Origin of the sequence: Shewanella pneumatophori (genome assembly GCF_023283895.1) — a bacterium.
Classification (GTDB): domain Bacteria; phylum Pseudomonadota; class Gammaproteobacteria; order Enterobacterales; family Shewanellaceae; genus Shewanella; species Shewanella pneumatophori.
Genome location: NZ_JAKILB010000016.1, coordinates 1 through 57,671 on the forward strand (window position 1 = coordinate 1; position 57,671 = coordinate 57,671).

Annotated in this window: 50 protein-coding genes; 29 read left to right on the plus strand and 21 right to left on the minus strand. The window is 42.6% G+C overall.

Annotated elements, in window-relative coordinates:
• The first annotated feature begins 479 nt into the window (after positions 1 to 479).
• From L2740_RS18650 to L2740_RS18670, 5 genes are all read left to right on the plus strand, one after another.
• The gene (locus L2740_RS18650; RefSeq protein WP_248951560.1) at positions 480 to 2,000 is read left to right on the plus strand and encodes a YifB family Mg chelatase-like AAA ATPase; all 1,521 of its coding nucleotides are present in this window, start codon (positions 480 to 482) and stop codon (positions 1,998 to 2,000) included.
• A 519-nt stretch (positions 2,001 to 2,519) separates the two neighbouring features.
• On the plus strand, positions 2,520 to 3,956 hold the full coding sequence (locus tag L2740_RS18655) for an EAL domain-containing protein (RefSeq protein WP_248951561.1): 1,437 nt from the start codon (positions 2,520 to 2,522) through the stop codon (positions 3,954 to 3,956).
• Between the two features lie 209 nt (positions 3,957 to 4,165).
• A complete protein-coding gene (locus L2740_RS18660) occupies positions 4,166 to 5,068 on the plus strand; it encodes an acyltransferase (RefSeq protein WP_248951562.1) in 903 nt (300 codons plus the stop codon).
• Between the two features lie 7 nt (positions 5,069 to 5,075).
• Positions 5,076 to 6,026 (plus strand): acyltransferase, encoded by a 951-nt coding sequence (locus tag L2740_RS18665; protein WP_248951563.1) that lies wholly within the window; start codon positions 5,076 to 5,078, stop codon positions 6,024 to 6,026.
• Positions 6,027 to 6,338: 312 nt separating this feature from the next.
• Positions 6,339 to 6,740, plus strand: a complete 402-nt coding sequence (locus L2740_RS18670; protein WP_248951564.1) for an energy transducer TonB — start codon at positions 6,339 to 6,341, stop codon at positions 6,738 to 6,740.
• A gap of 64 nt (positions 6,741 to 6,804) precedes the next feature.
• On the opposite strand, the gene L2740_RS18675 is transcribed toward L2740_RS18670, so the two are convergent.
• Together L2740_RS18675 and L2740_RS18680 are read right to left on the minus strand one after the other, a co-directional pair.
• Positions 6,805 to 7,896 (minus strand): branched-chain amino acid aminotransferase, encoded by a 1,092-nt coding sequence (locus tag L2740_RS18675; protein ID WP_248951565.1) that lies wholly within the window; start codon positions 7,894 to 7,896, stop codon positions 6,805 to 6,807.
• Positions 7,897 to 8,016: 120 nt separating this feature from the next.
• Positions 8,017 to 8,778: a TetR/AcrR family transcriptional regulator gene (locus tag L2740_RS18680; RefSeq protein ID WP_248951566.1), complete on the minus strand. Its 762-nt coding sequence runs from the start codon at positions 8,776 to 8,778 to the stop codon at positions 8,017 to 8,019.
• Between the two features lie 189 nt (positions 8,779 to 8,967).
• On the opposite strand from L2740_RS18680, the gene L2740_RS18685 reads away from it, so the two are divergent.
• On the plus strand, positions 8,968 to 10,470 hold the full coding sequence (locus L2740_RS18685; protein WP_248951567.1) for a flavocytochrome c: 1,503 nt from the start codon (positions 8,968 to 8,970) through the stop codon (positions 10,468 to 10,470).
• 10 nt (positions 10,471 to 10,480) lie between these two features.
• Positions 10,481 to 10,831: a cytochrome c3 family protein gene (locus tag L2740_RS18690; protein ID WP_248951568.1), complete on the plus strand. Its 351-nt coding sequence runs from the start codon at positions 10,481 to 10,483 to the stop codon at positions 10,829 to 10,831.
• A gap of 90 nt (positions 10,832 to 10,921) precedes the next feature.
• Here the strand turns inward: L2740_RS18690 and L2740_RS18695 are convergent, their stop codons facing one another.
• Positions 10,922 to 11,695, minus strand: coding sequence for a TetR/AcrR family transcriptional regulator (locus L2740_RS18695; RefSeq protein WP_248951569.1), 774 nt, complete (start codon positions 11,693 to 11,695; stop codon positions 10,922 to 10,924).
• A gap of 340 nt (positions 11,696 to 12,035) precedes the next feature.
• Here L2740_RS18695 and L2740_RS18700 point away from each other — a divergent pair, with 340 nt between their 5' ends.
• The 5 genes from L2740_RS18700 (at position 12,036) to L2740_RS18720 (ending at position 17,623) form a co-directional block, all read left to right on the plus strand.
• Positions 12,036 to 13,559, plus strand: a complete 1,524-nt coding sequence (locus L2740_RS18700) for a flavocytochrome c (protein WP_248951570.1) — start codon at positions 12,036 to 12,038, stop codon at positions 13,557 to 13,559.
• The gene (locus L2740_RS18705) at positions 13,559 to 13,927 is read left to right on the plus strand and encodes a cytochrome c3 family protein (RefSeq protein ID WP_248951571.1); all 369 of its coding nucleotides are present in this window, start codon (positions 13,559 to 13,561) and stop codon (positions 13,925 to 13,927) included. Before L2740_RS18700 ends, L2740_RS18705 begins: the two co-directional genes overlap by 1 nt.
• Before the next feature lie 45 nt (positions 13,928 to 13,972).
• Positions 13,973 to 15,112: a porin family protein gene (locus tag L2740_RS18710; protein ID WP_248951644.1), complete on the plus strand. Its 1,140-nt coding sequence runs from the start codon at positions 13,973 to 13,975 to the stop codon at positions 15,110 to 15,112.
• Between the two features lie 273 nt (positions 15,113 to 15,385).
• Entirely contained in the window at positions 15,386 to 16,459 is a 1,074-nt protein-coding gene (locus tag L2740_RS18715) for a DcaP family trimeric outer membrane transporter (RefSeq protein ID WP_248951572.1), read from the plus strand.
• 420 nt (positions 16,460 to 16,879) lie between these two features.
• Entirely contained in the window at positions 16,880 to 17,623 is a 744-nt protein-coding gene (locus tag L2740_RS18720; protein WP_248951573.1) for a cupin domain-containing protein, read from the plus strand.
• A 73-nt stretch (positions 17,624 to 17,696) separates the two neighbouring features.
• On the opposite strand, the gene L2740_RS18725 is transcribed toward L2740_RS18720, so the two are convergent.
• From L2740_RS18725 to L2740_RS18745, 5 genes are all read right to left on the minus strand, one after another.
• The gene (locus L2740_RS18725; RefSeq protein ID WP_248951574.1) at positions 17,697 to 18,899 is read right to left on the minus strand and encodes a BamA/TamA family outer membrane protein; all 1,203 of its coding nucleotides are present in this window, start codon (positions 18,897 to 18,899) and stop codon (positions 17,697 to 17,699) included.
• The gene (locus tag L2740_RS18730) at positions 18,896 to 20,197 is read right to left on the minus strand and encodes a DUF4056 domain-containing protein (RefSeq protein WP_248951575.1); all 1,302 of its coding nucleotides are present in this window, start codon (positions 20,195 to 20,197) and stop codon (positions 18,896 to 18,898) included. The genes L2740_RS18725 and L2740_RS18730 overlap by 4 nt, the downstream gene beginning before the upstream one ends.
• The gene (locus L2740_RS18735; RefSeq protein ID WP_248951576.1) at positions 20,194 to 21,102 is read right to left on the minus strand and encodes an alpha/beta fold hydrolase; all 909 of its coding nucleotides are present in this window, start codon (positions 21,100 to 21,102) and stop codon (positions 20,194 to 20,196) included. Before L2740_RS18735 ends, L2740_RS18730 begins: the two co-directional genes overlap by 4 nt.
• A 44-nt stretch (positions 21,103 to 21,146) precedes the next feature.
• A complete protein-coding gene (locus tag L2740_RS18740) occupies positions 21,147 to 22,040 on the minus strand; it encodes a virulence protein (protein ID WP_248951577.1) in 894 nt (297 codons plus the stop codon).
• A gap of 242 nt (positions 22,041 to 22,282) precedes the next feature.
• On the minus strand, positions 22,283 to 23,635 hold the full coding sequence (locus L2740_RS18745; protein ID WP_248951578.1) for a lipase family protein: 1,353 nt from the start codon (positions 23,633 to 23,635) through the stop codon (positions 22,283 to 22,285).
• A 237-nt stretch (positions 23,636 to 23,872) separates the two neighbouring features.
• Between L2740_RS18745 and L2740_RS18750 the strand changes: the two genes are divergently transcribed.
• The gene (locus L2740_RS18750) at positions 23,873 to 24,493 is read left to right on the plus strand and encodes an outer membrane beta-barrel protein (RefSeq protein ID WP_248951579.1); all 621 of its coding nucleotides are present in this window, start codon (positions 23,873 to 23,875) and stop codon (positions 24,491 to 24,493) included.
• Positions 24,494 to 24,558: 65 nt separating this feature from the next.
• Here L2740_RS18750 and L2740_RS18755 read toward each other — a convergent pair whose 3' ends face one another.
• The gene (locus L2740_RS18755) at positions 24,559 to 26,040 is read right to left on the minus strand and encodes a Na+/H+ antiporter NhaC family protein (protein WP_248951580.1); all 1,482 of its coding nucleotides are present in this window, start codon (positions 26,038 to 26,040) and stop codon (positions 24,559 to 24,561) included.
• Between the two features lie 180 nt (positions 26,041 to 26,220).
• Here L2740_RS18755 and zapB point away from each other — a divergent pair, with 180 nt between their 5' ends.
• Positions 26,221 to 26,424, plus strand: a complete 204-nt coding sequence (gene zapB / locus L2740_RS18760) for a cell division protein ZapB (protein WP_248471477.1) — start codon at positions 26,221 to 26,223, stop codon at positions 26,422 to 26,424.
• Positions 26,425 to 26,438: 14 nt separating this feature from the next.
• Here zapB and L2740_RS18765 read toward each other — a convergent pair whose 3' ends face one another.
• The 9 genes from L2740_RS18765 to L2740_RS18805 all read right to left on the minus strand — a co-directional run bounded on the left by L2740_RS18765 (position 26,439) and on the right by L2740_RS18805 (position 37,224).
• On the minus strand, positions 26,439 to 26,651 hold the full coding sequence (locus L2740_RS18765; RefSeq protein WP_028767420.1) for a DUF1107 domain-containing protein: 213 nt from the start codon (positions 26,649 to 26,651) through the stop codon (positions 26,439 to 26,441).
• 390 nt (positions 26,652 to 27,041) lie between these two features.
• Positions 27,042 to 27,653 (minus strand): thiol:disulfide interchange protein DsbA/DsbL, encoded by a 612-nt coding sequence (locus L2740_RS18770; protein WP_248951581.1) that lies wholly within the window; start codon positions 27,651 to 27,653, stop codon positions 27,042 to 27,044.
• Positions 27,654 to 27,783: 130 nt separating this feature from the next.
• Complete coding sequence (locus L2740_RS18775; RefSeq protein ID WP_248951582.1) at positions 27,784 to 28,809, minus strand: serine/threonine protein kinase; 1,026 nt, start codon at positions 28,807 to 28,809, stop codon at positions 27,784 to 27,786.
• Between the two features lie 51 nt (positions 28,810 to 28,860).
• Positions 28,861 to 29,157 carry a DUF3630 family protein gene (locus L2740_RS18780; protein WP_248471481.1) on the minus strand — a complete coding sequence of 99 codons (297 nt, stop codon included), beginning with the start codon at positions 29,155 to 29,157 and terminating at the stop codon, positions 28,861 to 28,863.
• Positions 29,158 to 29,198: 41 nt separating this feature from the next.
• Positions 29,199 to 30,692: a protein adenylyltransferase SelO gene (locus L2740_RS18785; protein WP_248951583.1), complete on the minus strand. Its 1,494-nt coding sequence runs from the start codon at positions 30,690 to 30,692 to the stop codon at positions 29,199 to 29,201.
• Between the two features lie 77 nt (positions 30,693 to 30,769).
• Complete coding sequence (locus L2740_RS18790) at positions 30,770 to 31,063, minus strand: hypothetical protein (RefSeq protein WP_248951584.1); 294 nt, start codon at positions 31,061 to 31,063, stop codon at positions 30,770 to 30,772.
• 133 nt (positions 31,064 to 31,196) lie between these two features.
• Positions 31,197 to 32,258: a hypothetical protein gene (locus L2740_RS18795; RefSeq protein ID WP_248951585.1), complete on the minus strand. Its 1,062-nt coding sequence runs from the start codon at positions 32,256 to 32,258 to the stop codon at positions 31,197 to 31,199.
• A gap of 194 nt (positions 32,259 to 32,452) precedes the next feature.
• On the minus strand, positions 32,453 to 34,462 hold the full coding sequence (locus L2740_RS18800; protein ID WP_248951586.1) for an EAL domain-containing protein: 2,010 nt from the start codon (positions 34,460 to 34,462) through the stop codon (positions 32,453 to 32,455).
• A 113-nt stretch (positions 34,463 to 34,575) separates the two neighbouring features.
• On the minus strand, positions 34,576 to 37,224 hold the full coding sequence (locus L2740_RS18805) for a TonB-dependent receptor (protein ID WP_420833546.1): 2,649 nt from the start codon (positions 37,222 to 37,224) through the stop codon (positions 34,576 to 34,578).
• Between the two features lie 533 nt (positions 37,225 to 37,757).
• On the opposite strand from L2740_RS18805, the gene L2740_RS18810 reads away from it, so the two are divergent.
• The 14 genes from L2740_RS18810 to L2740_RS18875 all read left to right on the plus strand — a co-directional run bounded on the left by L2740_RS18810 (position 37,758) and on the right by L2740_RS18875 (position 52,952).
• Positions 37,758 to 38,153: a nitrous oxide-stimulated promoter family protein gene (locus L2740_RS18810; RefSeq protein ID WP_248951587.1), complete on the plus strand. Its 396-nt coding sequence runs from the start codon at positions 37,758 to 37,760 to the stop codon at positions 38,151 to 38,153.
• Positions 38,154 to 38,370: 217 nt separating this feature from the next.
• Complete coding sequence (locus L2740_RS18815; protein ID WP_248951588.1) at positions 38,371 to 39,573, plus strand: PP2C family protein-serine/threonine phosphatase; 1,203 nt, start codon at positions 38,371 to 38,373, stop codon at positions 39,571 to 39,573.
• 13 nt (positions 39,574 to 39,586) lie between these two features.
• A complete protein-coding gene (locus L2740_RS18820; protein WP_248471488.1) occupies positions 39,587 to 39,919 on the plus strand; it encodes an STAS domain-containing protein in 333 nt (110 codons plus the stop codon).
• Positions 39,920 to 39,935: 16 nt separating this feature from the next.
• Entirely contained in the window at positions 39,936 to 41,129 is a 1,194-nt protein-coding gene (locus L2740_RS18825; protein ID WP_248951589.1) for a nucleotidyltransferase family protein, read from the plus strand.
• Positions 41,130 to 41,139: 10 nt separating this feature from the next.
• Positions 41,140 to 41,583, plus strand: a complete 444-nt coding sequence (locus L2740_RS18830; protein ID WP_248951590.1) for an ATP-binding protein — start codon at positions 41,140 to 41,142, stop codon at positions 41,581 to 41,583.
• A gap of 70 nt (positions 41,584 to 41,653) precedes the next feature.
• Positions 41,654 to 43,510, plus strand: coding sequence for a glycosyltransferase family 2 protein (locus L2740_RS18835; protein WP_248951591.1), 1,857 nt, complete (start codon positions 41,654 to 41,656; stop codon positions 43,508 to 43,510).
• On the plus strand, positions 43,497 to 44,822 hold the full coding sequence (locus L2740_RS18840) for a DUF3131 domain-containing protein (protein ID WP_248951592.1): 1,326 nt from the start codon (positions 43,497 to 43,499) through the stop codon (positions 44,820 to 44,822). Before L2740_RS18835 ends, L2740_RS18840 begins: the two co-directional genes overlap by 14 nt.
• A 10-nt stretch (positions 44,823 to 44,832) precedes the next feature.
• A complete protein-coding gene (locus L2740_RS18845) occupies positions 44,833 to 46,227 on the plus strand; it encodes a DUF3131 domain-containing protein (protein WP_248951593.1) in 1,395 nt (464 codons plus the stop codon).
• 8 nt (positions 46,228 to 46,235) lie between these two features.
• A complete protein-coding gene (locus tag L2740_RS18850; protein WP_248951594.1) occupies positions 46,236 to 47,618 on the plus strand; it encodes a DUF3131 domain-containing protein in 1,383 nt (460 codons plus the stop codon).
• A complete protein-coding gene (locus L2740_RS18855) occupies positions 47,615 to 48,553 on the plus strand; it encodes a hypothetical protein (protein ID WP_248951595.1) in 939 nt (312 codons plus the stop codon). Before L2740_RS18850 ends, L2740_RS18855 begins: the two co-directional genes overlap by 4 nt.
• Positions 48,554 to 48,697: 144 nt before the next feature.
• On the plus strand, positions 48,698 to 49,975 hold the full coding sequence (locus tag L2740_RS18860) for a glycosyltransferase family protein (protein WP_248951596.1): 1,278 nt from the start codon (positions 48,698 to 48,700) through the stop codon (positions 49,973 to 49,975).
• A gap of 43 nt (positions 49,976 to 50,018) precedes the next feature.
• A complete protein-coding gene (locus tag L2740_RS18865) occupies positions 50,019 to 50,345 on the plus strand; it encodes an Hpt domain-containing protein (RefSeq protein WP_248951597.1) in 327 nt (108 codons plus the stop codon).
• A 19-nt stretch (positions 50,346 to 50,364) separates the two neighbouring features.
• Complete coding sequence (locus tag L2740_RS18870; protein ID WP_248951598.1) at positions 50,365 to 51,846, plus strand: DUF3131 domain-containing protein; 1,482 nt, start codon at positions 50,365 to 50,367, stop codon at positions 51,844 to 51,846.
• A gap of 89 nt (positions 51,847 to 51,935) precedes the next feature.
• Positions 51,936 to 52,952 (plus strand): hypothetical protein, encoded by a 1,017-nt coding sequence (locus L2740_RS18875; protein ID WP_248951599.1) that lies wholly within the window; start codon positions 51,936 to 51,938, stop codon positions 52,950 to 52,952.
• A gap of 39 nt (positions 52,953 to 52,991) precedes the next feature.
• Here L2740_RS18875 and L2740_RS18880 read toward each other — a convergent pair whose 3' ends face one another.
• From L2740_RS18880 to L2740_RS18890, 3 genes are read right to left on the minus strand one after another with little or no spacing between them, the layout of a single operon-like run.
• Positions 52,992 to 53,243 (minus strand): hypothetical protein, encoded by a 252-nt coding sequence (locus L2740_RS18880; protein ID WP_248951600.1) that lies wholly within the window; start codon positions 53,241 to 53,243, stop codon positions 52,992 to 52,994.
• A 2-nt stretch (positions 53,244 to 53,245) separates the two neighbouring features.
• The gene (locus L2740_RS18885; protein ID WP_248951601.1) at positions 53,246 to 54,283 is read right to left on the minus strand and encodes a porin; all 1,038 of its coding nucleotides are present in this window, start codon (positions 54,281 to 54,283) and stop codon (positions 53,246 to 53,248) included.
• Between the two features lie 2 nt (positions 54,284 to 54,285).
• Positions 54,286 to 54,774 (minus strand): hypothetical protein, encoded by a 489-nt coding sequence (locus tag L2740_RS18890; RefSeq protein WP_248951602.1) that lies wholly within the window; start codon positions 54,772 to 54,774, stop codon positions 54,286 to 54,288.
• 102 nt (positions 54,775 to 54,876) lie between these two features.
• On the opposite strand from L2740_RS18890, the gene L2740_RS18895 reads away from it, so the two are divergent.
• Positions 54,877 to 57,537: a hybrid sensor histidine kinase/response regulator gene (locus L2740_RS18895; protein ID WP_248951603.1), complete on the plus strand. Its 2,661-nt coding sequence runs from the start codon at positions 54,877 to 54,879 to the stop codon at positions 57,535 to 57,537.
• The last annotated feature ends 134 nt before the right edge of the window (positions 57,538 to 57,671 follow it).

Sequence of the window (57,671 nt, forward strand, 5' to 3'; positions counted from 1 at the left end):
ACAATACAAAACGGGGTCATAGTTATAATAACTACATGACACCAACAGCAGCTGAGATGGCCGCGTAAATACGCATCCCCTGTTGGTGTACAGTTTTAGTTGACCACATCATTTCCCCATCGGAGTTGCCGAGGGTCATTGAAGATAAATCGTGTGAGCGAGTCATGGATGACCAGGTAACCTTAGTAGAGCCATGGATGGCGGTTCTGAGGCGATAGCGATTTTCGAAAATGACTGAGGGTCAACAACTTCGTCGGGGCGGCTGGGGAGATGCAAGAGGGGGTAGCTGTTGACCCCTTCTTGCCCGTGTGTGAGCTGGAAGCTCACGACTTTAGTCAGGCGTAGCCTGATATGTGGCAAAGCCACGACCCTTTACAAACGAAGTTTGGTTGCTAATAACAAGTCACCATTTCTACATTAAGCAAACCACCAAACTTTAGCTAAACTAAAATCAATACATAAAACAAAAGGATTTGTTTATGCCCATCGCCTGCGTCGCGACCCGTGCCAGTCATGGCGTCGAAGCTCCACCAGTACAAGTTGAAGTCCATCTAAGCAACGGTTTACCCGCATTTAATTTAGTTGGACTGCCCGAGGCTTCAGTCAAGGAAGCAAAAGAAAGAGTTCGCAGTGCTCTCATCAACGCGGGTTTTGAGTTTCCAATGCGCCGCATCACAGTAAACCTTGCTCCGGCAGATCTTCCTAAACAAGGCGGACGATACGACCTTCCTATTGCCATAGGCATCCTTGCGGCTTCAAAGCAAATTCCACTCGATTCAATTAAACATCATGAGTTTGTTGGTGAGCTGGCTCTTTCAGGACAAATTCGATTTTGTCAGGGACTACTGCCAGTTATTGTTGATGCCAGCAAGCAAAACAGCATTTTAGTATTGCCGACTGAAAACAGAGAAGATGCTGAATTAGTAGGATTTGAGCGAGTGCGCTTTGCCACGCACTTACACTCTTTAGCAGCATATTTACATGGTCAGTCTAGCCTACCAAGCATTGACCCCAGTTTAGAGTGGTTACAGCCTGATGATACAACCCAGCAATCTTGTATGAGTGAAGTTATTGGTCAGCATCAAGCTAAACAAGCATTAGAAATTGCCGCTGCAGGTAACCACAACTTACTAATGCTTGGGCCACCTGGCACAGGTAAAACTATGCTAGCTAGCCGAATAATGAAGTTACTTCCACGTCTTGCTTACAACGAAGCATTAGAGGTTGCAGCTATTCACTCCGTTGCAGGTCACAATATCAAACCGGTTAACTTCTATCAGCGACCCTTCCGTAGTCCACACCATACTTGCTCAGCAATTTCATTAGTAGGTGGCGGTGCACAACCAAAACCTGGCGAGATATCGCTTGCCCATCGTGGAGTGCTATTTCTTGATGAAGTTGCCGAATTTCCACGAAAAGTCTTAGATTGCTTACGCGAACCAATGGAAACTGGAGAGGTCAGTATTTCTCGTGCAGCAGCTAAACTTACTTTTTCTAGTCGTTTTCAATTGATAGCTGCAATGAATCCCAGCCCATGTGGTGATGCCGACAATGGTCGCTCAACACCAGAGCAGATCCAACGTTATTTATCTAAGCTATCAGGACCATTTCTAGACCGCTTTGATCTCACCATTGATGTGCCAAAATTACCTTTAGGTGTACTTAATAATCAGGATCACCAAGCAGAAACCAGTGATGAAATTGCCCAGCGAGTGAACTTAGCAAGAGAAAGACAGCTCGCTCGTTCAGGTGTGCTCAATTGCCAATTAAGTGGAAAACAATTAAAGCAAGACGGTAAATTTAATGACAAAGACTTACTGTTTTTAGAGCAAAGTGTTAATCAACTTGGTTTATCTGTGCGCAGTTACCATCGGCTACAAAGAGTTGCTAGAACCATTGCCGACTTAAAATTAGAGGCCAATGTTAGTCGTAGCCATATAGCCCAAGCACTGGGTTATCGTGCAATGGATAGATTGCTAACGTCACTCTCAAAGCAATAACTAGGTGGCCTCTATAAATCCATGCAGTTTTTAGCCTGCCCAGCAAAAAGCAGATTTGAATCACAGTGCAGCAAGGTATAGGTGCGACTTGAGTGCGGTTTTTGTCAGCTTGGCTCGTCACTAATGCGCCGATATAAATTTGGAATGAAATAAGTTGTTAATCCATGCACAAATAAGTTGTATCAAAGCCAAGATTGCAGTAAATTCCGCCCGCTTTATTAACTCGATGATATTGAAGTTGCAAACATTCGTTTACTTCGTACATACCTAAGTACTTATTTAGCGCTCGCTATATTGTGGATCTTCCTGATATTGGGAAGGTTAAATAGGCCTGTATTCTCCACGATGTATCTGTTTGATCGTCATCCCAGTTAGTGATTTATATGCTAGCGGCTATCATTTTATTTTAATTTTAAACTTACCTTTACTAACATGCCCAGCAAGTTCAAATATAATCAGCCTTACGCAATAAAGTCTTTCGCTACTGGACTAGTGTTCATCAGCTTATTAGTCATCTCAATGGCATTAAGTCATTATCAACTTGCTAGCCAGCTTACCGATGTTGCGATTAAGCTAGATTCTGAATATCAGCAAAGACTGAAAATCGCCAAAGCTCAAATGACTGCTATCCAAGTCATGCTGCAAGAAGAGCAGAAAAGCTATTGCTCTGAAGAAACTATCTCTTTGCTTAAAAATAAGCTCTTTAAACAAAGTAATTTACCTGTGCCTTGGGTTAGGTTTAATGATGAAAATATCATTTGCTCAGCTATCGGCCGCTGGCCTGTACCAGAAGGTGGCAGGCTATTAAGTAAAGATATCGATGGCCACGGACTTTTTGAGGGCATGGATGCACGCACTTTTAATAAACAAAAGACAATCTATGCTAGCGCAACAAATAGCAGCACCAAAGTCTTTGTTCCTGTGCAATCTATCCAAGAAATCACCCAGATACTTTCAAATTGTAATGTATGTGGCGGAATTTATGTTCATATCAATGGCATAGATTGGATCAACAATGATTATGAAAACGATGCATTTGTGCGTATTAACTACCAAGCTGAAAACTCCAATTTTAAGTACACCTTAACCGCTCATGAATCGGCGCGTAATCAACTATGGCTTACGATTTTTTTAATACTGCTTTTACCCACTGCAGCATTAGCTTGGTTAAGCTTCGTATGCAGAGAAGCTATTATTAAAGCCTATTGGCATCAAAAGTTTACTCGAGCATTAAAAAATGAAGCATTTCATTTGGCTTACCAGCCAATCATCGATACTGATAAAGCGCGGGTCTATAGTGTTGAAGCATTAATTAGATGGCGCAATAAAAATGGCAGTTATCGAGAAACCAACAGCTTTATTCGCTACCTTGAACAAGATCTGCTAATGCCAAAAATCACCAAATGGATGATTAAAACTGCGCTCAATGAAATGAAATCACTATTGATGAGTGAGCAGATCCAAAAGTGCAGCATTAACATTAGTGCTAAGCAAATCGAAGATGGTGAGCTACTCAGCTATTTACAACATTTAGCTAATAACGGTTATCCGTTAAACCGATTATGTTTTGAGCTAACTGAGCGGCAACCCATTTTATCTTGGCAAGCAATGCGGGATTTTATTGCAGGCTGTAAACAGCTAGGCTGCTTAGTGAAATTGGATGATGTTGGCACTGGATATGGTGGAGGGTTAGTTCTGCAGCAACTTGAATTCGACTACCTTAAAATTGATAAAGCCTTTATCAAGATACTTACAGAAGCTTCTAGCCAGCCTTTTTTACTGCGCTCGTATATTGCAATAGCGGAAGAAATGGATATTAAGCTCATTGCTGAAGGGGTAGAAACAACTGCTCAAGCAGAACACCTAAAACAACTTGGCATTCATTTACATCAGGGCTGGCTCTACTCAAAAGCTTTACCCGCTGATGAGTTAAGACGTTATATTCTTAATTTTTAAACTCCGTTTGCCCCGCTAATTGCGGGGCAAAAATTAGCGAGTACCTCCCAATTATCCAAACGCTCAGCCTCAAATTTTCGGAAAGTTTCAACATTTCCTCTACTGACTAGCAATAACAAATTAGTAAAAGCGCAAAATTTAACATCTAGATTGAGACAAATCCTGACAACTAGTACTATAGGTCTCCAAATTTTTTATTGAGGTTATGAATGGACGCAATAGTGTCATGCATAAGGGGCAGCTTGGCTTTTTGCTGTTATTTCATTAATACCCTATTTTGGGTCTTCCCTATTTTTATTATGAGCTTTTTTAAACTCATCCCCTTGTCAGTGACCCGTGTTATTTGCACCCACTTTCTCGATTTCTGTGCAAGCGCTTGGATTAGTATTAACAATATCATTGAAAATACCCTACACCCTTTTAAGCTGACTATTGAAGGCGATACTGAGCTGTCTACCAAAGAATGGTATATGGTTATCGCGAATCATCAGTCTTGGGTAGATATTCTCATTCTGCAACGCGTATTAAACCGAAAAATTCCCTTCTTAAAGTTTTTCCTTAAACAAGAGCTGATTTATGTACCGGTTCTCGGTTTAGCTTGGTGGGCTTTAGATTTTCCGTTTATGCGCCGCTACAGCAATGCTCAACTAAAACGCAACCCTAAACTACGCGGTAAAGATATCGAAATAACCCGGAAAGCTTGCGCTAAGTTCAAGAGTAAGCCCGTTAGTGTTATGAATTTTGTTGAAGGTACACGCTTTAATTCAATCAAACACAGTAAGCAAAGCTCCCCTTATAATCACTTATTAAAACCTAAAGCTGGCGGCATGGCTTTTGCGCTATCAGCCATGGGGGAACACATAGATAAGCTGGTTGATGTTTCAATCTTTTATCCAGGCAAAGTCCCCTCTTATTGGGATTTCATAAGTGGCCAAGTGAAAGAAGTAAAGGTACATATCCGGATTAGTAAGATTGGTGACGAGTTACGCGGTGACTATTTAAAAGATCGCCAGTTTAAGATCCACTTCCAAGAACAACTTAACCTCATTTGGCAGCAAAAAGACCAAGTGCTAACCGAGTTTGCACAGACAAACCATCGAGAAGAGGCATAAGCGCACAATGTTGAACTTTTTACCTGGTTCTATTTTATATTTTTTAAGCACCACCTTGCTGATAATTAACACTGTGATTTGGGCTTCATTAATAAGTGTGGGGGGCATCATTAAGTTACTGGTACCCTTCACCCCAGCTCGTAATGGTTTAACCCACATTATGAATCGCTTTATGTGGGCCTGGGCCACCTGTAATGGTGGGATATTGTATCTGCTTGCCGATATTGAATGGGATATCGAAGGACTAGATAACCTCGATAAAAACAGTTGGTACCTGTTGATCAGTAACCACTTAAGTGGTTTTGATATCGCGGCGCAAACTTACGTATTAAGAAACCACATTCCTATGCTGAAGTTCTTTTTAAAAAAAGAGCTGATGTATGTGCCCTTTTTAGGCCTAGGATGTTGGGCACTAGATATGCCGTTTATGACTCGTACCAGCCCTGCAAAATTAAAGAAAAACCCGAAACTAAAAGGTAAAGACTTAGATACAACTCGTCGAGCTTGTGAGAAGTTTCGCGGCATGCCAACTTCTATTATCAACTATGTTGAAGGCAGTCGTTTCACTGAAGATAAGCGGGTTCGTCAAGACTCTCCATATCGTTACTTATTACGACCAAAGGCGGGCGGAATTGCCTTTGCGCTATCAGCAATGGGGGAGCAGTTTACCAACCTATTGGATGTCACTGTGTTGTATCCAGAGGTCTTTAAAAAAGATGCGCTATACGAAGTGATGCATGGCCGCATGAAAAAGATTGTAGTTCGCGTAAAAGTGTTGCCTGTACCTGAAGTTGATAATAAACGTTATTTTTCAGAAGCAGCTTATCGTGTAGATTTCCAACGCTGGCTTAATGAGATTTGGGAAAGAAAAGATGAAGAGATCCATCAATTAATGCTCAAACATAATTCAGCAAGTTCAGATATTAATCAACAACATAATATTCACAGTAAGAGCTAACCAGCAGCTATCTAATAATTAACCAAAAAAGCAGCGAATACCGCTGCTTTTTATCTCCCTCAACAATAAACGTCAACAATCTGCCATATACCCCATCTAGTATAAAAAACTAAGCTACGCAGTAAGTACACAAACTTACTCCAACAAGAAACCAAATGGCACTCTTTAGTTCGACTAAATCTCCTCTGAAAAACACAATGAACATCACCAAACATACAGTTCGGTTTATAAGTCAAATGTTTGACTAGACTTAGTCAACTCTTACCTATACCTTACACTCGGAGTTAACACGATTTAACAAGGACAACACAAGTGTATCAGTTAGGTGAGTATTTAAATATATTAAAGGCGTTAGCCATAATATTAGTCGCTAGTGGGTGCACAAGTAGCCCGATGAGCCATTACATTGGCAATCAACCTATTGAAGTCAATAGCAGTGAAGTTGCTTTTTACTGGTTCCCCAAAAACAATTTGATTGATTGGCAAAATGTTGTCAGTCCCCAAAAGACTGCGCAACAAACTAAATCACCATACAAAATATCCTTTATCATTAATGAGGATGGATACATGAGCCAAGTTAATGTAACGAACACCATAAATGGCGAAACAATTGACGCTGAAGCTTTAAAACAATTTGAGGCATATCAATTTAATCCCGCACCTCAAAATTTCCAAAATCAAGCAGTAAAAGTCAGCACAACAGTAAGCCTTTAAACGTACTATTTACAGGCATAAAAAAGGCTCCTATTTAGGAGCCAATTTAGTATCTAAGTCAAGATCATACATGCACACGTTTAACGTGCTGCACCCAACCTTCAGGGCCTTGAAGCAGACCTTTTTGAATATCGGTTAACACTTTATAAATACGTTTTGTATGTTCACCTACATTACCGTCACCAACCGTTATTACCCGGTTATCCTCAAAGATATAAGAGCCAACTGGAGATACAACAGCTGCTGTACCAAAGCCGCCAGCTTCAATAATCTTACCGGATTCAATGTCGCTAATGAACTGGTCTAGCATGACTGTTTCCTGACGCACTTCACAGCCCAATAGCTCACCTAAATCAAGAATCGATTGCGAGGTAATCGACTTTAAAATAGTGTCGGTAAACTTAGGAATGATAATGCTGCCATCTTTAAGCACGTGGAAGTGGTTCATCGCTCCCACCTCTTCAATCTGCTTGTTATTCGCATCTAAATACAATACTTGAGCAGCACCATATTCAGCAGCAGCCTTACCCGCTTTTAGTGATGCCGCATAGTTACCAGCAGCTTTAGATGCGCCTGTACCGCCAGATACTGCACGGTGAAAACGCTCGCTAATCAGCAAACGAATCGCTTTATCAAAACCATCGCTATAATAAGGGCCACTTGGGCTTAACATTACGCAGAAAGTATATTGTTCACTTGGGCTTACAGATAAGCGATCTTCAGTGGCAAAAATAAACGGACGAATATAAAGGCATGCGCCCTCTTGCATCGGGAACCATAGACGATCAACATCGATCAATGCGTTAATCGCATCAATTTGCATTTGTTCAGGTAAGGCTGGAATACAAAGGATATCTGCTGAACGGTTAAGGCGCTCGGCATTTTTATCGATTCGGAAGGTATAAATTTCGCCATCATCATGCTGAAAAGCTTTAGCCCCTTCAAACACTGATTGACCATAATGCAGCGCGATTGCCCCCGGTGCCACTTCAAATGGACCATAAGGAACTATACGCGGATCACACCACTCACCATCTCGATAATCCATCAAAAACATGTGGTCTGTTCTGAGGTTGCCAAAACCAACATTCGTTGTAGGGTTAAACTGTTCGCTTCGGCGCTCTAACGCAGGTTTTAAATTATAAGTTATTTGCATTGTATACCACCTTGATTACTGACTGAGCAGCCTATCAGTGGTCATAAAAAAGTCAAGTAAAACGGGGGTTAGCTAAAGATCCATCAACTAAACTCGATGCTTTAAAGCAAACTCAATCAACTATTCTTTTCTACAGTCAAAACATTTACCGATAGCTAAACATGAGTCACAGCTACGAATATTTCCCCGACTTTTATCTAAGAAAACACTAATCTGCCCTGACAAACTCTGCATCATCTCCCGAGTAATGGGCTCACGCCATTGGTAATGATTCATTAAGCGACTGATATGCCTATAGCCAACATCATCATTTGCAATAAAGTATTGCTCATCCATTAGTCGACTTTCAAAAGACGAGGTTGCTCCAGCAAGAAAAAAGTAAAGCGCCTGACTTAAGTCATCAATTTCCAGCGAAGTGGCCTTTAGCTCGCCTTTTTTAACAGCCTCTTCTAAAGGACTTTTCACTCTACTCCAAAATAGGTTTACCCGACTCCTTAGAATCTCCACCTTCTCGGAACTCGCCAATTGCCAAAACATACTATTAATTGCCACAACTCTAAGAATATTAAAAATCGGACTGCGCTTTACCACTTCAAAAGTAAAGAGGATCGGTAGCACAGCTTGTTCTCGGATATTCAAATCAGGATTTTCATCAATAAACACCGGGATCTGGCTTGATGTAGTGTTCCTTAAGAATAGGCAAACCAATACATCTTCTTTTGACTCAAAATATTTATACAGAGTATTAGTTGAGCAGCCTGCACCTTTAGCTATTTGAGCGAACCGAAAAGATACAACCCCCTGTTCATCTATCAATTTTTCGGCTACATCTAACAATTGATTACAGCGAATAGCATCTAAATTTCTACCTGGGCACTGCATATAAACACTCTCTTTATTCTCTCTATACTTTTGATACTAATGAGAAATATCGATATAGATACTCAGAAGAAAGATTTTCTTGAAGGCATCCACAAAAAACTTTCTCCCCCAATATAAAGTGTGATTTGACGCATATTTGAGCGTCAGCCTCAAGCTTATTGTGTCTCCAAGCTAAATGGAGAATTAAAAATGCAAACAAGACGTTCATTTCTAAAATTCGGAGCTGGTGCAGCAGCAGTTGGTGCTTTTGCCCCTCTTACAGTCAATGCGCAATCATCAAACATAAAATGGGATGAAAGCCATGAAGTCGTTATCGTTGGATCTGGCTTTGCTGGCCTTGCAGCCGCAGTTGAAGCAGGCAAACTTGGTGCTAAAGATATTGTGGTTTTTGAAAAGTTAGGTGTGTACGGCGGCAACTCGACTCTAAATGCGGGTCAAGCCTGCTTTGCCGATACAGATTTACAACGCAAGCTCGGTATCAAAGACAGTGCTGAACTTATGGTAAAAGATCAACTTGCCTCCGGCCGAGGCTATGCTAGCGAAGAACTACTACGTCATAGCGCAGAACTCGGACCATATGTTTACCAACTAACTAAAGATTGTGGTTGTGTATATCGCGACCATATCATCAATACTGGTGGTACAAGCGCTACACGCAGTCACCAAGTGGTTGAACGCAGTGGCGCAGGCTTTATCCGACCTATGCTAAAAACAGCTCGTAGCTACGGCGTCAAAACTAAAACTCGCCACAAATTTGAAGGCTTGATTACCGCTGATGACGGCACGGTATTAGGGATTAAAGTACGTAAAGGCTATCACACAGATCATGAAGACTCAGGCAAACTAATTAATGTTAGAGCCGAAAAAGGTGTGCTTATCGCAACGGGCGGTTTCGCGGCAAACGTAGCATTCCGTCAAGCACTTGATCCAACACTGGGTGATGAAGTAGGCCACACTAATGCTCGTGGTGCTACTGGTGATGGACTTATTGCCATGCTAGCTGAAGGTGCAATGCCAATTCACTTAAGCTTTATTCAGTCTGGCCCTTGGGCGTCGCCTGATGAAGGCGGCTTTGGTTACGGCGCAGGTTTCTCTTTATACAACTTCCCGCACTCAATCGCTATTGACCGCAATACTGGCATGCGTTTTATGAATGAAACAGCAGACCGTAAGCATCGCGCAGATCTTGAGATCCAGCGTCGCGACAAAGATGGCAAGCCTAATCCGGCTCTACTTATTGCGCCTAAGCATGAAGCACAAAAAGACCCTTCAATGGAAAACGTACTTAAATACAACGTTGCCTGGGAATTCGATAGTGTTGAAGCAATCGCCAAACATTTTGACTTACCACTTAAGCCGCTTAAACAGCAAATTGAAGATTGGAATAAATACGTAAAAGCTGGCGATGATCCTCAATTTGGCAAGCGCATGGATATGAGTACAGGGATCTATATGACAGCGCCATTTATTGTGCAGCGATTATGGCCAAAGGTGCACTACTGCCAAGGCGGTATTCAAATCAACACCAAAGCTCAAGTAATTGCAGCCAAAAATGGTAAACCAATTCCTAATTTATATGCAGCAGGTGAAGTATCGGGTGGTGTGCATGGTGTAAGCCGACTTGGTGGTTGCTCTACCCCAGACTGCATGGCATTTGGTGTAACAGCAGCACGTTCGATGATGAAAGCATAAGGATACCGACATGAAACCAATGACAACTTTACTTGTGCTGGTATTTAGCAGCGTTATCGCCCTTTCAGCTCAAGCAAGAGATAAACGTGACTATCACGAAGCCCTATATGAAGAAGGCTGTAAATCTTGCCATGACCAAGGGTTAAAAAACTACCCTTCTGATGAGTCTTGCTTACAGTGCCACGATATGGGCGACCTAGCGGAGCAAACTAAACGCGAAGGTCATGAAGCGAAGCAAAATCCACATGACAGTATGCACTACGGCCAAGAAGCACCGTGTATGGAATGCCACGGCGAACATACTGAGAAACAAGCCATTTGTATGGATTGCCACAACTTTGAATATCCAAAGTTTAAGTAAGGCTTGATATAACAGATAGCGCAACAAGCCCAGAACTAATTTTGGGCTTGTTGATATTAAAGAAATTAAAATTTGAGCTAAAAACTTGCTTTAGCGTAAGCAAGTACTATTCGTATCAACACCTGTACATGCCAAGGCACTGCATGCGCTGCAGCTCATATGGTCACGGTAGTGTTTATCAAAAAAGCTTGAGCTTCTTTCTTCTAATGATTCAAACAACTCTGGAGTAATTGGTTTAACCCACTTGTACTGCGCCATTAATCTAGCCAAATGTCGGTAACAGGTCTCGCGACGGTTGGATAAATATTCAGGTGCAATCAGCTGACTTTCAAACTGGGTCAATGAACCGGTTAAGTAAAAGGTAATGCCTTGAACCAGCTCTTTAACTTGCAGCGGTGTGGCATCTAATTCCCCTCTTGCTACAGCCTCATTTAGTGATTCAGTAAACCAGCCCCAAAACGCATTGATACGCTTTTTAAAGCGTTCGACTTTTTCGTCACTCGCTAGCTGCCAAACCATAGTATTTACCGATACTGAACGTAGAGTAAAAAAGCTTTTACTGCGTTTAATCGTTTCAAATGTAAACAAAATGGGTAAGAGCACTTTTTCTTGCGCAGTTAAATCCGGATATTTGTTAATAAATATCGGCAAGTGATTAGAAGTGGCGCTGCGTAAAAACAAGCACACAAGTACATCTTCTTTGCGTTCGAAAAATTTGTATAACGTACCGGTAGAACAGCCCACTTCTTTTGCCAATTGAGAGAACTTGAACGACACAATACCCTGCGACTCAATAAGCTGCTCAGCCGCATCAAGTATTTGATTGCAGCGCATCATAGGCAGTGCATCAGTGGGACATTTCATTTATAACAACCTGTATTTCTAATTAGCGCAATTATGCGCTTTTAACAATTACAGATTATAGATAGCTCTTTCCTAATCGGGATTCACTTCACGCTAATCCTACTTTATTGGTAGCCTTTGTGAATTACGTCATATAAACATTACAGCAATAACTTGTAACTCTATTCTGAATCCATTCACATTTTCGAGAGACGTGCTCTGCCCATCATTAACAGAGAAAATTTATTCGAGATGTGACTCACGAATAAATTTGTCACTGAAAAAATGCCGTGACTTAGTTCACCTTTAGCAACCGAACTTGCGTTTACATTTACCTCATTCCCATTCTGAGGATTACAAAATGCAAGGTAGAAGAAATTTTTTAAAATTGAGTGCTGGTGCTGCTGTTGGTAGCTTAGCGGCAACATTACCAGGTACCGTTCAGGCTAAAACCTGTGGTGAAATCAACTGGGACGAAAGCGCTGACGTTATTGTTGTTGGCTCTGGTTTTGCGGGTCTTTCAGCGGCAGTGAATGCTAAGCGTCAAGGCCTAGGTTCAGTACTTGTTTTAGAAAAAATGCAAGTGATTGGTGGTAACTCTGCAATCAACGGTGGTTGGTTAGCTATCCCTAAAAACCCAATCCAGCTTGCACAAGGCGTTAATGACGACTCTCCAGAAGAGCTAGTTAAAGACCAAATTATTTCTGGCCGTGGCATGCAAAACGAAGCTGCCTTGCGCGTTATCGCTAACCGTTCTTTAGATGCATACGATCTTTGTATCGATACCGGCGTTAAATTCCGTGATGGTTTTAACATCCAAGTAGGTGGCCACAATAAAGCGCGTGCAATCCGCACCCAACACGGTACGGGTGGTGATATTACCACCAAGCTTTATGAAGCAGGCGTTAAAGCTGGCGTTGATCACCGTCTACAGCACTACATCGAAGATTTCATTATGGACGGCCAAAAAATTATTGGTGTTAAAGTCCGTAAAAACTACCGCTTCCCAGATCTAACTACTGGTAGCACTATTTTCATTAAAGCTAACAAAGCAGTCGTACTCGCGAACGGTGGTTTTGCTCGTAACATGGCACTACGTGAAGCGGTTGATCCATCTTTAGATCCAACACTAGATTGCACTAACGCACTAGGCGCAACTGGTGAAGTGACGCTAACAGCAATGGCACACGGCGCACTACCTGTGCACATGAACCTAATCCAAACTGGCCACTGGGGATCTCCAGATGAAGGTGGATTCGGTTGGTCAAACGCACTGCTATCTATCGGCTGGCACCAAGGTGTAGCAATCAGCGTCCTAAACGGTAAACGTTTTATGGACGAGCGTGCTGACCGTAAGACTTGTTCTGAAGCCATTATGAAAAACCGTAATGCTGATGGCAGCCCTGCTTACCCAGTGGTGTTTTTCAACTACAACAACTACGCCAAAGATGACCGTGTTGTGCGCGCACTGCGTGACGAAATGGCTTGGAAAGTTGATTCATTAGATGAAATCGCAGCTAAGTTCGATATCCCTGCAGCAGAACTGAAGCGCAGCGTAACTGAATACAACAAGCACGTTAAAGACCGCAAAGATCCGCTATTTAACCGCAAAATGGATACCGCTGAAGAACTAACAGGTCCATTTGTTGTGTCGCGTATTTGGCCAAAAGTGCATTACTGCATGGGCGGTCTAAAAACTGACTTAGGCGCTCGTGTTATCGACGGCCGTTCAATGGCGCCAATTAAGAACCTATACGCTATCGGTGAAGTTACCGGCGGTATCCACGGTGAAGCCCGTTTGAGCTCAACCTCATGCCTAGAATGTCTAGTAATGGGCATCATAGTGTCAGAAACCATCAAAGCAGACATTCAAGGAGCCGTGTAATGAACAAGTTATTACTGAGCATACTACTTAGCCTTTCAGTATCTGGCAGCGTTATGGCTGGCGATCTAGTGAAGATGAAAGGTAAAACTGAAGGTCGCGTAAACCACGAGTTTATCTACCAAGATGGCTGCCAAACATGCCACCAAGGCTCAGGTAAGAAAAACACTACCGATGCTGCATGTGTTGAATGTCATGGCGATATCAACAGTATTCCTGTGGATGAAAGCAAACTGGCGATTCCAGAAGCACACCCTCATAAATCATTACATTACAACCAAGGTGCAAGCTGCTTAGCGTGTCACGCAGAGCACGAGAAGAAAGCACCGCTTTGTACAGAGTGTCACCGTACTTGGTTTGAAGAGATGTAATTTTGACTGATTAATTTAAAAAACCTAAAAAAGTAATAGGGAATGATGATGAAAAAAACCACTAAGTTTATGTTGTCGATGGTGGCTACAGCAATCGCACTTTCAGGTACTGCTCATGCGGCAGAACAAACTGAAGATGGTATCAAACTAGGCGGCGCAGTGCGTGTTAACTACGCTTACCGTGACTATGACCAAGTTAACAAAGATAAAGGCGGTGACTTTTACTTTGATATGGCAGCAATCAAGTTCGATGGTAAGCATGGCGACTGGGGCTTATCAGCAGAATACCGTTTCACGTCTGGCACTGACTACATCAAGTACGGTTATGCCTACTATGATGTAAACCCTGACTGGCAGCTGCAACTTGGTATCAATAAGGTGCCTTTTGGTAACCGCGACTTCATCTCAAACAGCTACTGGTTTGGCATTCCTTATTACTTAGGTTTTGAAGATGATCATGATACAGGTATTAAAGCTGTTTACGAAAAAAATGGCTGGCACACCGACCTAGCATTCTATAAGAGTGCTGAGTACGGACCGTCTGAAAACAAGCGTTATTCGACAGATATCTACAGTGGCAAGATTGAAGCCAGTGGGATCACTTACTATAACGAAGAGACTAACCAGTTCAACCTGCGCCAAACTTACACTGCCGAGCATGAAGGCGGTCAAACAACCTTTGGGGGCTCAGTTCAGTATGGCCAGATCTATAACAGCAATACGGGTAATAACGGCGATCGTTACGCCGTAGCATTGCACTTAGACAGCAGCTACAACGGTTGGAATCTACAGTTGCAGGCAATGCAGTACGAATACGATGCAGCTGATGCTGTGGATGCCAACAAAATTGCAGTATCGGTTGTGAGCTGGCAGTACGAAATTGCCTCAAAAGGTCAGGCATATAACCTAAACCTAGCGAAAACAATTCCTACGGATTGGGGCAGTGTTAAGTGCTACAACGACTTCGGCTTAATGACGCCTGATGTTGATGATGCTAGTTACGACAATAGCTTACAAAACGTAACCGGTTGTGCGATCTCAGCAGGCCCGACTTACACCATGGTCGACTTTGTTATGGGTAAGAACATGACCTTCTCTACCGCTAACAATGATCATGTTGGTCTACCTGAAATGGGTGACAGTTGGGATAAACGCATAAACATTAACTTCGGATACTACTTCTAATAACTGCCGAACTTTCAGTTATTAGGTTACGGCTAGCAAATGTTTCGCGCACAGGAACACGCAACAAACATTTGCTGATGTAACAAAGTTAACCAGCGTTATCGACACAAGCGAAGCTGCTCTCACTTCGCTTTTGTTATCCCTGCACACTCTAGGTTCTAGCAAATATTGTTCTGGTAATTCATCCCTACCAACAAATACCTTGATGGACCAAGCCCTTTTATACCTTACGTATTTGGGCTTTTTTTGTCCCTTTCCGAATAAGAAGAAACAATGAAATCGATAACTAAAGCCTCTATTTGTATTTGTTTAATCGCTAGCTGTTCACAATCAACAATGGCCACTGAATATCACTTTGGCGGATTCATTAAAGCCAATGCACGCTATGTTGATGGCGATATAGCCTTCCAAGACAGTTGGACCGGTGGCGGCAGTATTACTGAATCAGCCAAGCGTACCCAATTTAGTGCAGCCGAAAGCCGCTTAAATGTCGGAATTACTCACGGTGATGTCAGCGGTTTTGCCGAAATCGACTTCTCTGGTTCGTCACAAGGTAATGCGGTGTTCTCAAACTCATACAGCCCGCGCTTACGCCACGCTTATATTAGCTATGAAGGCTTAACTGCCGGTCAAACATGGTCAACCATGGTTAATACCAGTACCTTTGCTGAAACCGCAGATCTAGGCGTGCCCCTAGCCGGCCAAACAATGGTACGGCAAACATTGGTGCGCTACAGCACCGACAGCTGGCAGTTTGCTTTAGAAAACCCATACACCTATGGCACTAAAGCTGGCAGCACGGTCACAGACAAGAAATGGGTTGATACCAGTAATGATTATGTACCTGATGCCGTCATTCGCTTCGATAAAAAAGGCGATTGGGGTAACGTATCAGTATCTAGCCTATTACGTTATTTAGACCCGCAAGATACCGCGCAATTTGGTGCAGGCGTATCCATTGCAGCAAAATTAAATACTATCGGCAAAGACGATCTAAGACTGCAATTACATTACGGTAATTTAGGCCGCTATGTAGGTACCGATGCTGCTAGAGACATGATCAATGGCGAGATAGAAACCACCACATCGGCAATGTTTGCCTACCGCCACTTTTGGACTGAGCGCACTCGCTCTAGCCTATTTTATGGGGTGACTATGACAGACATTGAGCAAACAGATCGTTTCCATGCAGGGGTTAATTTATTCACTAACTTAACCCCTGTACTAGCACTCGGTTTTGAACTGGGCCGTTATCAAATTGATGATGGGCAAAGCCCATACTCAGGTGAACCTGCCCCCCAAGGCGCCTCAAACTACGCCCAGCTTAGTCTACAGTTTTATATTTAATGGTAGCTAATAGAGTATTCATCAACTCTAAGCCCTGCAAAACTTACTGCCTTTAAATAGTCAAAAAGCCTGCTTTATAAAGCAGGCTTTTTTTCAAACTCACGTAATTAAAAATCGTAATTAAACATCCTAACTAAACCACCTAATTTGCCAAATACTGAAACAAATTCATCTGTCGCTAATACAAATAAACCGGCTCTGTTGTCACTTTAAATAACAGCCGCAATTTAAAAACGTGTGCTCTATCACTACCGAAAAAAAGATTATTCGCGACTAGGTTCACGAATAATTTTGCTGCTAAAAACGCTGCGTGATCCAATTCAACTTTACAGCCTAATTATCACTTTATTGTTAGTTCAAGCCCGTTAAAACGAGCACAATATCGCAGCTTTAGCTGCACCAGCTAAAAATAGGATAAGAATGATGAAACTAAAAATGATGTTCGGCATTGCTGCGTTAACTTCTACCGCTGCTTTAGCTCAAGGGCCACAGTGCGATCACGCACAGCTACCATACCAGCAAATGACACCAATCCCGTATGACAGCACACCATATGCACCGCAAGATACTATGCCTGCACAGTGTGCTAACCCAGAAGTTGAAGCTTATATCGCTGCATGGGAAGCGGGTGAAATCGACTTTACAACAATTAAGTCAAACAGCAGTATCCCAGCCGATCAACAGTTCTGTAAGTCGCTAGATGACGACGGTAACGTATTAGAAATTCAAGACTGTGATAAGTCTAAATCACCAGTTGGTTACATCTGGAAAGAACTGTCTGACAGCCCAACTGTGATCGGTATTACCGATGGCGGTAAGTCAGATCACGCGCCACATTTCCATGGCCAGCCAGAATGTTATTACGTAGTAACCGGTGAAAGCCAAACATTGGCACAGAACAAGTTCCAGAAACTATCTCTAGGCCAATACTTCTACATTCCAGGCGCTGCTATCCACAACACGCCAATCCTAAGCGACAAAGGCTTGGGTGTAATGTACTGGTACCCGAACAACGCACACTTTAACGGCTTTAAGTACTACTGGCGTAAAGACGTGCAAAACCTACATGTAGCTGAAGAAGCGTTCGACCGCGTTGATGAGATCCGTAAGCGCGACCTAAACTTAGGCGCATACGGTACTAACGAAGCTATCTTCAAGAAGTAAGCTTACTAAACGAGTAAAGTCGTTAAATACAAAAGGGCCTATTAGGGCCCTTTTCGTTTGATATGAAGTCAAACTAAAACGCTTCATTAACGTTAAAGTAAAAACCACTGTCGCCATCACCCCATGCCATATCTAAGCGCAAATTGACTCTTCGTTTCACCTCAAACCGATACCCAATCCCGCCGTTAGGTAAAATTTTATTAGCGTTAAACTGACTAATATCGTCAGCAATCACACCGGCTCCGCCCCAAAACACCATGCCATGGCGCCCCGGCAAATTGAGTCGATATTCAACTTGGGTCATCAGCATCTGCTTATCGCGATAACGCCCCGAGGTATAACCGCGCAGTAAGTCCCCGCCTCCGGCTTTTGACAGTTGGTCCCATGGCACGTCACCGCTAGTGAATCGCCCACGAACCTGCCAAGCTAAAATATCTTTGCCACGCCCTGTTTGCATATATTCGCTATAGAGCGCGTTATACACATCAAAGTCTGTTTTACTGCCTAAATATTGCCGATAAAAAGCTGCATCTATCTCAATAATTCGCCCCGACTGCGGGTTTAATACATTGTCGCGACTATCGTGGTTTAACAGCACATTTAAACCGACACTACGGGAGTCTTCATCAAGCAAACTAGCATCAACAGCGGAGTCTAACGGGTCGATTTTACTGGCATCGGCATAACTGAAATCAAAGCCAATACCAACAAAACTCGTTGGGCTCATCCGCTGTAATAACATAGGGTTAATTGACACTATGCGCTGATTAAACTCAATTCTGTTCGCCTGTTGATGGTTGTCATCATAACCAACACCATAAAAAACATCCGGCGCATCGAACAATTCGGCATTTAGATAAAACCTTTGTTGGTCTTGGTTAATGAAGGTTTTATTAGCAATGGCGACACCTAATGCGCCATTAGTTGATGCCAGACCATTAATCACCAATGAAGATAGCTGGCTAACTTCATCGTCTGGATCATATTGATATAAACCTACCGCCGAGATCCCAACACCTAAATCCATTTCAGGATTATAAAATGGTCCAGGAAGGTAACTAAAATCGATAAGCTTATTTGGATCAAACTCACCGTCTGCACCTAAGGTTTGCAAAAAGTCTTCAACCCAGCCCTGCGACTCTTGGTTTTCAGCAGCTTCAGCATTCTTTTCAATTTCCTCAGCCACCACATAGGTTGCGGGTAAAGTAAGACTGGCTAATATGAGCGGAAATCGACTACACCTAATAAAATAGGACGCTTTGCTCATTATGGTCATTTCACCTCCAGTGGATTAGCAAGCTCATTTGGCAATTCTGATTGCTGATGCCGTTGTAGCTCAATGGTGTCTTGAGCCTGGTTATATTGACTTATGAGTTTGAAATCAGCTTGAGTAAAACCGTTTTGCCATAGCGCTGGCGGAATGTGCTTAAAGCTGTGTTTAAATTTATCAGCCACTGTCAGCTTTTGGGTTGCGACTGTATCAATTTCAATGCCATGCACAGTATTACTAAGTGAAAGTGAGTGTGCCTGATTGTCTTCTGCATAAAGTGGTTTTATCTCTTGCCAGCTCGCATGTTGCTCAGCAAGTTGTTTTGTAACTAGATAAGGCGACTGCTTATCACCGAGCTCATAATGGCGTTTCAGCAACATAAATTTACTCGGTAATGCTTGGTTCGAGTCCCACCAATAACCGTCAATCACATCAAAAAGTGCATTGGTTTGCGCAATAGAAACCGGCTCTAACCAAGCAAGCGTAGCCGCTAACCATTGAGTCATATGTTGGTTGTAAAGCTCTTTACTCATAGCAAGATTATTATTTAGCAAGCCTAAAGCGATTTTCGCCCCAAGCATGTTTGAATAAAGATCTTCAGGGGAGTAAGCCGAAACGGTTTCAGACCAAGGCGCCCAACTGCGGTAGCCATGCCACTGCGCAACCTCATGGGCTTCAGCCATAAAGTATGCCAACCTAACTGCTATGGCGGCGGCAGACTCCCAACGTTCTCTGGGCGTTAATGACGAGGTATCAAATTCTTTGAGCTCTATGACTCGAGGGCCAATTTCATCGGGCAGCTTAATTGTTTGCGATTGTCCTAACAAAGGGTAGATACGATAAAACAGCGCTATTGCATTGTCCGCAGTATCACGAACATGGGCCAAGTCGATAAAACCGCCCTTTAACGTATACATTTGGCCATTATGTTCAGTGCCACGTTGGCCATTAGGCGCATCTTTTTGAAAACTAAAAGTGCCAGCCTCAAACGCATGGGGGCCGACACTCTCAACAGCGAGTGTATTGGCGTAACGGAAAAAAGGCACAGGCACTGGGCCAACCTTAACTTTTTGCGCATTACCAAACGCGCAGCAAGGTCGAACCGCCTCAGGAATAGGTACCAAAGGTAGCTCTTGCAGTGACAACGCATGCAGCTGATTGAGATCGGGCTCATCATCTAGCATTGCACTAACCGCAGCCTCGCTAGGTAAGGCTCTCACTTGCCAGTCATTACTGCTGCAAGCACTGAGTAAAGCGATAGCTATAAAGCCTACGATATGAGTTAAGCGTTGACAAAAACTCATTGCACGAATGCCTTAACGGATTGAGTCACTATCTCTGGATAATCGTTACTTAAACCATGTGCAGCCTTGGGAATAATCACTATCGGCGCACTTAAATAATCAGCTAACTGAATGCCTAAATTGAGCGGAAACACCTTATCATTCTCCCCCCAAATCAGCATGCTTGGCGGCAGAGACGCAACTGATATTTCAGCTGCAATCCGGTCCCGGTCAGCAGGTAAACTATCAATTAATTGTCGTTTTTCATCGAGGTAACCAGCAAAGTATTTTTCAAAAATACCTGCGTCGATAAACCCTGGATACCAAGGAAAATCAACAAAGGTGCCATCGAGTAAACGGCGCATTTGCTTTGGGTTTTGTGGCACAAAAATGTCACTGGCTTCATCAACTTCAAAACGCTGATTCATTAACGCCAATTCGCTATCTGGGAACAGCACTCCGGGGCTTGCAAGCAATACCGCTTTTGCCACTTTAGGTTCAGTGATCATCAAGTCAAAAGTGACAAAGCCACCGTAAGAGATCCCGACTAGATTAACCGTATCGACATCAAGCGCCGCAATCAGTTGCCTAACCGCCTTGGATTGAGTGGCTAAGCTCGCTGCGCCTTGGCTATAAGACTCGCCAAACCAGGCAAGATCAGGCGCAATCACCCGATAATCCTGACTTAAGTTTATCATCACTTCTTGCCAACTGGTTGTTGCCGTGCCACCAAAACCATGCAGCAATAATATCACTTCGCCTTGACCGGCTTGCCAATAGTTAAGCTCGCCGCCCTCTTGCAATCTGAGCTTATGTTGTGCAAAGCCTACATCTTGCAAAGCTGCTTTATCGCGAGCATCCACTATATCGACAGCTGAGCATCCTGCCATTATAAAACCAAGCGTCAGGCTAATGATAATACGCATATTCATCTCCAAAACAATTCAAGCAACAACCGATAAAACGCGCTTTAGAAGCGGTAACCAACGCCCATCATAAAGCTGGTACGCGTCCCCAAGCCAAACTCCATCAAAAGATCGATATTGCTGGTTAAACTAACCTGGCTACCAATTAAACCATTCCACTTATCTGCTAAATGTTGGTTCACCTCAAACTTGGCATTGCCAAGTGGAATGCCAATATCACGCAAGTAACCACTGAAGTTTTGTTCCACATTTTGGTACATGGCACCCGCCCAAATTTGTACATCGCGATTGTTATACTCAGTGCGGTAACCGGCACGAGGAGACACCACTATGCTGCTGATCTCACCATCAAGGATATTCAAACGGGTGTTGGTATAGTTAACATCAAGCAAAGCAAACCAATTGCCAATTCCACCAACTATGGTTCCACCAACACCATAGGTAGTACCTTTAAAGTCCAATATAAAATCAAAAGCTGGGCTAGCAAGACTACATGGGTTGAACTTACAAAATAGCGGCGGTAGCACTTCGGTTAAATCAGCTTCCAGCTTAACGTTAGCTATACTGCTTCCTTTGGTGTGACCAATAACCCCGTATAGATTTAAAAACGGTAATACCCACATATCACCGCGCAGTGATAGTGTTTCTGAGGTTTGCTCGGCTAAACTACCTTTGATGCTGAGAATGTCGTCTAAGCCACCTAAACCTGAAAAACCAACCGAGTCGACCACCAAAGGCTGATCCATGTTCATGTAGTTCAATGTGAAGCCGTACGGTTTAGGTAACTCGTAACCTAAATCAATCGCTTCTTGAGCCCAAATAGGAAATGTTCTGTCGTACAGCTCTTTATGCGGCTCTCTTTCAATAGAGTCAGCTTGAGATGGAGAAACAAAAAGCAGCACCGAAAGTGCTGCCAAAATAGAAATCATTTTAAGCATTTATAGATTGAAACCTTTACTAGAAGATAAATATCAATTGCCGTAAATCAAAAAGGCATTGTGAAATGAACACGTATAAGAATTCACATAAGAACACAGCTTAGCTCAATTGTTGCTCAGCAAACTGAAATAAATCTGAAATCTGCCGCTTCAATAGAAAAAAAATAGAGTAAAAAATCTAATTCTATATTTAGCATACCTGTTCTGAGTGATGATTGCTAAGCCCGCCATTCAATATATGATTAACTGATATTCAGAGCGGTAAAGTCACCACCACTTTCGGTATTCACTAAGCTGAATAGGTTTGGGTGACGTTGCCGCGTTAACACGATATCAATAATACTGGTTTGATCTGGCTGTAACAGCAATGAGATCTGCTTAGGTTCTGAATGAAATTCTGCACTGCGGTAATAGCACATACCATTATCTGGCCTAGGTTCTATACGCAGTCCCAGTTGGCCATTATCGACTTTAGCTAACTTTTTTGCATCGAGATAAAAACTCACAACATGCTTATTTTTAATATTTTTTTGCTTGTCTAACATAAAGCCTTTTTTAAACTTACTCGGCAAAAAGTCAGCACCTGAAAGCAACACAATATCAAAGTCCTCAATCGGATTGCCTAAATCATCGCTAACCCGCACAACCAACATACTGCCACGAAATTGCTTTCGGTGGCCGCTCTCGCTTGCCGTTGCCATCAAGGTGGAAAGCTGCCGATATTGCTCAGCATTACGAGTATTTAGACATTGCAAAATCCGCTGAACCTGCGGCTTACTTTTAGTATTTTTTGCCGTCACAGAGGTCATAATTCCTTGCTCCTTGCCACTATGACTGGCTTTTTTAATCACCTCAAAAGCAACCTTATGCTGCGGGGTAACATATTGACTCTGTGAAAGTTTAACAACACAGCGCGCATCAAAACCATTACAAGATTCGGCGCTTTCCTTTAACTTAACGTAGGTAAAATTAAGATTTGCAGCAGCAACTCGAACTACGCCATCAGAACCTGACTCCCCAGTATAACTATTAAGATAATCGTAAAACTTATCGTCAATGGTTTCGCCAGTTAGCACAAAAGGCCAAGGCCCCTCACCTAACTTAAACTCCCTCAACCAATCCAAGTTAAGTTGCAATTGTTGAGTACTGCCAAGCTCCAACCAATCTAAAACGGCTTCCCCCGGCTCGACTCCAGCAAAGAAACTTTTAATTCGCCCCACTCGAGATTTTCCTAACTGCGCCAGTGCAGAACCATGGTTGGCAGGCGCCAACATTATTAGGTGAGTAAGCGGGCAGGTTTTAATATCACTACCAGAGAAAAACATCTGTAACCACTGGCGCATTACCGGCGCCCCCGTGGAATGAGTAATAGCGGCAAAAGGTTTATTAGCTAACAAACTTAGCCGAGCATCATCAAATGCTCTTGCAATATCATCAAGGCGAACCTCATCATCAAAGCTGATATATCGCCCTAAATGAATATGGTGCACTGATAACTTTGAGTCGCTATCAGACAGCTTTTCTAGTACCTGTGGCAACTGACCATAAGTATCGGTATTGGTTACATTCCATCCATGAACAAAAACTAAATCCACACAATCCTCGACAATTATTTTTAACAGTAGCTCGATGATTTCCGCTTCATGGTAAACACATCAATCTGCTCAACATTATTTTTCAATAAGTTACCAGAAACTCACTGATAGCTATATAGCAAAATACTCAGCATAAGCGACTGTTAATATCATTCAGTTCTTATTCAGCAAGCCTCGCCTATTATGTGCCCAACAAAGCGCAACACCGAATTTATTTATCCAACTTTGGAGTACGACATGAAAACTAAAGCACTTATCCTAGCGTCTGTAATGGCAACTGCAATCTCAGCACCGACCATGGCTGCAGACTGGTTTATTGGTGGCGGTGTTGGCGCACAGCAAAACACATATAAAGGTTCATATGTGCCTGAGATTCAAAATCCAATTGCCGGAGGTCCTCAGACAGCGCATGTGAAAGAGACTGAAAATAATGCCGTTTACGAACTAAGAGCAGGTGTTTACTTAAATGATGCTAACCGTGTTTATGGTACGTACTCTTACAATTCAGACGATTTCTCAAAGCAACAAAGCTTTTTAATGTCTTACGATTACTTAGTGGGTCTAGGCGATAGCAACAAGCTTAACTGGTTTATTGGTGCAACAGCTGGTGTTAACCACATTAGCCCAGATACTAGCGCAGTAGATTCTGACAACCGTTTTGTTTGGGGTGGTCAAACAGGTCTAATGTATAAAATCAATGACAACCTAAGCACTGAAATTGGTTACCGTTACCTTAAGCAAGATTATGATGTAAACAACCAACCAGTTCCTACACCATATAATGCTGTAGCTGGAACAGAAACAGCATCACTCAACGACAGCCAACAACTATATCTATCTGTTGATTACCGCTTCTAAACGGTAAATAAGTAATAAAAAGCCGGCAACTAATTTGTATTAGTTGCCGGCTTTTTACTAACGAGCTATTGGGTTACAAGGTCTAACTTGCGTGAGCGTTTATGATAAAGCGCCAGCATAGAAACAGCAGTAACCATCACAATTAACCAAGCCCAAGAAGTGGTAACCCCAATATTGAGCAGCTGAAACCCTAGCAATGAACTTATCGCAGCAATAATCGCAAAAGGTAATTGAGTGATAACATGATCGTGAGGCTGACAACCGGAGCTTGTTGCGCTAATCACACTCGTATCTGAGATCGGTGAGCAATGATCGCCAAATACTGATCCGGCCATCACAGCGCTTAGACTTGCTAGCAATAACTCTGGATTAACAGCAAGCGCCACCTCAGCGCCAATAGGGATCATAATCGCGAATGTTCCCCAGCTTGAGCCGGTTGTAAACGCCATAATCGCGCACAGTAAAAAGGTGCCTGCAACTAACATCTCTTTCGACAAAAACTGCTCAGCCCAACTTGCTAGCATTTTTGCTACGCCTAAATCGGCAATCACAGCTCCTATCAACCAAGTGCAAAGCAAAATTGAAATCGCAAAACTCATAGCGCGTGCGCCAGAGGCTAAATCGCCCAATAACAAACTTAAGCTACGGCCATTTAGCTTTAACAGCACGACAGCTAACGACGTCGCTAACAAACAAGCATTACGCATGGCTGCGCCTATATCTGCTGAAGTAATCCAATCACTAAGGCTTGAGCCTTGAGCGTTTTGCGCGCCGGAATATAAAGTTAAGCCTACGGATGCAATTAACAAGGTCATCATTGGCAGCCCCAATAACCATGGACTGCCAGCATCAACTTCATCGACGTTACTTGAATTTATAGTTGCCGCTGCATTAAAGCCGACGCCAAACCAAGCAATTAAAAACGATAGTAAGATAACGGTAATGGCATAAAAATTAGTTTTAGCAATCTCAATAAATGACTCTAACGGCGTTAAAGGTAACAGAGTAATACTCGCCAAAATCGCCATTACGTATGGCCCCCAACTTGAAAAAGGCAACAAAGCACATAAAGGCGATGCATTGGAATCAACCAAGTAGGCTATTTGTTCACGCGACATATTGTATCGCTGACTTAGAGGCTGACAAACATGGCCCACTGCTAAGCAACTAAAAATGCCATCAATAAAAACCACCCAACCAAGCACCACAACACCAATGCGTGCTTGGCGGCCGCTTTTAATGCGGTGATATAGCCAATCAGCAAATAGTTTTACTGCGCCTCCACGCGCAAGCAGTTGCGTCATCATGCCCAATAGCAACATTGCAGCTAACACGTTCAAATGCCATGCTTGCCATTGTCCATCACGATAAAATTGCAGCCAAGCTTTATCGCCAAGATAAACCGCCGCTTCAGTCAAATGAAATTGGGTTAAGATCAGTGCGCCAGAGACGATCCCGACACCTAATGCGACTAAGGTTTTACGAATTATTAGCGCTAAACTCAGGGTTAACAGCAGGGGAACAAGTATCAGCAAACTGTCGTTCATCGCCAAGATCCAATGAGAAATAAATAGAAGAATACTAACGACTTACTAACAAGTGCAAAAAAAAACCTTTTACACCCATTTTATCGTCTCTTTTTTGTGCATTTAGCATAATTAACTATTCAGCAATAGCCCGTCACTGCTAGAATCGGAGCTATCATCTCGCTATTAAAGGGACTCCTCATGAGCCTAGAACTTTTATCGAAATTGGAAACAAAAATCCAAGCTGCATTAGAAACTATTGAGCTACTAAAAATGGAGCTTGAGGAAGAGAAGCAGGCAAATACAGGTCTGTCAGAGCAGAACCAACAGCTACAGCAAGAACTGAACTCGTGGAACGAGAAAGTGACTGGCTTAGTTGGTCTACTCAACGACGAAGTAAACTAATAAAATTTCAAACGTTATGCAGTTTGCATCTCGTTATTCTGAGACTCAATCAACTCATTGAGTTCTAAAATAGCCTGCTTAACCTTAGGCAGGCTTTTTCTTGGCAGTAAAAACCTACCTTTATCAAATTCTAATCGCCCTAAATCCTTCACCCAGATCACCCCAGTCAAGAATATGCGCGCGTGCTTTACAATCAATTTAGGTGCATAGACAGGAAAAACTCTCACAAGACCTCCCGACAACTTTGTTTGTTGTTATTAATTTTTAAGTTGGACAGGTGTTTTACCATGAGAGTTTCATTTATTTGAGCATTTAATTGTAAATTTTTGAATCAGAATGTTATCGAAAATAAATTCCTTTTGGCAATCATATGTATAGCACAATTAGAATATATACACTTATTTCGAACTGACACTAAACCATTTTTTTGACGCGTTATTACTTGGCAGTTGTTACTTAGATTAACAATTAAACTGCTATCTCTATAGCTGTTGCTTCGCAATCAGTAAGCCGCTTTAGAAAAGACACCAAGACCAGCCATGCTTATAAATGCTATAGACACAAAAAAGGAGCCCTTAGGCTCCTCTTAGATTCAATCGATTATGACTTTGAGCTGCTTACTTTTGCGTGGCTAAGTAATAAGCGATATCCAGCAGTTCTTGGTAAGACTTTATCGCGCCAGTTTCAACACGGTATTTACCGTTTACAACGAGTGCTGGAACGCCTGAAATTTTAGCGTTTTCAGTGTCGCGCTTCATTTTAGACATCTGCGCATTCACCATAAATGATTTAGCCGCTGCATCGAATGCTTTAGGGTCTACACCATTAACAATGAAAAGACCTTTAATGTCTTCAAGGCTAGTGAAACGCTGCTTCTTATCTTGAATAGCAGAAAATAGTGCATGCTCCATCTTCTCTTCAATTTTTAGCTGGTGAGCAATAGCAAATGCACGTGACATTTCTACGCCCATTTCACGACCAATAAAATCAACGTGATTTTGCTTAAAAGTTACCCCTTCAGGAATAGTTGCTTTAATTTTTGGCACCTGCTCCTTCGCGAATGTGTAACAGTGTGGGCAATAGAAAGAGAAAAACTCAGCAATCTCTGGCTTCGCCGTACCTGGGCCTTCATTAATAACTGTGTAATGCACACCTTCTTCAAACTGAGCTGCCATTGCAGCCATAGGCGCCATCAATAGTGCAAATGCAACTAATAGAGCTTTTTTCATTTAACTTCCCCTCGATGCAAATATTGCATCACGCTAGTAATTTCGACATAACATAATGTGCTTTTGAGTCGACCTCAAGCGCAAAAGTTCATTTTTCTGTTACAAAGTACGTGGCATAAGCCTTTTAAAATCAATATTGCGGCGTCAAACTCAAAGGCATTTCATCCAATGCGGCTAATTGCTCTTTAAAAGCTAAGATCTGCTGCTCCCAGTATTTATCCTCCGCAAACCATGGGAAGTTCATTGGAAACGCAGGATCGCCCCAACGACGACTCAGCCAAGCGTTATAATGCAGCATACGCATGGCCCTTAAAGGTTCTATAAGCTTTAGCTCACGGCTATCAAACTCACAAAACTCTTCATAGCCTTCAAGTAGCACTTCCAACTGCAACAGCTGCTGCGGTCTATCACCAGCAAGCATCATCCAAATATCTTGTACAGCGGGCCCCATTTTGGCGTCATCAAGATCCACAAAACCTGGGCCGTCTGGCGTCCATAAAATATTACTTGGATGCAAATCACCATGTAAACGGATAGAGCTGTAGTTATCAGGCAGCCACAGCGTTGATGCTTTTTCTAAGATTTGCTCAACCACAGTGAAATAAGGTAGCTCTAAACTGGCAGGAATATGCCCAGAGCCTTTAAGCCACTGCAATGACTCTTCACCAAGCAACTTAGGCGACATCACGTCGCGATAGCGAAACTCAGCCTGTTTTGAATATTGATGGATACGACCAATAAAACGCCCCACTTGCTCTAGTTGATCAAGATTGTCGACTTCAAAGGCTCTGCCACCAATAGATGGGAACAGCGCAAATCTAAACCCTTGATATTCATGTAAAGACTTACCATCGATAATCACAGGTGTCGCAATCGGTACCTCTTGCTCAGCAAGAGCGGCAGAGAAATCATGTTCCTCTTGAATTTGCGCGTCACTCCATCGCTCCGGGCGATAGAACTTCACCACATAGCGTTGGCCGCGGTCACAACGGAATTGGTAAACCCTATTCTCATAGCTGTTTAACGCCAACAGTCCGGTTTCAGGATAAATCCCCAATGTTTCTATAGCCGTTAAAATTAAATCAGGCGTTAATGCCTGATAATGAAAAGCCGAGCTCGATTGCTCTGCTGATGATGACGGTGGGGTTATATTCATAGCAATTTACTCATAAGCAAATGACACCTGCCATTTGCATCTAAAATCGACTTAAAGCTGATAAGGCTTCATTAATTCAGCCAAATATACCAAAACTTCAAATTCATCTTCTCTGTCGGTAGATAACCAACAGATGTCACCATAAAACTCATAATTTAACTGTAGGTGTGAACCTTCAAACTCAAGCAGCCATTGATGACGATCTGCGCCCCATTGCCTTTCAACCACTCGGCAGTCTAGCGCCTTAGCAAAAGGCTCTGCGAATAGTTCAAACTGCTCAAAATCGATGTCAGACTGCACCGATAAACTTAAGGTTTCACGATCTAATTTGATGGACGTTAACTTCATTAGTTTACTCTTATTATTATATTTTTACCGATAAAGCAGTGCTAGCTGCTACAAGACATAATTAAGCCTTGGCCCCAATCTGGTGGCCGTTTAGCAAAATCATCAAACTCTGGCTGCTCATCAAATGGCTTTTGCAACACTTGCTGCAACTCATGTAGCGGAGTTAAATTACCCTCTTCAACAGCAACAATGGCCTCCTGAGCAAGATAATTACGCAAAATATATTTAGGGTTGACGCTATTACGCTGGCCTTGCCACTGCTCAACATCATGGATATGACCCAGTCTTTTTTGATAAGCCTCAAACCAATTATCGAAGCCATTGACATCAATAAAGTCATCTCGTAATGAGCTATGTTTAGTATGAGGATCGAGCTGACCAAAGCTGCGTAAGCTATTGGTATAATCTAAATGATTACCCTCCATCAGCATGGTAAAACCGCCGATCAATTCTAGATCGCTATTATCAAGCTCGGTATCAGTAAGTCCCTTGTTGGACTCTGCTTCTGGGCTTGTGGCTTTAGCAGGAGACACAGCCATACCTAGCTTTGCTCGCATTAAGCGTAAATACTGCTGCACCAACTCAACTTGGTATTGATTAAGCGCCGCGATAAGATCATCTGATGCAATAATAGGAGCTAATGCTTGCGCTAAACGCTGCAGGTTCCATAGCCCGATCCCCGGCTGCTGCGAAAACGCATAACGACCTTCGGGGTCTGAATGGTTACAAATAAAATCTTCTTTGAAAGTATCTAAAAACGCGAAAGGACCAAAATCGAATGAGTCACCGAGTATCGACATATTATCGGTATTCATAACGCCATGCGCAAAACCAATCGCCTGCCAATGAGCTATCATTTTAGCCGTATCGCGAACCACCTGAGTAAACCAAGCTTTATAGCCTGCAGCGTCACAGCTGAGATCTGGGTAATGCTGTTTAATCGTAAAGTTAACTAGCTGCTTTAGCTTGTCTGGCGCGCCACGCTCGCTATGGCAAAAAAACTCAAAGTGACCAAATCGAATATGACTTTTTGCTAGACGCACAGTTATAGCTGCAGTTTCTTGGGTTTCACGCCAAACTGGTAAGTCAGAGCCAATAACCGCAAGCGCTCGAGTTGTAGGCACATGCAATTGGTGTAAGGCTTCAGATATTAAAAACTCACGTACTGCTGAGCGCATAACCGCCCGGCCGTCACCGTGTCGTGAATACGGAGTTGGTCCACCGCCTTTTAAGGCAACATCCCAAGCGCCTTGTGGTCCAATAGCCTCCCCAAGGATAATTGAACGGCCATCGCCTAATTGCGGCGAATAACCACCAAACTGATGACCACTATAAACTTGGGCATAATAGCTAGCATCGGCTATTTGGGCGTTACCAGATAACCCTTGGAGTAACGCATCGCTAGGTTTTTCAATCGCAATTAAATTGGCCGCATCTTGACTCCAAGCGAGCCAGTGGGGGTTACTTATTCCTAGGGGAAACACCTGAGAATAAAATCCTGATAGTTGCTCAAAAAAATCCTGTTTTAACTGCATGCTTTACCAATCCTAGTATCTATTTTGCGACTAATGCCAACTACCTCAGGGAGATATCCTTAGTGAATTTCACTTGGTTATTCTTGTACTGTGACCACATTTTTACAGCTCAAAGACTTTTCATTCGCTTCACACTGGTAGCCACATAAATAACTATCATCTGCATCACCGTTTAAGCGGATCAAACCTTTACCTTTGGCATGGCATTGCTCAATCGTTTCGTAATAACCAGTAATAAACTCTGATGAATCGGCCACGCTTGGCTTAACTTGCCCCTCTGGGTAGTAAAGCAAAGTCCATTCTGGCGACTGAGTGCAAGCGGTAGCGACTAATGCCACTGCGCCAGCTAACCAAAGCGTTTTAAAGTTCATATTACTTGTCCTATTAAATTTAACGCGAAAAAAAAGCGAGCCCCGGATCTTTCTCTGGAGTTCGCTTTTTTGCTAACCCTTGCAGTTATTCTACACTGCTTGATTAGTAATGGGAGAGCTTTACGAGCTAGCGTTATTTACTCGCTTTAGCTTTCGCCTTTTCAATGCGAGTAATACGCCCCTCAAAACCGGTTACTGTGCCATCAGCTAAGCCATATTCAATCGCTGTTTTACAGATTGAAATTGCACTATCAAATTCACCATTATCATTCAGTAACGTTGATAGATGCATCATTGCAGTACCTTTCACTTCCGCATCAGGGTTTTCAGCTTTAACGCCTTTAACAAACGCAGCAAACACTTCTAGGTATGGTTGCGACAAACCTGCGCCATATTGCACATATTCAGCCTGCTTACGCTGTTTGTAACATTCTGCAATAGCCGCTGAAATAGCAAGATGCTCAGCAGGTGCATCAGTTGCAACGTCAAGCTCGCTAATTGATTTGGTTAATTTCGGATTAGCCCAAGATAGATCCGCTTGTGTTTGTGACCCAGTGCTTACTGCTGGCTCAACCTCAACACTAGCTGACGATTCAGGCTCGGCGCTTACTGCAGCTTCTATTGCTTGCTCAACAGGAGCTTCTACGGCTTTTTCAACTAGCGGCTCGACTGTTTTCTCAGCGATAGGTTCTGGCTCAATTTCTACTGCCGGTTCTACCTTTGCAGCGGTCTCAACTTTAGCCTCAGTTTTAACCTCGGCTTTATCGACGACTTCAGCAACTGATCCAGACTGAGTCTCAACCACTGACAGAGTCTCAACCGCTTCTTCAGCTTGTGCAACTTCTGAAACTTGCTTATCTTTAGTGATAGGCTCTGCCTGAACTTCAGCCCTAACCTTTGCTTGGACTTCAGTTTCCATAGCTTTATCCGGTTCTGGCTCAGAATCTAATTTAACTTCAGAATCCGACTTAGACTCAGAATCCTGCTTAGACTCAAAAGTTACGCCTTCAACAGTGGGTGTCGACACTTCAGCAGCATCAGGTGTCACATCCTTCATTGCAGATTCTGCAGCTTCTTGAACTGGCTCTGCTTGTTTAGCTGCCTGTTCCTTTTCAGATTTTGCTGCTTTCTGAGTGCGCGTATAGAGGTAAACACCTATTACAATCAGTAATATAATGGTTGCTTCTGTCATCATCTTCCACCTGGTTTGGCCATAAAAACATCCGCTGCATAGACTGACTCAAGTGCGGATAAGCGAAATCAATACATTATATCTAATGCATTGTTTTTCTAAATATCTGGTATTTATATCTCTTTTTCAATCGGGTATCAAAAATATTCGTTTTTTTGAATGTTTTAAAAAGATAAATAACTTAATCGCTGCTCAAATTAATTGAGCAAGTTCTCAACAGGCATAGGTTTGGCAATATAGTAACCCTGTACTAAATCTACGCCGCTATTTGCGACAAATTCATATTCTTGCAAGTTTTCCACACCTTCTGCGACCACTTTACAGTTAGCAATCGCCCCTAGCTTGGCCACTAATTTATAAATCTCTCGGCCTTTCTCTGATGTTGCATCCAGCAGCAATGACCTATCTATTTTTATCTTATTAAATGGGTATTGCAGCAGATGCGGAAACGATGCATAACCAGAGCCAAAGTCATCCATTGAAATTGTTATATTCTTTGCCTGTAATTCCTGCATGACTCGCGTTAAGTAAACCTTGTCACTTAACATTGCCTCTTCAGTAATTTCGATCTCAATCTTTGCAGGAGAAACGCCGTAATGCTCGAGGCGTCCGAGTAAGTGATTAACAAAATCAACTTGTTCTATCGAGGCAACGGAGACATTAATGGCGACCCGTGAACCATTTGCTAACGCCAGTGTTTTAATGTCAGCAAGCACTAGCTCTAACACTAACTTATCTAGCAGAGGCATTGCTTTTAGTAGTTGGAAATCTTCAATAAATACTGGCGGACATAATTTACCGCTCTCATCAATATACCGCACTAGTGCTTCATAGTTATATTGCGACGGTTCCTGCACTGACTGAATCTTTTGATAAAACATTACCAGCTTGCCTTGACGTAAAATCTTAGCAACCCGTTTTTGTGCTGATGACTGGGTAATACTATTGTTAGTAGAGTCTCGTACACTACGCAGTACATTATTAAATATTGAGCCTTCAGCAGCGGCATATTTAGTATTAGGGTCAACCGAAACCAGATGCTTACCCACATAAGCTAAATAAAAAGGTCTATAGATAAAGATACCTATCGCAATAACCACAATTTGCAGTATGGCCCCGTCGAGTTGTTCACCCATTGCAAAATAACCGCTAAATATGGGCGGCGTTAACCAATTAACAATACTCACAATTGGCGACACTATGCCTAAAGCGATACAAGCATAAACAATCACGAAGCTGACCAATGGCACCAATATAAATGGCACAATCATGATTGGATTAAACAGAATGGGCAGGCCAAAAAGTAGCACTTCGTTAATATTGAACATCACCATAGGGATCGCCACTACAGCGAGCATTTTATGGTTATATTTTTGGCTAAAGAGCAGTACACACAATAATAAACTAATGCAGTTGCCTGAGCCGCCCATCGACAAAAATGCGTCATAAAAACCTTGGCTAATAATATTGACCGAGGCTTCACCCGCTTTCCATGCATCCAGATTAGTCAGTGTGTCGGCATAGATTTGCTGCTTAACCGCAAACAGCATGTTGTGGCCATTGATACCCACTGCTCCCAATATACCAAGAAATGTTTGGTACAACAGGCCGCCAGTAAACGTTAGCGGATCTAGCCCTATCGAGGTTATCCCCTCTTTTAGGTAGCTACCTATATGCAAAACCAATTGAGACAGCAGTAATGCCAAAATAGAAAAACAAAAAATATGCACGATATATTTCATCAATCTAGAGGCGAAATCGAATGAATTTGGATCCAGCAAACGAATAGGGAAATAGAGAAAATATAGATAAGTCGCGAGTGCACTTAACAATGCTAATAACGGGTTATTTGGCAAGGTATAGCTGGTCGAAAAATCGAGATGCCCTATCGACAAGATATAAAACATCACCAAACCATAAATAATAAAAATCGCACTCGATGCGTTAGTTTTTTGCGACAGATAATAACTGGCAATAATACAAAATGTGGTTGGATACAGGTTAATTAATATATTGGAGACATAAAACAGCAGCTCCGAGACATAATCAATCTCAAGCGCACTAAAGCCGTGACCAAGCAACATAGCTAGCGAGTTCGCTAACGTGATAGGCAGCAGCAATAAAGCAATTGCCGCTAAGTCTGATAAATAGAGTTTGGAGTCCTTACTCCAATTTGAAACTCTCGCTAAAATATTGCTTAAAATCATGCATTAAAACCTTGGGCTAACCCAAAAAAATTGAGTGATATTGACTGCTCACTATGCCTAAAACCGATAATGACGGCATTAGACTATTTGTGCAAAATGAACCTAGCTAACAATTAAAACCGAATTGCTAAACCTAACTTATAACGCGCTTCACCTTCAGCACTAAACACCGGATAATTATTTTTAAATTCAGGTTTTACCTCGGCTTCATCACTAGCAACACCAAGTTGAATACTGTCGGCCGCGAGTAGATTTACCACTTCAAAAGTAATCGCTAGATAATCAGTAATATTGAAGCTACTACTAAAATCAACGCTGCCGTAGGCTTGATGCTCACGATTACCGTAATAGCCTGGTAACTCTCGGATCATATAAGCACTGCGCCAGTTATAAGCAAGACGCGCGGTAAAGTCATCATCTTGGTAATAACCCACTAAGTTAACCGTGTGCCTCGATGAATCTGAAAATACGCCTATTTGATCTGGATAATAATGTGCAGGTGCTGTTGAATCTGCAAACGTATAATTTGCCGTGTAGCCAAATCCATTTTCAAAACCCGTTTGCAACTGCAACTCAACACCCTGTATAGAACCACCAGAGCCATTTTTTTTAGTCGAGACTGTCCAGCTATCCTTGCCAGAATCAGGATCAACAATACCTACACTCTGATCTAACAGCTGTTCGGATGTAATAAACGAGCTGATATCTTTAATAAAATATGTCGCGGAAACTAAGCTAAGAGAATTAAAGTACCACTCTAGCCCCAACTCAGCTTGGGTGGCTTTAAATGGCTTTAATGCGATATTACCTTTATCAACCACTTCATTATCAATGATATTGTCACCAAAACCTGACAATGCTGATGAAGCAAACATATCGTCATAATTAGGCCGTGACATCACTTGTGATGCTGCCGCACGCACAATCACATTATTCGACACATCATAAGCAATATTGATACTGGGTAAAAAATCACTATAACTTGAGCTTTGAGTACTTAGGTCATCGGCATAAGTACCATCTGCTTTAAGCTGATAATAGTCAGATGACACATCTGTCGAGATATAACGTAGGCCAACATTACCTCTGAGGCGCTCTGACTCGAAGTTCGCCATTAGGTATATCGCCAAATTTTGCTCACTTATAGTACCGTAGCCCGATTTATAAACCTGACCGGTGCTGTGAAAATGGCTAATTGCTGCCTTAGCGTCATTGAGCATTGCGTCAAGCATAGGCTTAGGTAGGGTAAATCCACCACCAGAAGAAACCGTTCCTGCATAATAAGCCGAAGCGTTTTTTGCAATAAGATTCGGCTTTACTATGCCTTCAAAAGACTCTTGTTTTACCTCGTGTTCTGCCCAACTAGCTCCCGCTTTAATCGTTGTAAATAATCCCAACTCAACCGGCACTGTTAAATCAAATTTTGCATAGGTTTCGTCATCTGAGTTTGGTTGCTTTCTTAGCGACCAAGCTTCTGGGGCTAATGGTCCATTAAAATCTTCTGCACGAAATACCTTATTCGCAATATCAATATTAATCATATCTCCAGTGGCATCATAAGTCCCTGCAAAGTCACCGGGCAGCCCTAACCAAAATCCATAGTTTGCCGTGGTATTAGTGCCACCTTCAGACTGAGTGTTCCCCACTAAGCCCTCAAGGGTGTAATAATCAGTTTCATAGGTAAAATCTAAATCATAGGTATTAGAGTCCATACTGGCTTCACGTACCCAAGTTTGCCCCCAAGCAGGACTGCTATCATAGGCATCGCGACGATAAAAAATACAAGTGCCAGCTGTATTTCTTTTTTCACATGCTGCTTCTTTATCATCAGCAAATATCAAAAATAATGAGGTATTTGCATTGTTAGCTTGCATATCCAATTGCATGATGTTCAAGCCAAACTCTACACTTTCTGTCGGGCGATACTGCAAAACGGCATTGATGGCGGTATGCTCTCTTTGCTGTTCAAAGGTTGTTGGTACAATATCACCCCAACCAATTTGCGACTCGATTCCATTGCGCTGATATTGGGTTTTAGCGTCGGTTACTGCCAACAAAACACCTAGGCTTTCAGCGTTATTTTTCCAGCTATATAAACCTGAAAACTCTGGGTCCAGCTCTTCAGATACTGAACCGTAATCTTGCTTGCTACTGAAGAAAATTGAATTGGCTGCCAACTCTAATGGTTTGCGGGTATTAATAATAACGGTACCACCCACACCACCTTCAGCGATGTCCGCTTGAGAAGATTTATAAACCTCAATTTCGCCTATCATTTCAGGTGGCAGCAAAGTGTAGTTAAAGCTACGGTCAGTGGTTTGTTGATCAAACCACCCCGTTGAAGCAACCGAATGACCATTTAATAAGGTACTAGTCAGTTGATTTGATGCTCCGCGAATAGAGACTTGCTGCCCTTGACCAAACTGACGATTTACCGCGACACCCGGTACTCGCGCCAAAGACTCACCTACATCACTATCTGGAAACTTACCAATATCCTCTGCAGTCACCACATCGACAACAGCATCAGCAAATCTTTTACTATTTATAGAGGCCTTCATTGAAGCTTGAATGCCACGCACTTCTATTATTTCCATCGCTGGGTTAGCAACGTAACTAGTAGACTCGGTTGCTGTAGCTAAGCGTATTGGCAACATTGAGCACAAAATTACCAGCTTAATCTTCAACACGTTAGGTTTAAGCGCAAATTGTTTTGCTGCTTTACATACCAATAAAAACGCATTTTTAATGTCAATATTCATTTTACTTATGGTGTCACATCTATCGGCTTTAGATCTTAATTCAGCACAACGTGGCCCATAGGAATAACAGCTGTTATTCCCTGAATTAAGTAAATTGGGTTTTCTTGGACTTACCAGCGACTTAAGGAAGGTGCATTGGAAGTTAACGGTATTACTAATAAAAAATTACAGACCTAGAAACTTAATTTTCAATGTGAAAATCATAACCTTGAGCAATGGAAAGCTGGATGATTTAAACGAGTAAAAAGTATCCTTGGCTCAATATTTATTTACGCTAATTTGCCACCGGCAATTTATCAGCTCAAAGCAGGGCGGCGGATTTTAAGCCAGTGCGGATCATTCTGACAAGCGGTAATTTTATCATCAGCAACAAAATATTGATTTACTGCAATTTAAGCACTTAGACCAAACCTGCATTTGCTAAAGTTAAACCAATATTTTGTGCACATCTTCAAAGTTTAACGCTTAAATTTTGTCAGCTCATACTAAGCCTTTTATTATATGAATACCCCAGTAAGGCACTAAGGTATCCCATGGCATTTGAACAGCTTCTCAGTGGCAAGCTTCTTCGCGAATTCGAAACAATTTCCGCTATGGTGAAAATCTATTGCAAAGCTCACCATAAGGATGCATCCGCTCATCCATGCGTCGAGTGCGATGACTTTATCGAATATGCTCACACCCGCTTAGATCGTTGCCCTTACGGTCAAGAAAAGCCAACCTGCAATAAATGTCCAGTGCATTGTTATAAGCCACATATGAAAGCTAAAGCACGCGAAATTATGATTTTTGCAGGCCCTAGAATGCTGCTACCACATCCAATAATGGCTATACGTCACTTGATGTCGGAACGTAAACCTGCGCAAGGAAAACCACCTAAAGCACACTCTAATCGCCATCAGCGAATTAGCATTTCGAATCAAGATTAATATCTAAACTTGCCTTCGTTGTCGTAAGTAAATTCACAGCCGAAAAAGCCTTGTTACATAAGGCTTTTATTCTAGATTTATAATTTTTTCAATCCAGTTCCAACCCTGTCCTTGTCGTATATAGAATTCACTACTAGACTTTTGAAAAGTAAAAGGACTTATTCCAAACTGAGGCTAATTTAGCTCAGTTGCGGTTTACGGCACGGAGGCTGGTAGTTTGAGCAAAGAAATCCTGCTCGTTGAAGATAACAAAGTCATGCAACTATTGATGACTAACAAACTGTCTTCACGAGGTTACCAAGTAGTCACAGCACTCAACGGTGTTGAGGCGCTCGCTCAACTAGAAAAGCACCCTTCTATTCAACTTGTGTTGAGCGACTGGATGATGCCTGAGCTAAACGGTATCGAACTTTGCTTCCATTTAAAATCCCCCGATTATGGCCGCTATATTTTCTTTGTCTTATTGTCCGGCCGCGATGATGATGACTCTATCGTTGAGGGAATTAATGCTGGCGCCGATGACTTTGTTGCCAAAGAAACCAATATCAATGAGCTCGATGCTAGGTTAAAGGCAGGGTTTAGAACCTTAGAATTACACAATCAACTGGTTGCTAAAAATATCGAGTTAGACCGCGCTTACGCCACCATTCATCAAGACTTAGACTCGGCCAACGCGCTAATTCAGCGCATGTTACCTAGCCAAACCACCTTTCCCGGAGTCGAACTACATTATACCCATGTACCCAGCGCGCAAATTGGCGGTGACATGCTAGGTTGCATGCAACTCGATGAAGAGCATGTCGCAGTTTACTTATTTGATGTTGCAGGGCATGGAGTAGCCTCTGCATTAATGTCTTTTGCCATCCAGCAAAGTATTAGCGCTAATTCAGGTACCCATTCCAATGTAAAACGAAAGAAAGATACCGACCCGTTTTATATACTGAGAGATCCTAGCGAGGTACTTTCTCGCCTCAATCAAAGTTATCTAAGCCAAGACAATAACAACCTATATTTCACCATGGTCTACGCGGTGTTAAATATCCGCAACGGCACCTTAAGCTACGCCAGTGCCGGTCATCCTCCGATGATTTGGTTGCAAACCAACAAGCAATCCTCGCAGTTTATTGAACAAGACAGCTTTGTCGCTGGCATGTTTGATTTTGCCAGTTACAAAACAGAGCAGGTGCAACTTAATCACGGCGATCGCCTATTTCTATATTCAGATGGCATAACTGAAGCCGAATCAGCCAATAAACAACAATACTCAGAGGTCGGCCTTAAACAACTAGTACAAGAGTTAGCTCATAAGCCTGCAAATGCGCAAACCGAAACCATAGTCAATATTGTAAAAAACTGGTGTGGCATTGAACAATTTGACGACGACATCAGCTTGTTAACCTTTGAATGGAAAGGTAATTAAAAGAGGAAATATTATGCAATTCGAAATAATTGAGAAAGGCCAATATACAGTCATTCAGGTCAATGAAGCTCGATTTGACGCCAAACTTGCCCCCTCTTTTCGCGAAGAGCTTGAAAGTATCAAAGGCAATATACGCGACCATTTAGTCCTCGACTTGGGTGGCGTGCGCTTTATGGATAGCAGTGGTCTTGGTGCCGTGATGGGAGCCTATAAAATGCTGCGCAACACTAAGATCAGTATAGTTAATCCACAAAAACCTATTGTCGATCTCCTCAAACTAACCCGTATGGATAAGTTAATTCTCAGTCACCCAACAATTGAAGCAGCAGTCGCTGCAACCGCTTAGTACAGAGGTAAATGTAATGAAAGGGATGATCCTCGCCGCAGGAAAAGGCACACGAATAAAACCTATCTCTGATGCGATGCCAAAACCTATGATTCCAATCCTAGGCAAGCCTGTAATGGAATCAATGATTGAACTATTTGCTAAGCATAGTATTGATAAAATTGTTATCAACACTAGTCACTTAGCTGAGGTTATTGAAAACTACTTTGGTGATGGCCACCATTTCAATGTGCAGCTTTCCTATTCTTATGAAGCCAAAGAGGTTAATGGAAAATTTGTTAGCCAGGCCCTAGGAAGCGCAGGTGGTATGAGAAAAGTCCAAGATTTTTCCGGTTTTTTTGACGAAACTTTTGTGGTGGTGTGTGGTGATGCTTGGATAGATCTAGATCTAAAACAAGCCATTGAACACCATAAAAAACATGGTGGACTCGCCACCATTATTACCCGCGAAGTCGACCCATCAGAAGTCAGTAAATACGGAGTGGTGGTTACTGACAAATTTAATCAGGTTACCAGCTTTCAAGAAAAGCCTGCTGCAGAAGAAGCACTATCTAATAACATCAATACTGGGATTTATATCTTTGAACCCGCAATTTTCGACTTTATCCCCAAGAATATTGAATTTGATATCGGTAGCGACTTATTTCCGTTACTCGTAGAGAGGCAGGCTAACTTCTACGCGATAAAAATGGATTTTCAGTGGCTCGATGTCGGTAAAGTAAAAGATGTATGGCAAGTCACCAGCGACATACTCAATGGCAAAGTCAAAGGTTACCCCATTCCAGGAACTCAAGTGTCACCGGGAATATGGGTAGGCATAAATACTTGCGTAGACATCACCAAGTGCAAAATCACCCCTCCAGTTCTGATCCACAGTGGTTCTGAAGTTCAAGACGGTGCCACGATTATCGGCCCAGCTGTAATCGGTGCTAATTGTGTGGTTGAAAGTAAAAGCCTTGTCAGTAATACACTTATTTGCGACTACATTCATCTAGCGAATGACGCCTATATCGTTAATAAAACTATGTTTGGCGATTACCTATTAGGCCATGATGGCTACACCCAAAAGTTAACCGAATGCCAATACGTACATATTCTTAAAAACCGTAATGTCTCTAGGCCATTACTCGCAAAATCAAATAGCGAAGACGCGGAAAATCGACCGCTAAAGTCAACTGGAACTTCGGCAATTTTGCAGCAAGTAAAATAGGAATTTATCAGTGAATACAAGGACGTTTCACAAACAATATATCAGCAGTTTAGAAGCCTCACGCCTTGTGGCTGATGACATAGTGCCTTTTTGGCAACAACTCAATATAGATCTCAGCATCATTGGCCAAATGGAGCTTTGCCTTGTTGAAATTGTTAATAACGTCTTTGAGCATGCTTATGGCAACACAGAGGGGCCACTATTCGACATAAGCTCGCATCTCAATGACAAACAACAACTCACCATCGAGATCTCTGACTATGGCAACGCCATGCCTAAACATATTCTTGAGGACTTACCTACAGCAGACTTTGTTGAACCAGTAGCAGATGATCCAACAACTTGGCTGCAAAGCAGTAGAGGCTTGAAGATCGTACAAGAGTTAACAGACACCATAGAGTACACATCAACAGATAAACGCAACACATTCAAACTCTTAAAAGAAGCAGGTTAGAGCTGGATTGATGCCTTTAGCCCTGTTAGCTGATGGTTAGGCTAACAGTACGCATACGGAGAATAGCTAAATGGATTTTTACTTTAATGAGTTTGAAAAGCGCAAACCTCCACAAGCAACACCATATAGCTTACCGAGAGAATTGCTTTATCAATACCTAGCAACCTGCAATATCTGCCTCGGGCTGTGGTATCTCATTTGGCGCTGGGGCTTTGCCTTAAACTATGACGCTATGTGGTTTTCACTGCCACTAGCCTTTGCAGAATCATGTGCATTTATCGGTACAATGTTATTTACTTTTAATCTTTGGAAAACCAAAGACGAGCCACAACAAAGTCCGCCAAGCTCAATCAATCAATGTATTAAAGAGCCAATGGATGACCGGCCTATAAGTGTCGATATTCTATTTCCCACTTATGATGAAGAGCCTGAGCTTGTTGCTTTGAGCATTAAAGATGCCCTCAAAATAACCTACCCACACGACATTGAAATGCGGATCTTCATTCTCGATGACGGAAGAAGACCCGAAATGGCACTGTTAGCTGCCGATCTCAAGGTTGAGTACATTACTCGAGACAGCAATATTGGCTATAAAGCGGGTAATTTGAGAAATGCGCTTGAGCAAACCTATGGTGATTTCATTGTCATTTGCGACGCTGATACCCGTCCCTTCCCTACCATGCTAGCTAACACCTTAGGTTATTTTAAAGATCCCGATGTTGCATGGGTACAAACCCCTCAGTGGTTTTTTGATCTCCCTGCAGGAGAACGTTTGCCTTTATGGCTCAAACGTCGCCTCGGTACGCCATTTGGCTGGCTCGGCAGTGCTTTTGAAAAACTCTATGGCCCAGTCACACTAGGCAAAGACCCATTCGCCAATGACCCACAAATGTTTTACGACGTTATTCAGCGTAGGCGTAATTGGGCAAATGCATCGTTTTGCTGCGGTGCTGGCTCGATTCACCGCCGAGAAGCAGTTATGGAGGCTGCGCTGCGTAGCTATAGTCAGCAAATTAGCCAAGAGCATGACGCGGTAGAAAAGCAAATTCGAAAACTGACTAAAGAAAAACAAGTCGATAGCAGTATCTCCAGTAATCTACGCCAAGAGATCATCTTCGATACTGAATTTACCCCCTACAAATTCCATGTCTCAGAAGATATTTATACCTCACTAATTCTACATGGCGATACTGAACGTCAATGGCGTTCTATCCAGCATCCGCAGATAGAAAGCAAAATGCTGTCGCCGCAAGACTTACAAAGCTGGACCGTGCAACGCTTTAAATACTCTGGTGGCTCGATTGATATCTTTATGAACGATAACCCTTTGTTCAAAAAAGGCATGAGTCTCAAACAAAAGTTTATGTATGGAGCAAGCTTCTGGTCTAACTTATCAGCTATCTGGAATATCATTTTCCTCGCCTGCCCCATTGTTTACTTTCTCACAAGCATCGCGCCTGTTAGCGCTTACGACACTACCTTCTATTTGCACTTTTTACCCTTTGTGATCACTGCCGAACTGGCAATGATGGTCGGAACATGGGGCGTTGCGGGGTATCAAGGTAAAACTAACTTTTTATCCTTTTTCCCAGTTAATTTAAAAGCCCTATGGACGGTATTACGCGGCAAGAAGATCAGCTTTCCCACCACACCGAAAAATCGACAACAGGGACGATTTTTACACTTAGTGATCCCACAGATTGCTGTTCTAGCATTAAGTGCAGCCAGCATGGGGTTTGCCTGGTATGCCTATAGCGCTCAACTATTTGGTAACTACTCCCTCGGCGGCTTAATTTTAAATAGTTTTTGGGCCCTCAATAACATGATGGCGATGTGGGGAATGATCGCCGCAGCTTGCTGGTCGCCACCAGCGTCCAATGAACCCAGCCAAGTAAACGTAGAGGAGTTAAATTATGGAATCGACTAGCTCATGGGTTAAAGCGCGCCACCACATTGTTTTTTTAGCAGGCCTTTTTACCGCTTTAGTCATTGCATTTACGATTGAAACTCGTGAATACAATCAAGTGTTGGGTAACCTGTCGTTTACTCCAAGCGAGCCAATTCCTTTCCGAGAAAGTCGGGTATTAACCGATGAAGAATATCAATGGGCCAATATTGCATGGCAGTATTTTGAAAATAACTATCAAGACAACACCGGCTTAGTCAATTCTGTAGACGGTTACCCATCTACAACCATGTGGGATACGGCTTCATATTTAATGGCCTTGATTTCAGCCCATAGGCTCAATGTTATAGGCTTTGAAGAATTTAGCCTTAAAACCGAAAAAGCCCTTAATTCACTCGCGCGCCTGCCATTAGTAAGAGACGAACTTCCCAACAAAGCCTACAACACTCAAACATTGGCCATGGTTGATTACGACAATACCCCTGTAGAAGGCGGCATCGGCTGGTCGGCCATTGATATTGGCCGAATATTGGTGCCGATGAATATTTTAATCTGGCAGTACCCGCAATTTAATCGCCAAGTAAATGCGGTATTAGAGCATTGGCAAATTACCGCCATGACCATAGATGGATACATGTATGGCTCGAGGCTCTCAGTCAGCAATACAATTGAGCTAGTACAAGAGGGGCGAATTGGCTATGAAGAATATGCTTCTAAAGCATTAAGCTTAATGGGGCGCGATGTATTTAACGCCCTTAAATATGCTGACTACTTAAAACTTATCAACATTAACGGCGTAGACATTCCGACCGATAGCCGCGATCCAGCCAAGTATCACGCTCATAACTATGTTGTGAGTGAATCTTATATTCTCGACAGCATAGAATTTGGCGGCGACAGTATCTCTAAGGTATTTGCCTATCGTGTTTATAAAGCGCAAGAAGCGCGCTTTCAACAAGAAGGCATCCTTACAGCCGTAAGCGAGGATCATATCGACCAAGCGCCTTACTTTGTTTACAACACAGTGTTTTCAGATGGCAAAAAGTGGAACTCAATTACTGATACGGGCGAAGACGCCTCTGCTTACAAAACCCTGTCAACCAAAGCAGCCTTTGGCTGGTACTCGCTATACGACACCCCATATGCAACCAAATTAATCAACGGTGTCAACCAGCTTAACTCCGACTCCGAAGGTTGGTATTCAGGCCTATATGAAAGCAATGGCGAAATAAATAAAACGCTTACCGCAAACACCAATGGCATTGTTTTAGAGTCACTCGCCTATATCCAGAGTGGTTCTTTACTCAATATTGGTGTTGATGCTCAACAATAAAGGGGACTGTATGCGCTTAGTACCACTATTATGCTTAACATGTGCCCTGACAGCTTGCGGCAATAGCTATCAAGGCTTTTCAAATGACATTGTCAAACGACACAGCCACTGGGATACACCAGAGCCACGCTCTGGAGATCTCACCGAAAAAGAACTAGAAATGGCAATCATTGCCTGGAAGTACTTTGAAAATAACTATCAAGAATCCACCGGGCTGGTTAATGCGGTAAATAACTATCCGTCGGTTACCTGGTGGGATGCATCATCTTACTTAGCAGGCATGGTGAGCGCATTAGAGTTTGGCATCATTAAGCGCGAAGAGTTTGATCGCCGCTTTACCAAATTTATTACCACTCTCAACACCATTGACTTGTTTATGGGCGAGTTACCCAATAAAGCCTACAACACACAAAACGCTGCAAAAGTAGATTACGCTAACCAGCCAGGTGAAATTGGCTATTCAGCTTTAGATCTAGGAAGACTACTTATCTGGCTACACATCATTAAGCATCGTTTTCCGCAATATGCCAGTGCTATCGACTCAGCAGTTTTGCGCTGGAACTTTTGCAATGTTGTTGATGAAAACGGCACCATGTTTGGCGCACTTCTAGAACCAGGCAAGCCAGTTCAGTACTTACAAGAAGGCCGCTTAGGCTATGAAGAATATGCAGCCAAAGGGTTTGAGCTGTGGGGTTTTAATGCCGATCAAGCATTGATGCCTGAGCCTTACGCAACAATCAACATGTACGGCTATGATATCCCTTACGACACACGAGACCCCCGCAAACTCAAAGCCCATAGTTATGTAGTAACAGAGAGTTATGTTTTAGACGGTATTGAACTTGGTTGGGACGTTACGAGTGATAGATCTGCCCACGACGATGATTATAGTCACGAATGGGTCGCTGACTTTGCGCTGCAAATCTATCGAGTACAAGAGAAGCGTTATCACGAGACAGGCATTATTACCGCTCGTACTGAGCATCAATTGGCAGGCGCGCCCTACTTTGTTTACGATACTATTTATACCGATGGGTTTGCTTGGAATACCATTTCAGAGGCCGGAGAGTTCCTACCCCAATATGCTGCGGTAGCGATTAAAGGTGCCATGGGTATGTGGGTATTATGGGACACTGAGTATACCGATTTGCTGTTTGAGCATGTGAGCAATGTTTACGACCGAGAGAAAGGCTTTTACGAAGGTATTTATGAAAATGGCACAGGCTTAATCAATACTTTTACCTCAAACAACAACGGTATTTTATTAGAGATCTTGCTATACAAAAAACAAGGCAAACTGCTGCAATATCAAGATAAAACTGCGCCAAGCCTTTGGGATAAAGCGCTCAATAATCCTTTTGAATATCAAAGCCAATGCTTACCTAAACAGTTAGCATCGCAATAAGGCCTTCTATGCAGAGATATGCTGCACTAGCGCTAATCGTTGTTTGCCTACAAGGCTGTGGTCTTATTTATCAAGGGGTGCAGTCAGGCGTTTCTGGGGTGAATCAGTCACAACTGCTTCGCCAAGGCCGCCATGGCGAGCTCAACGAACAAGAGCTTGTGTGGGCCAATACTGCATGGCGTTATTTCAGTAATAACACCCAACTCGCCACTGGACTCGTTAATTCTATTGATAATTATCCAACTATGGATATGACTTCATTGGCAGACTATTTAATTGCACTGCAAGCCGCTAAACAGTTCGAGCTGATTTCATCACGAGAACACGATGAGCGGCTCACTATGGTGATCGATTTTTTGGCAGATATGCCGCTCACTCGCCAAGGTGTGCCCAATAAAGTTTATTCCACCAGCAATAGAGGCATGGTCGATTATGCCAATCAAAGTGCAGAACTTGGCTGGTCAGCCATCGATATTGGTCGCTTACTTATTTCGCTAGCGATAACCAAACAAAATAACCCCCAATTTGCTGAATATATAGATAAAGGCGTACTGAGGTGGAATTTTTGTAGTCTTGTTTCTGAACAAGGCGAGCTATACGGCGGTAATATTTCCGGGGGCCAAGTTCATCCATATAAAGAGGGACGATTGGGCATAGAAGAGTATGCATCTTATGGCTATTTAGATTGGGGGATAATTCCCCATAGAAATATAAGCCTCGAGCCCTATGAAGTAATTACAATCAATGGCATTGACCTACTCTTTGATGGCAGAGATCCGCGCTTTACCGATGTGCTAAGGCCCGTTTTTAGTACCCCCTACCTGTGGCTGGGATTGGAATTTAATTGGGACGATATTGATGATCTCAGTTCATCCGATGCTTCCCATAGCAATGATGGCTTAGCCGCAATGGCCGACTCTATTTATTTAGTGCAGCAAAGCCGCTGGCAACAAGAACGTATTTATACCGCCAGAGGTGAGCACGTTGTCTCGGGTGAGCCTTACTTTGTTTACGATGCAATTTACGCACTTGGTACTCCTTGGATAACGGTAGCTGAAGATGGCAGTAGCCATGATCAGTTGGCATTAGTTTCAACCCGAGTCGCGTTTCAAATGTGGGCACTTTGGAAAACCGACTACACCGACAAGCTACTTACCTTAGTGCAAGAGATGTATCACCCTCAGCGCGGCTGGTATGAGGGCCGTTATGAACGCTCAAGCGCCTATGAAAAGAGCATTACCTTAAAGACCAATGCTGGTGTTCTAGAAGCTTTGCTCTATAAGCAGGTCGGTAAGTTGTACCAACCCAATAGTGACAAGCAATATCGCGACGTTCGCTTTAACTCGCGCTTTAATCATCCAGGAAAATGCCTAACGGAGACCTTCAAATGAGTAAACGTTATCGCTGGGCAATTACGCTAGTGAGCCTTGGCCTTCTCATTAGCCTAGCAGCCTATGCCCAACCACAGCCCCTTTCTCTAAAACCCTTTAGTAAGGGCAATTACCTCGTTAAAAAAGGCGCCTACGATCAAGCTGCTACACATTGGCATCAGCTCAGTATTCAGTTTATGAGTAACTCACAAAACCTATCTCCACAGCAAATGTGGCAAGGTGCGGGCCTCGCCGCCTCATTAGCGGCCATCGCCGCCGATAAAGCCCAAGATCCTATTGCCTATCAATACTGGGCTGATAGTACGCGCTACTTACTCACAGGTGGAACAAATTGGTCACAGTTACAACAGCAATTACATCAACGTTTTGAAACAGCTAATACCCAACTGTCAGTCGTGATGCAAGTTAATGACATCAATGCTGGTATAGATGCGTCACTGGATCTGGAGCTTAACGTATTACAAGTATGGGATGACAAATTAGCCGTATTTGAATTTACTTCTCCGCGACTTGGACTCAATCGTCCGCAGCAAAATAGCGATATGACGACGGTAGTTGCTAATCCCTATTCGGCAGAACAAACCCAGCAAAATACGCAAAACAGTGGTGAGAAAAAGCTATCAGGGATCCAAACCAATGTATCGCAGACACCCGCTTTTACCATTGCGCCAGTTCTAGCAGAAGACACACTAAAAGAAACTGTTGAGCAATCAAGTTTACCGCAACAGCAAACTGAACAAGTCAACTCATCTGCGACTGCGATATCTGCTGCCGCGCAACAGAGCCCAATGGCTAAAGGTAACCTGTTACCAACACAAAACCATCAGGTCAAAGCGAAACAAAAGCGTCAAATCGAGCCAGTTCCATCTCAGCCAGAATCACTGCCAGCGAAAACTGAACAGCAAGAGAAGCCCCTTGAGGATAACCGGAACTAATAGGCAATTTACACATGACAAATCGCCTAGAAACTTGCTGTTTTTTAAATCTATTACTAGCCTAATAGATAACGGCTAGATTCTATTTCTAAATAGCTTTGCCGCCGTTTATCAGGAAGAGTAGCACCATAGAAAGGATTCGTTATGATGACCCCCAGAGAAGATCTAGAGCAGCTATACCGCGCAGCAAGCAACCAGTTTGACCTAACCGAAGCTTCTCACCAAGAGGCGCTGCTAGAATTGGCAGACTCTTTACTCGACCTGCAACGAACTCCACCAGAGCAATTGATTTTGCTATCGCAAAAAGAGGACTGCCCACTAGCCTTTCGTCTTGCAGTTAAGCTTGTGCTTTCAAGACAATATGCCGAACAAATTAAGCAACCAATCACAGTGGGTGTCGTATTTGCCATGTGGGGAGAGCACCATAGATTATTGGGTAAATCGAGCAACAACCCTAACGGTGAAAACTCGCTACTAACCAAAGTCAATCAATTAGATTGGATCTGCCGCGACACCCCCATCGACTGGCGCTTATATCCAGTTGACGATGGCTGCCCTCACGCAAGTTTCGATATCGCTACTCGTATAGCGGAAAACTCAGCCCAAAGCGCTAAAATTCAGGTATTAAAACTCAGTGACGGCATTAAGCTTGATCACGGCCCCTTAGTAAACCTACAACACGTTGATGACTCCAAAAAAGGTGGCGCGATTATTCACGGCTGTGTACAAGCCTTAGAGGACAATGTCGATGCCGTGCTATATACAGATGCGGATAACTCAGTGCATATGGGGCAATTAGGCCTAATACTACAACCCTTTATTGAGCAGCATGCACAAGTTGTGCTGGGCAATAGAAAACACCCAATGTCAGTGCTAGTAAAACAAGAACAACGCTGGGGAATAGGGATCAAGACGCTACGTCATATGCAAAGAATGGTTGGTTCGAGTATCTTCTCTAAAGGTATTCACGACACGCAAGCCGCCTATAAACTGTTTAGCCGTGAAGCACTTTTCTGCATTTTAGCTAAACCAAGCGTATTTGATTTTTCATTCGATACTGATTGGATTCTCGCGGCGATGCAGCACAACCTAAAAATAGATACTATTCCCTTTGCTTTTGTTGATTCCGCTGCAGAATCAGCTTCTATTACTCAAGGGCCAATGAGCACTTGGTTAACCTTATTGCAGGGGCTAGTTACCGCGCTAAGAGCCAGAAATATTTATTACAGTAAAGAGATGGCACAAGTGATTGATGAGCATGTTAGAACAGCTAAAGATCTTGAGCTAATCATAGATACACTGCCCGATGAATTACTGGATGCCAAAGACTGCGAGCTTGGCAATGAGGCTTTAATGACCCCACAGGCATTATCCACTTGGTTAACCAAGGTCAAAGCGACGCCATTTGAGTCCAGCTTATAACCTCAACAAGTACATTGGATGCAGCCAAGCAAGGAAGCGAGTGATGATAAAAATTGAAGAACTTAAGGCAATATGCGGTGATGATGATTCTATGGTGGAAATGCTGCTAAACCTATACATGGAAGAATATGGTCAATGCGATAGTGTCATTCAGCAAAGATATACTAGTGATGATCTCGATGGTTTATTTAAAATATCCCATGAATTAAAAGGTATGTTTAGCAATCTCTGTGCGCAAGATGCTATGACTTTAGCCCAAATCGTAGAGTCTAGCTCACAAGCAGGTACACTGCCGGAAGAGAGCGCCATCAAAGATCTATGCCAAGAAATTCGTGCCATTAATCAGCAAATCAACACTATATTAGCCTAAGTAATGGTTCAGTGATGGCATGCCCAAAACTCACCACTCAAGCTATTGCTTCTTGGTTTTACTGTTCGCGGCACTATTAAATACTGGTGCCGCGGCTTCAGCTTCTGAGTTGCCAGCCCAACCGCAAACCATTTCACGTAATTTACAACATGCAAAAGACTCACCTCCAGTAACCATCCGCTTTCAACGCCGAGCGGTGATCCCGAAGGTTAGTCATGACTCAGAATTAGTCACTCAAGCGGTTCAAACTAACCAGACTAAACAAGCATCCACGAAAATTAACCCAACAGCTGCCGAGTTAACCCCAACTAAGCACACAGTCGTTATTGAGTTAACTCGCCATGAAAAATTACTCATCAATAAAGCCAAACGCTATTTTGATAAAAACTGGAATGCAACCACAGGTTTAATTGATTCTGTACAAGGCTACACTCACGCAACCATGTGGGATGTCGCAAGTGGTATTGGCGGATTATTAGCGCTTGAAGCACTATCTGAAAACTCGCAACAACTCACTGACTTCAGACTGGAAAAAATGCTCGATACATTACTCGAGCTGCCGTTATACAAAGCGACCTTGCCCAATAGACAATATAATACTCGTACAGCTCAGCCCTCTGGCAGAATGAGTCAAACAGCAGCGAATGGTAATGGCTGGTCTGCACTAGACTTAGGTAGGCTGTATATTTGGCTGGAAATACTCAAGCGCCATAAACCTTTTCTAGCCAATAAAATACATCAACTAAAATCCAAATGGTTACTTGAGCGTGCTACACACAAGGGCAATTTATACGGCACTAAGCTTACCTCTAAAAAAGAATATTTCCGCCAAGAAGGTCGTTTAGGCTACTTACAATATGCGGCGACTGGTTACCAACTCGCTGGACTAGATGTTGCTACCGCTTTTGAATGTGACAAACTCGAAACCACTGAGTTAAACGGTATAAAATTACTTATTGATAGAGGTAATTTACCCTTTTTCACTTTAGACCCTTACTTACTCTACGCCATAGAAATAGGCTATGAGAAATCATGCTGGAATCAGCTTTTATCTCTATATCAATTGCATAAACAAAATGCACAAACGACTAGCAAACTCTCAGCCTACGCTGAAGACTCGTTAAATAAAGCACCTTGGTTTTTATACAACAACATCACTTACCAAGGTAAGCCTTGGCAAAGTGTATCTCACGCAGGCAAAGCTGTTAGTTACCCACAAACCTTTAGCAATAAAGCGGCATTTGCTATGAGCGTGCTGTTTGATGAAGCCTACGGCCAACAGCTTGCCGATCTCGTTATTAGTAATAGCGCTCGTCATAACGTTATCCCAACCGGCCTTTATGCCAACGGTAAAACAAATACCGCCTATAATATAAATACTAACTCACTGATCTTAGTTAGCCTTTGGTATAAATCTCGCGCCAAGCGGGCAATTCTCCCCTCTTTAGAACAGCGAGATATTAAACAAGCAACAACGGCAATATCAGCCATAAACCATTAAAAGAGATCTGGCGATAATAGTCACAATCACAGCAAGATAATCATTTATAGGAAGCGCAGGCAACAAGCGCATTTTAGCAAGGAAGCACATTGACTCAGTGTTTAATAGGGAAAAATAGTAGCAATACTAAAGTTGTTACCTTGCTAGGTATCGGCTCTCTACTCACATTTTCGAGTAGCGCTGCTGAGCACCAAACCCAAATGGCTAAACATGCTCCTAAGAGCAATCCAGCGGCCGTTATCAATGCGCCTACGCCTATCACAGATAACCCAAGTGAAAGCGAAGCTGATCTGGTTTGGAAAGGGATAAGTAGTTCGTTTATGCTGCCTATTGAAGAATGGAATGCAGATACACCTTGGTACAAGCGTTGGAGTGCTAGCGTCAATTTAGGCTATCCGCTAGTCGATACGCCGGCAGTATTGCCCGCAAATTCGACCACAGGCCCAAGCAATCAAAACTTCACCGCTAGCCTGTCATTAAAATATGCCATCATAGGTAACTGGTTTGTCTCCGCCACCGCTTATCACTATTTTGATAACGATCTACAGCAGGCGTGGAACCCAGACTTTACTTATGTGTTTGGTTATAGCGACTGGCGTCCTTATACATTTAGCTTACTCTACTCAAATTACGGTGGTAACCGCTTCAACCCAAGTGATGGGGTTAAGCACACAGAGTTCTCACAAGGTACTTGGTCATTAGGCTGGAAGTTTCCTGTGACTAAACCCTTTATTGACTGGTTATCGTTTACTGATGATGGCGCTATAGGCTGCCAAATTGATTATAACTACACGCCTGAGTATTTCGATTTAGAAAGTGTGGAATATAAAACCCAACATCAAACGGTAAGCTTAGGTTGTAAGTATTCCATTGTCGGTAATTGGTACGTCAACGCGACTGCATTTTATTATTTAGATAGTGCGCAGAAACAACCCTGGAACCCTGACTTTACTTATGGGTTTGGTTATTTTGACTGGCGACCTGGCACCATTACCGTGCAATACAATAACTACTCAGGTAATCGTTGGAATAGCGCAGACAGAGGGCCTGATACAGGCCGCTTTAAAGATGGTTCCATCAGCATTAGTTACTCATTTAAGTTCTAACATTACACGCGCGACCTAATACCTATCTGCATGAGATTATCACTTCAAACGCTTAAATACCTTTTGCTGACACTGAGGACAAAAATAAGAATGGCGATGGATTTTGCTAGCGCATTCAGGGCAAGGAAGCATTCGACGGTCTTTACTGAATAACAGTAATAACACCCCAATTGGTCCCAACACATAACCTAATAACGCCCCCGCTACAACATTGCCCTTGCTATAACCAATCACGGTTGAGAGCACTAGCATTACCAAGTAAAAGCCTAGCCAGAATAGAATGTTATCCATAATCAAAATACAAAGTTAATGCTGAGAGTAACTAAATCAACATCTGAGCTTTCACTGTATTCAAGGGGCGAAGTAATAAATTGTCCCCGATTTCCCTCCTCACTGGAGAAGATCATTTGGTACTCTAAATTTAACGAAATGGTTGATGTGGCATCGTATCTAACACCTGCTGTGACCCCTTTACTCTTACGGGACTGATGACTTTCGGCGTAGGTTAAATAAGGAGAGAAGTCATCAAAGGCATAAATCATTGAGGCGTACCAATTAGCCTGAATACGATCAACTTCCACTTCAGCCATCCACAGCCATGACTCAAAACTATATTCCGCACCTAAGGTGTAAATATCGAGTTTTTCAGTTATCGGAAATGGGCGTTGCGTATATTTAACTTGCATATAACCACTATGAACTCGGTAATTGAAGCCAACTAAGTCCACATACATACCGGCCATATATTCGGTATCAAACTCTAACTTTAGATTGCCTAAATCCACTTCATTTAAGCGCTCAAATCCATAATAAGGTGATACGGTTAGCTGTAAACCATCAGTCAACTCATAGTTCCAAGCGAGTGATAAACCATCGTAAGAAGTGAACCCCAAAATACTGTCATAAACTTCCTGCGGCGGGCGAGCCCAAGGATAAGCTTGGCCCACATAATAGTACTCAGAGGCTAAAAATAGTGGCAACCTCAATCGCCCAGCCCTTATCTCAAATTCATTGTACTCATAAGATAAGTAAGCCCATTCAAGCTCAGGATCGCTCCATTTATCTTGAGTGCGTTTAACCACTTGGCCAGAGGCTGCAAAACCATCAAAAATATCCACATCTAACTGCAAACCAAAAGCTGTATCGCAGTCATAACAAGCTTCATCAGTAATTTCGCGACTAATGAATAATGGCGTACGATTGTCAGTTTTACTGATTGCAGTAGAGCCAAAACCACTTAGATTAATATTATCGGTTAGTTCAATAGCAGCCATTGCAGGGCTAAGCAGCAACATAGGTAAAGCAAAAGCGGCAATTCGACGAAATAACATGGCTACTCTCCCTGCGGCACGGTTATTAATATGTTCACTTCTTCAGGTACTGACTCAATGGGCGCATAAGCAATGCCATTAGGGTTATCGTTCAACCATTTTAAAATTTGCTTGATATCGTCACTGTCTAGTTCTTCAGGTGGGGAGCCTTTACCCGAAAAGGCCAGTCCAGCCCAGTAACCATTCATTTGAGAAACGGACTTACCCAATAACATTTTATAGAAGTCTTCACGATGAATAGAGGCCTCGGGCAGATCGACCAAAACGATCTTTAAACTACCAGAGATCCGCTTTGATTTGCCGCGATAAAGCATGCGCGCTTTGTTCTTACTTAACGGTGGCAACTCATTGTTTAAACTGAAAATTGCAAATTCGACATCGCCATTTTCAGCAACAACGGCTGATGCATTAACTGAGGCGAAAAGGAATAGAAGTGCGACAAAAAACGAGCGGCATAGCAGCCGTATCAGCCTGTTTAGTCCCTTAAACATTAAAAACCCTCAGTCCTAGATAGTTTTGTACTATGCTGAATATAGTCAAGCCTTGTTTAAACCACAAGATTACAGCTAACTTGTTCAATTCATGGAGCAGAAATGAACTTATTGAACCATTTTTCAATAAAAACACGGATGTTGGCGCTTGTCCTTTTGCCCCTCATATTCGCCTCATTTTTATCTGGCTTAGAAATCAAAGCCCAAAGAAGCCATGTTCAGGAACTAAATACGGTCAATCATAAAATCGACTTTCTGCAATCATTATCAAATTTAAATAACAGTATTAACCAAGCGAGAGAGGAGCTATTTAGACTTGGCGTTAATGTCGATCTCAAGCAATTAAACACAGCTATTACAGAGGTAGAGCAGCAGTTGCCAAAAGCTTTTACGCCGCAGTATTCAGTAGAGATGCAATCATGGCTTGAAAGTATCAGCAGTACCACCAGCGAGCTTGCTGAAGTTGATGCCTTGGGATTAAATGATTGGTCTGTTTGGATCAATGAGCTACAAGTTCAAGCTATCAATACCTTAGAGAAAGATCGCTCAAACGTTAGTGAAGAAATTAATCGTGAACTCGCCATCTTATATCAGCTGCAATGGCTCTCATTATGGTCAACCGAAGAAAAATGGTTAATTAATCAATTACTATTAAATCGCAACAGCAGCGAATTACTCAACCAACTTAATACCATCACCGAACGCCAGCAGCTATACGTAGAAAGGTTTATTGATATCAACGCTAAACCAGAGCAAGTATCACTCCTGCTCAATACCTTTTCAGATAAAGCATTCGAACAAAGTTACCAGCTTAGAAGCCATATTTTAAATGGTGATACGTTAGCTGAAGATCCACAACAAAGCCTAGCAGCCTTTGCCCAGCGACTCAGTTCGATACAATTTGTGGTAGGCACTTTTTCTAGCCAATTAACTAACAATATCCATAATGAAATCGAACAATCAAAAAATCTCATTTTGTTATTTTGCGCAGCCCTGTTTATTTCACTGTTAATCATTGGCTTAATAGGCGCCAACTTATATGGTCGCATCATCAACTACTTACGCCATGTCATAAAAACCATGTCGCAAATCGAAGAAACCCACGATTACTCGAAAAAAATTAATGAAAGTGGTCAGGATGAACTAAGCCTGTTTTCCAACAAGCTTAATAACCTGATTAACGAGCGCCATCAAAACGAACAAAAAATTCTGCGAGCGAAATCTGAGGCCGAAAAAGCCAATCAGGCTAAAAGTTCATTCTTAGCCAATATGTCTCATGAAATTAGAACCCCACTTAACGGCATTATTGGTATGTCAGATATTATGGCTGGCACTAAGCTAACAGCCATTCAAAATGAATATCTGCAAACCATTGAAACCTCGTCGCAAACCTTATTACTACTAATTAACGACATTCTCGACCTATCAAAAATCGAATCAGGCAACCTGTCTATCACCAATACGGACGCCAATATTACCGAGGTCATTTACGACACCTTAACCATAGTGTTAGCAAAAGTTGCAGAGAAAAACCTAACCTTAGAAGTGGAAATTGACGATGAAATCCCTTACCTAATCTCACTCGACGAACACCGTATGCGACAGGTGTTAATGAACTTACTCTCCAATGCTGTCAAATTCACTAACGAGGGCAGCATCAAAGTCGTAGCTAAATGCACCAAAGACACTGCTGGCTATATTGATATGCAAATAAGCATACACGACACAGGAATAGGCATCGCCAAAGAGAAACAAGAGCAAATATTCTCGCCTTTTACCCAAGAAGACGACACGATCACGCGCCAATTTGGCGGCACCGGCCTTGGACTGGCTATTTGTAAGCAGTTGGTCGAGTTGATGGGCGGAACGATCAGCATCAGTTCAGTAAAAGGTGAAGGATGTTGCTTTACTATCGCGCTAAAGTCACAAATCATCACTATGGAAAAACCAACTTCAAATCAATTCGAAGGCTTAACGGCAGCGCTGTTCTCTAATAATTCCCAGCTAAATCACCTGCTAGATAAAGAGTGTCAGCAACAAGGATTTAATCTCAACTATCATTACCAATCTTGCTTTGACTTGCTTCAAGATAAGCAAACATTCGACTTACTGTTTGTTGATAGCTCATGCTCAACCAGAGATGCCATAAGCACCTTGCCAGAATTACTGCAGCAAAAGAATATTTTCACCATTGCGGTAAATACGCCTACAGAAAAACGTGCTCAAGACAATATGGACGCGACAATCACTCTGCCACTGCTAGGGAATCGCTTTAAAAACGCAATTCACAACGGCATAGAAAGCCGGGAATTACGCCAAAAACAACATGCTGCAGCATCAGATAGTAGCGCAGCGAGTATCAATGAAGCTGACAAAGTTAATGTGGTCATTTTGATCGTTGAAGATAATCTAGTGAATCAAAAGGTCGCCTCATTACTGATCAAGCAAGCAGGCTTTGATTTTATTATCGCCAATAATGGCCAAGAGGCTTATGAATTTATCAGCACCGGAGAAGCTATTCACGCCATCTTGATGGATTGCATGATGCCCGTTATGGATGGATTCACTGCAACCGAGAAAATTAGAGCGTGGGAAAGTGATAACTCGCTGCAACGCTTACCTATCATTGCTCTAACGGCAAGTGTGCTAGATCAAGATATTCAAAAGTGCTATCAATCAGGTATGGACGACTACCTTGCTAAGCCATTTAAAAAAGAAGCCTTACTGCACAAGCTAAGATCGATTCCCAAACTAGCCAGCTAGTAAACTCAGCAAGTTTATTACTGACTTCTACACTAAGAGTAACGGTGGCAATAATATGTTGCCACTTAAGCCCCTTACTCTCAGAAAAGGTTAGAAGTTATTATTCAAGGCGTCTATTTATTCAACACTTGCAT

What these genes read in the sequence shown, in the direction of transcription:
- L2740_RS18650 (WP_248951560.1), top strand. Translation starts at nt 480, where the DNA reads ATGCCCATCGCCTGCGTCGCGACCCGTGCCAGTCATGGCGTCGAAGCT.
- L2740_RS18655 (WP_248951561.1), top strand. Translation starts at nt 2,520, where the DNA reads ATGGCATTAAGTCATTATCAACTTGCTAGCCAGCTTACCGATGTTGCG.
- L2740_RS18660 (WP_248951562.1), top strand. Translation starts at nt 4,166, where the DNA reads ATGGACGCAATAGTGTCATGCATAAGGGGCAGCTTGGCTTTTTGCTGT.
- L2740_RS18665 (WP_248951563.1), top strand. Translation starts at nt 5,076, where the DNA reads ATGTTGAACTTTTTACCTGGTTCTATTTTATATTTTTTAAGCACCACC.
- L2740_RS18675 (WP_248951565.1), bottom strand. Translation starts at nt 7,896, where the DNA reads ATGCAAATAACTTATAATTTAAAACCTGCGTTAGAGCGCCGAAGCGAA.
- L2740_RS18680 (WP_248951566.1), bottom strand. Translation starts at nt 8,778, where the DNA reads ATGCAGTGCCCAGGTAGAAATTTAGATGCTATTCGCTGTAATCAATTG.
- L2740_RS18685 (WP_248951567.1), top strand. Translation starts at nt 8,968, where the DNA reads ATGCAAACAAGACGTTCATTTCTAAAATTCGGAGCTGGTGCAGCAGCA.
- L2740_RS18690 (WP_248951568.1), top strand. Translation starts at nt 10,481, where the DNA reads ATGAAACCAATGACAACTTTACTTGTGCTGGTATTTAGCAGCGTTATC.
- L2740_RS18695 (WP_248951569.1), bottom strand. Translation starts at nt 11,695, where the DNA reads ATGAAATGTCCCACTGATGCACTGCCTATGATGCGCTGCAATCAAATA.
- L2740_RS18700 (WP_248951570.1), top strand. Translation starts at nt 12,036, where the DNA reads ATGCAAGGTAGAAGAAATTTTTTAAAATTGAGTGCTGGTGCTGCTGTT.
- L2740_RS18705 (WP_248951571.1), top strand. Translation starts at nt 13,559, where the DNA reads ATGAACAAGTTATTACTGAGCATACTACTTAGCCTTTCAGTATCTGGC.
- L2740_RS18710 (WP_248951644.1), top strand. Translation starts at nt 13,973, where the DNA reads ATGATGAAAAAAACCACTAAGTTTATGTTGTCGATGGTGGCTACAGCA.
- L2740_RS18715 (WP_248951572.1), top strand. Translation starts at nt 15,386, where the DNA reads ATGAAATCGATAACTAAAGCCTCTATTTGTATTTGTTTAATCGCTAGC.
- L2740_RS18720 (WP_248951573.1), top strand. Translation starts at nt 16,880, where the DNA reads ATGATGAAACTAAAAATGATGTTCGGCATTGCTGCGTTAACTTCTACC.
- L2740_RS18725 (WP_248951574.1), bottom strand. Translation starts at nt 18,899, where the DNA reads ATGACCATAATGAGCAAAGCGTCCTATTTTATTAGGTGTAGTCGATTT.
- L2740_RS18730 (WP_248951575.1), bottom strand. Translation starts at nt 20,197, where the DNA reads ATGAGTTTTTGTCAACGCTTAACTCATATCGTAGGCTTTATAGCTATC.
- L2740_RS18735 (WP_248951576.1), bottom strand. Translation starts at nt 21,102, where the DNA reads ATGCGTATTATCATTAGCCTGACGCTTGGTTTTATAATGGCAGGATGC.
- L2740_RS18740 (WP_248951577.1), bottom strand. Translation starts at nt 22,040, where the DNA reads ATGCTTAAAATGATTTCTATTTTGGCAGCACTTTCGGTGCTGCTTTTT.
- L2740_RS18750 (WP_248951579.1), top strand. Translation starts at nt 23,873, where the DNA reads ATGAAAACTAAAGCACTTATCCTAGCGTCTGTAATGGCAACTGCAATC.
- L2740_RS18755 (WP_248951580.1), bottom strand. Translation starts at nt 26,040, where the DNA reads ATGAACGACAGTTTGCTGATACTTGTTCCCCTGCTGTTAACCCTGAGT.
- zapB (WP_248471477.1), top strand. Translation starts at nt 26,221, where the DNA reads ATGAGCCTAGAACTTTTATCGAAATTGGAAACAAAAATCCAAGCTGCA.
- L2740_RS18770 (WP_248951581.1), bottom strand. Translation starts at nt 27,653, where the DNA reads ATGAAAAAAGCTCTATTAGTTGCATTTGCACTATTGATGGCGCCTATG.
- L2740_RS18775 (WP_248951582.1), bottom strand. Translation starts at nt 28,809, where the DNA reads ATGAATATAACCCCACCGTCATCATCAGCAGAGCAATCGAGCTCGGCT.
- L2740_RS18780 (WP_248471481.1), bottom strand. Translation starts at nt 29,157, where the DNA reads ATGAAGTTAACGTCCATCAAATTAGATCGTGAAACCTTAAGTTTATCG.
- L2740_RS18785 (WP_248951583.1), bottom strand. Translation starts at nt 30,692, where the DNA reads ATGCAGTTAAAACAGGATTTTTTTGAGCAACTATCAGGATTTTATTCT.
- L2740_RS18790 (WP_248951584.1), bottom strand. Translation starts at nt 31,063, where the DNA reads ATGAACTTTAAAACGCTTTGGTTAGCTGGCGCAGTGGCATTAGTCGCT.
- L2740_RS18795 (WP_248951585.1), bottom strand. Translation starts at nt 32,258, where the DNA reads ATGATGACAGAAGCAACCATTATATTACTGATTGTAATAGGTGTTTAC.
- L2740_RS18800 (WP_248951586.1), bottom strand. Translation starts at nt 34,462, where the DNA reads ATGATTTTAAGCAATATTTTAGCGAGAGTTTCAAATTGGAGTAAGGAC.
- L2740_RS18805 (WP_420833546.1), bottom strand. Translation starts at nt 37,224, where the DNA reads ATGAATATTGACATTAAAAATGCGTTTTTATTGGTATGTAAAGCAGCA.
- L2740_RS18810 (WP_248951587.1), top strand. Translation starts at nt 37,758, where the DNA reads ATGGCATTTGAACAGCTTCTCAGTGGCAAGCTTCTTCGCGAATTCGAA.
- L2740_RS18820 (WP_248471488.1), top strand. Translation starts at nt 39,587, where the DNA reads ATGCAATTCGAAATAATTGAGAAAGGCCAATATACAGTCATTCAGGTC.
- L2740_RS18825 (WP_248951589.1), top strand. Translation starts at nt 39,936, where the DNA reads ATGAAAGGGATGATCCTCGCCGCAGGAAAAGGCACACGAATAAAACCT.
- L2740_RS18835 (WP_248951591.1), top strand. Translation starts at nt 41,654, where the DNA reads ATGGATTTTTACTTTAATGAGTTTGAAAAGCGCAAACCTCCACAAGCA.
- L2740_RS18840 (WP_248951592.1), top strand. Translation starts at nt 43,497, where the DNA reads ATGGAATCGACTAGCTCATGGGTTAAAGCGCGCCACCACATTGTTTTT.
- L2740_RS18845 (WP_248951593.1), top strand. Translation starts at nt 44,833, where the DNA reads ATGCGCTTAGTACCACTATTATGCTTAACATGTGCCCTGACAGCTTGC.
- L2740_RS18850 (WP_248951594.1), top strand. Translation starts at nt 46,236, where the DNA reads ATGCAGAGATATGCTGCACTAGCGCTAATCGTTGTTTGCCTACAAGGC.
- L2740_RS18855 (WP_248951595.1), top strand. Translation starts at nt 47,615, where the DNA reads ATGAGTAAACGTTATCGCTGGGCAATTACGCTAGTGAGCCTTGGCCTT.
- L2740_RS18860 (WP_248951596.1), top strand. Translation starts at nt 48,698, where the DNA reads ATGATGACCCCCAGAGAAGATCTAGAGCAGCTATACCGCGCAGCAAGC.
- L2740_RS18865 (WP_248951597.1), top strand. Translation starts at nt 50,019, where the DNA reads ATGATAAAAATTGAAGAACTTAAGGCAATATGCGGTGATGATGATTCT.
- L2740_RS18870 (WP_248951598.1), top strand. Translation starts at nt 50,365, where the DNA reads ATGCCCAAAACTCACCACTCAAGCTATTGCTTCTTGGTTTTACTGTTC.
- L2740_RS18880 (WP_248951600.1), bottom strand. Translation starts at nt 53,243, where the DNA reads ATGGATAACATTCTATTCTGGCTAGGCTTTTACTTGGTAATGCTAGTG.
- L2740_RS18885 (WP_248951601.1), bottom strand. Translation starts at nt 54,283, where the DNA reads ATGTTATTTCGTCGAATTGCCGCTTTTGCTTTACCTATGTTGCTGCTT.
- L2740_RS18890 (WP_248951602.1), bottom strand. Translation starts at nt 54,774, where the DNA reads ATGTTTAAGGGACTAAACAGGCTGATACGGCTGCTATGCCGCTCGTTT.
- L2740_RS18895 (WP_248951603.1), top strand. Translation starts at nt 54,877, where the DNA reads ATGAACTTATTGAACCATTTTTCAATAAAAACACGGATGTTGGCGCTT.